At 49.6% G+C, this 46,328-nt stretch carries 41 protein-coding genes and 1 tRNA gene (1 of these 42 cut by a window edge); 7 read left to right on the top strand and 35 right to left on the bottom strand.

The features are described 5' to 3' along the window. Window positions 1–29 precede the first annotated feature (29 nt). Window positions 30–350, top strand: coding sequence for a tyrosine-type recombinase/integrase (locus DW757_RS01820; RefSeq protein WP_118750803.1), 321 nt, complete (start codon window positions 30–32; stop codon window positions 348–350). A 259-nt stretch (window positions 351–609) separates the two neighbouring features. On the opposite strand, the gene DW757_RS01815 is transcribed toward DW757_RS01820, so the two are convergent. The 3 genes from DW757_RS01815 to DW757_RS01805 form a co-directional block, all read right to left on the bottom strand. Further along, complete coding sequence (locus tag DW757_RS01815) at window positions 610–1,344, bottom strand: amino acid ABC transporter ATP-binding protein (RefSeq protein WP_008397409.1); 735 nt, start codon at window positions 1,342–1,344, stop codon at window positions 610–612. 4 nt (window positions 1,345–1,348) lie between these two features. Further along, on the bottom strand, window positions 1,349–2,041 hold the full coding sequence (locus tag DW757_RS01810; protein WP_008397408.1) for an amino acid ABC transporter permease: 693 nt from the start codon (window positions 2,039–2,041) through the stop codon (window positions 1,349–1,351). 110 nt (window positions 2,042–2,151) lie between these two features. After that, on the bottom strand, window positions 2,152–3,000 hold the full coding sequence (locus DW757_RS01805) for a basic amino acid ABC transporter substrate-binding protein (protein WP_118750802.1): 849 nt from the start codon (window positions 2,998–3,000) through the stop codon (window positions 2,152–2,154). A gap of 413 nt (window positions 3,001–3,413) precedes the next feature. Here DW757_RS01805 and DW757_RS01800 point away from each other — a divergent pair, with 413 nt between their 5' ends. After that, window positions 3,414–4,214: a YwaF family protein gene (locus tag DW757_RS01800; protein WP_118750801.1), complete on the top strand. Its 801-nt coding sequence runs from the start codon at window positions 3,414–3,416 to the stop codon at window positions 4,212–4,214. A gap of 212 nt (window positions 4,215–4,426) precedes the next feature. Here DW757_RS01800 and DW757_RS01795 read toward each other — a convergent pair whose 3' ends face one another. From DW757_RS01795 to DW757_RS01780, 4 genes are all read right to left on the bottom strand, one after another. Further along, window positions 4,427–5,557: an ATP-NAD kinase family protein gene (locus DW757_RS01795; RefSeq protein ID WP_118750800.1), complete on the bottom strand. Its 1,131-nt coding sequence runs from the start codon at window positions 5,555–5,557 to the stop codon at window positions 4,427–4,429. Window positions 5,558–5,909: 352 nt separating this feature from the next. Continuing rightward, the gene (gene gcvPB / locus DW757_RS01790) at window positions 5,910–7,475 is read right to left on the bottom strand and encodes an aminomethyl-transferring glycine dehydrogenase subunit GcvPB (RefSeq protein WP_008397400.1); all 1,566 of its coding nucleotides are present in this window, start codon (window positions 7,473–7,475) and stop codon (window positions 5,910–5,912) included. A 23-nt stretch (window positions 7,476–7,498) separates the two neighbouring features. After that, complete coding sequence (gene gcvPA / locus DW757_RS01785) at window positions 7,499–8,890, bottom strand: aminomethyl-transferring glycine dehydrogenase subunit GcvPA (protein ID WP_015544600.1); 1,392 nt, start codon at window positions 8,888–8,890, stop codon at window positions 7,499–7,501. 125 nt (window positions 8,891–9,015) lie between these two features. Further along, on the bottom strand, window positions 9,016–9,813 hold the full coding sequence (locus tag DW757_RS01780; RefSeq protein ID WP_015573280.1) for an SDR family NAD(P)-dependent oxidoreductase: 798 nt from the start codon (window positions 9,811–9,813) through the stop codon (window positions 9,016–9,018). 465 nt (window positions 9,814–10,278) lie between these two features. On the opposite strand from DW757_RS01780, the gene DW757_RS01775 reads away from it, so the two are divergent. Beyond that, complete coding sequence (locus DW757_RS01775) at window positions 10,279–12,000, top strand: sigma 54-interacting transcriptional regulator (RefSeq protein ID WP_015573278.1); 1,722 nt, start codon at window positions 10,279–10,281, stop codon at window positions 11,998–12,000. A gap of 373 nt (window positions 12,001–12,373) precedes the next feature. Further along, on the top strand, window positions 12,374–13,975 hold the full coding sequence (locus tag DW757_RS01770; protein WP_118750799.1) for a Na+/H+ antiporter NhaC family protein: 1,602 nt from the start codon (window positions 12,374–12,376) through the stop codon (window positions 13,973–13,975). 251 nt (window positions 13,976–14,226) lie between these two features. Here the strand turns inward: DW757_RS01770 and DW757_RS01765 are convergent, their stop codons facing one another. The 20 genes from DW757_RS01765 to dcuC form a co-directional block, all read right to left on the bottom strand. Beyond that, window positions 14,227–15,375 (bottom strand): aminotransferase class V-fold PLP-dependent enzyme, encoded by a 1,149-nt coding sequence (locus DW757_RS01765; RefSeq protein ID WP_118750798.1) that lies wholly within the window; start codon window positions 15,373–15,375, stop codon window positions 14,227–14,229. 98 nt (window positions 15,376–15,473) lie between these two features. Continuing rightward, complete coding sequence (locus DW757_RS01760; RefSeq protein WP_015573275.1) at window positions 15,474–15,710, bottom strand: DUF3343 domain-containing protein; 237 nt, start codon at window positions 15,708–15,710, stop codon at window positions 15,474–15,476. A 183-nt stretch (window positions 15,711–15,893) separates the two neighbouring features. After that, window positions 15,894–16,100: a sulfurtransferase TusA family protein gene (locus DW757_RS01755; RefSeq protein WP_008397390.1), complete on the bottom strand. Its 207-nt coding sequence runs from the start codon at window positions 16,098–16,100 to the stop codon at window positions 15,894–15,896. A gap of 46 nt (window positions 16,101–16,146) precedes the next feature. After that, window positions 16,147–17,235: a YedE family putative selenium transporter gene (yedE, locus tag DW757_RS01750; RefSeq protein ID WP_008397389.1), complete on the bottom strand. Its 1,089-nt coding sequence runs from the start codon at window positions 17,233–17,235 to the stop codon at window positions 16,147–16,149. Window positions 17,236–17,388: 153 nt separating this feature from the next. Continuing rightward, a complete protein-coding gene (selB, locus tag DW757_RS01745; protein WP_118750797.1) occupies window positions 17,389–19,302 on the bottom strand; it encodes a selenocysteine-specific translation elongation factor in 1,914 nt (637 codons plus the stop codon). Window positions 19,303–19,306: 4 nt separating this feature from the next. Then, the gene (selA, locus tag DW757_RS01740; protein WP_008397386.1) at window positions 19,307–20,779 is read right to left on the bottom strand and encodes an L-seryl-tRNA(Sec) selenium transferase; all 1,473 of its coding nucleotides are present in this window, start codon (window positions 20,777–20,779) and stop codon (window positions 19,307–19,309) included. A gap of 42 nt (window positions 20,780–20,821) precedes the next feature. Further along, window positions 20,822–20,915 (bottom strand) — tRNA-Sec (locus DW757_RS17275). A gap of 317 nt (window positions 20,916–21,232) precedes the next feature. Then, window positions 21,233–22,351, bottom strand: a complete 1,119-nt coding sequence (grdD, locus tag DW757_RS01735) for a glycine/sarcosine/betaine reductase complex component C subunit alpha (RefSeq protein ID WP_015573272.1) — start codon at window positions 22,349–22,351, stop codon at window positions 21,233–21,235. 28 nt (window positions 22,352–22,379) lie between these two features. After that, the gene (gene grdC, locus DW757_RS01730; protein WP_118750796.1) at window positions 22,380–23,927 is read right to left on the bottom strand and encodes a glycine/sarcosine/betaine reductase complex component C subunit beta; all 1,548 of its coding nucleotides are present in this window, start codon (window positions 23,925–23,927) and stop codon (window positions 22,380–22,382) included. A 177-nt stretch (window positions 23,928–24,104) separates the two neighbouring features. Then, window positions 24,105–24,578 (bottom strand): glycine/sarcosine/betaine reductase complex selenoprotein A, encoded by a 474-nt coding sequence (gene grdA / locus DW757_RS01725; protein WP_087383044.1) that lies wholly within the window; start codon window positions 24,576–24,578, stop codon window positions 24,105–24,107. 228 nt (window positions 24,579–24,806) lie between these two features. Continuing rightward, the gene (locus DW757_RS01720; RefSeq protein ID WP_008397378.1) at window positions 24,807–25,124 is read right to left on the bottom strand and encodes a thioredoxin family protein; all 318 of its coding nucleotides are present in this window, start codon (window positions 25,122–25,124) and stop codon (window positions 24,807–24,809) included. A 32-nt stretch (window positions 25,125–25,156) separates the two neighbouring features. Continuing rightward, window positions 25,157–26,098, bottom strand: a complete 942-nt coding sequence (gene trxB, locus DW757_RS01715; RefSeq protein WP_008397376.1) for a thioredoxin-disulfide reductase — start codon at window positions 26,096–26,098, stop codon at window positions 25,157–25,159. Window positions 26,099–26,285: 187 nt separating this feature from the next. Further along, window positions 26,286–27,599 carry a glycine reductase complex selenoprotein B gene (grdB, locus tag DW757_RS01710; protein WP_087383047.1) on the bottom strand — a complete coding sequence of 438 codons (1,314 nt, stop codon included), beginning with the start codon at window positions 27,597–27,599 and terminating at the stop codon, window positions 26,286–26,288. Between the two features lie 9 nt (window positions 27,600–27,608). Further along, a complete protein-coding gene (locus tag DW757_RS01705) occupies window positions 27,609–28,889 on the bottom strand; it encodes a glycine/sarcosine/betaine reductase component B subunit (RefSeq protein WP_118750795.1) in 1,281 nt (426 codons plus the stop codon). Window positions 28,890–28,982: 93 nt separating this feature from the next. Then, entirely contained in the window at window positions 28,983–29,177 is a 195-nt protein-coding gene (locus tag DW757_RS01700) for a hypothetical protein (protein WP_044931119.1), read from the bottom strand. A gap of 125 nt (window positions 29,178–29,302) precedes the next feature. Further along, window positions 29,303–29,686 (bottom strand): GrdX family protein, encoded by a 384-nt coding sequence (locus DW757_RS01695; protein WP_021966329.1) that lies wholly within the window; start codon window positions 29,684–29,686, stop codon window positions 29,303–29,305. 295 nt (window positions 29,687–29,981) lie between these two features. Further along, the gene (yedF, locus tag DW757_RS01690) at window positions 29,982–30,629 is read right to left on the bottom strand and encodes a sulfurtransferase-like selenium metabolism protein YedF (RefSeq protein ID WP_118750819.1); all 648 of its coding nucleotides are present in this window, start codon (window positions 30,627–30,629) and stop codon (window positions 29,982–29,984) included. Window positions 30,630–31,006: 377 nt separating this feature from the next. Continuing rightward, a complete protein-coding gene (locus DW757_RS01685) occupies window positions 31,007–32,182 on the bottom strand; it encodes a malic enzyme-like NAD(P)-binding protein (RefSeq protein WP_118750794.1) in 1,176 nt (391 codons plus the stop codon). 7 nt (window positions 32,183–32,189) lie between these two features. Then, complete coding sequence (locus DW757_RS01680; RefSeq protein WP_118750793.1) at window positions 32,190–33,314, bottom strand: M20 family metallopeptidase; 1,125 nt, start codon at window positions 33,312–33,314, stop codon at window positions 32,190–32,192. Window positions 33,315–33,331: 17 nt separating this feature from the next. Further along, window positions 33,332–34,690, bottom strand: a complete 1,359-nt coding sequence (dcuC, locus tag DW757_RS01675; RefSeq protein ID WP_008397361.1) for a C4-dicarboxylate transporter DcuC — start codon at window positions 34,688–34,690, stop codon at window positions 33,332–33,334. Between the two features lie 279 nt (window positions 34,691–34,969). Between dcuC and DW757_RS01670 the strand changes: the two genes are divergently transcribed. After that, a complete protein-coding gene (locus DW757_RS01670; protein WP_008397360.1) occupies window positions 34,970–36,301 on the top strand; it encodes a hypothetical protein in 1,332 nt (443 codons plus the stop codon). A gap of 80 nt (window positions 36,302–36,381) precedes the next feature. Here the strand turns inward: DW757_RS01670 and DW757_RS01665 are convergent, their stop codons facing one another. The 5 genes from DW757_RS01665 to carB all read right to left on the bottom strand — a co-directional run bounded on the left by DW757_RS01665 (window position 36,382) and on the right by carB (window position 42,520). Continuing rightward, window positions 36,382–37,023: a hypothetical protein gene (locus tag DW757_RS01665; protein WP_118750792.1), complete on the bottom strand. Its 642-nt coding sequence runs from the start codon at window positions 37,021–37,023 to the stop codon at window positions 36,382–36,384. Window positions 37,024–37,032: 9 nt separating this feature from the next. Next, window positions 37,033–37,653 carry a hypothetical protein gene (locus tag DW757_RS01660; protein WP_044931116.1) on the bottom strand — a complete coding sequence of 207 codons (621 nt, stop codon included), beginning with the start codon at window positions 37,651–37,653 and terminating at the stop codon, window positions 37,033–37,035. Window positions 37,654–37,657: 4 nt separating this feature from the next. Continuing rightward, window positions 37,658–38,539, bottom strand: a complete 882-nt coding sequence (locus DW757_RS01655; protein WP_118750791.1) for an RsiV family protein — start codon at window positions 38,537–38,539, stop codon at window positions 37,658–37,660. Then, a complete protein-coding gene (locus DW757_RS01650) occupies window positions 38,539–39,027 on the bottom strand; it encodes a sigma-70 family RNA polymerase sigma factor (RefSeq protein WP_118750790.1) in 489 nt (162 codons plus the stop codon). Before DW757_RS01650 ends, DW757_RS01655 begins: the two co-directional genes overlap by 1 nt. A 277-nt stretch (window positions 39,028–39,304) precedes the next feature. After that, window positions 39,305–42,520 carry a carbamoyl-phosphate synthase large subunit gene (carB, locus tag DW757_RS01645; protein ID WP_118750789.1) on the bottom strand — a complete coding sequence of 1,072 codons (3,216 nt, stop codon included), beginning with the start codon at window positions 42,518–42,520 and terminating at the stop codon, window positions 39,305–39,307. Window positions 42,521–42,803: 283 nt separating this feature from the next. Between carB and DW757_RS01640 the strand changes: the two genes are divergently transcribed. Together DW757_RS01640 and DW757_RS01635 are read left to right on the top strand one after the other, a co-directional pair. Then, complete coding sequence (locus DW757_RS01640) at window positions 42,804–43,247, top strand: DUF3842 family protein (RefSeq protein WP_008397353.1); 444 nt, start codon at window positions 42,804–42,806, stop codon at window positions 43,245–43,247. A 178-nt stretch (window positions 43,248–43,425) separates the two neighbouring features. Beyond that, the gene (locus tag DW757_RS01635; protein ID WP_118750788.1) at window positions 43,426–43,953 is read left to right on the top strand and encodes a GNAT family N-acetyltransferase; all 528 of its coding nucleotides are present in this window, start codon (window positions 43,426–43,428) and stop codon (window positions 43,951–43,953) included. A 105-nt stretch (window positions 43,954–44,058) separates the two neighbouring features. Here the strand turns inward: DW757_RS01635 and DW757_RS01630 are convergent, their stop codons facing one another. The 3 genes in view from DW757_RS01630 to DW757_RS01620 are tightly spaced (at most 2 nt apart) and all read right to left on the bottom strand, a layout consistent with a single transcriptional unit that may run on beyond the window. Next, window positions 44,059–45,000, bottom strand: a complete 942-nt coding sequence (locus DW757_RS01630; RefSeq protein ID WP_118750787.1) for a bifunctional riboflavin kinase/FAD synthetase — start codon at window positions 44,998–45,000, stop codon at window positions 44,059–44,061. 2 nt (window positions 45,001–45,002) lie between these two features. Beyond that, entirely contained in the window at window positions 45,003–45,929 is a 927-nt protein-coding gene (gene truB / locus DW757_RS01625) for a tRNA pseudouridine(55) synthase TruB (RefSeq protein ID WP_118750786.1), read from the bottom strand. Continuing rightward, on the bottom strand, window positions 45,929–46,328 hold the 3' portion of the coding sequence (locus DW757_RS01620) for a bifunctional oligoribonuclease/PAP phosphatase NrnA (protein ID WP_118750785.1). 572 nt of this gene lie beyond the right edge of the window; 400 of the gene's 972 nt are visible here — the last part of the coding sequence; the start codon falls outside the window, past its right edge; it ends in the stop codon at window positions 45,929–45,931. Before DW757_RS01620 ends, truB begins: the two co-directional genes overlap by 1 nt.

The following is a 46,328-nucleotide window of genomic DNA, read 5'->3' as shown; positions in this document are numbered from 1 at the left end:
GGTTACGAGGTCGATGAAGCAGGAAGCCCATTGGCTTTAGACAATGGGTAGTTCACTCCAGGGGAATGAAAAGCGGTTTTATTTTTCTCAATCATCATGGCCAGGTTATATCAGCCCGTGGAATTGCAGTCCAGCTCAAACAGCTTGCCGTGCGGTACCGGATCGATCCCGGCACCGTCTATCCCCATTCCTTCCGCCACCGCTTTGCCAAAAATTTTCTGAAGAAATTCAATGATATTTCTCTTCTGGCAGACCTGATGGGCCATGACAGCATTGAAACCACCAGAATCTACCTGACCCGCTCAAGCGTGGAGCAAAAGGAGCTTCTGGACAGAATCATTACCTGGTAGCAGCAAAAAATCTGACGGAATTTCCATGAAAAAGCAGGCAGGCCCGCCTCAGCTCTCCACTCCCTCAATCATGAGGGGCTTGCCTGCTTTTTCGCGCCGCCGCACGGCTGCTTTAAACAGCCTTTTTCCTCTGCGCGGCGTGCGCATCCCGCCCGGCAGGGCTTTTCGTATTATAGGAAATTCGGAGGAATTTCCTATAATACGAAAAAAGGGCAGCCAAGCTGCCCCTTTTTATATGTCCTCCCCTGCTCTCCCTCTGTCAGAGAACCTTGCTCAGGAAGGCTTTCAGTCTTTCATTCTTTGGATTTGAGAAAAATTCTTTCGGCTCATTCTCCTCCACAAAATTTCCTCCGTCCATGAACATTACGCGGGTGGCCACCTCTCTGGCAAAGCCCATCTCATGGGTAACTACCACCATGGTCATTTTCGCCTCTGCCAGATCCCGCATAACATTCAGCACCTCTCCTACCATCTCGGGGTCGAGAGCTGAGGTGGGCTCATCGAACAGCATCACATCCGGCTTCATGCACAGAGCGCGGACAATGGCAATTCGCTGTTTCTGGCCTCCCGAGAGCTGGCTCGGATACGCGTTTGCCCTATCGGCAAGTCCTACCCTCTCCAGAAGCTTCATGGCCTCCGGCTCAATCTCTTCCTTTTTCTTGCCCTGGAGCTTAATGGGCGCCAGTGTCAGATTCTCCAGAATCGTCATATGCGGAAACAGGTTAAACTGCTGGAACACCATTCCCATTTTCTGCCGGTGCTTATTGATATCTGTCCTTTTGTCCGTGATATCCGTTCCCTCAAACAGAATCTGTCCTTCTGTCGGCTCCTCCAGAAGGTTCAGACACCTCAGAAAGGTACTTTTTCCTGAACCGGAGGCTCCAATGACACAGACAACATCTCCTTTATAAATATCAACTGTCACATCCTTCAGAACCTGAAGGGATCCAAAGCTCTTTCCCAGATGCTTCACCTGGATTAAAGGCTCTTCCATTCTGTTAGTGCTCACTCTGTCTAAGCCTCCTTTCCAGAATCTTGATAAGCTGCGTGAAGATAAGCACAATCGCAAGATAAATCAATGCCACTGCAATCAACGGCATAAATGCACTGTAGGTACGGCTTCTGATAATGTCTCCGCCCTTGGTCAGATCCTGAAGCCCGATGTATCCGGCAATGGAGGTCTCCTTCAGAAGGGCGATAAACTCATTGCAGAGAGCCGGAAGCACATTTTTAAACGCCTGCGGCATGATAATATACCACATAGTCTGCGGGTAGTTAAAGCCAAGGCTTCTTCCCGCCTCAAACTGTCCATTGTCAATGGACATGATTCCGCTTCGGAAGATCTCCGCCACATAGGCGCCTGAGTTAATTCCGAAGGCCAGAACTGCCACCAGCACCTTGTCGATTCTGACGCTGGCAAAAATTACATAGTAAATAATCAAAAGCTGCACCAGCACCGGTGTTCCTCTTATGACAGTCAGATAGACATTGCAGATGAAATTCAGAATTTTCAAGCGGTGCGTCTTATCGTAAGTCGACCGGATGATTCCCACAATAAAGCCGATTACAATACCCACCAGCACTGCAAAAAAAGTAATCTGGATGGTTGTCACAAGGCCGTCTGCAATGTAATGCCAGTTGTCCCCATTAATAAAATTTCTGGTAAACGTATCCACAAACTGATTCCACATATTCCCTGTTCTCTCTCACTTTTTTGATCCGCGTTCCTGTCCTTTTACCACAGGAAAGCTGCACCTATTCAGTCACAGGTGCAGCCGTCGATTTTCTGTTTCCATTAAGTTTACTCTGCCGGGATATATTTGTCAACAATGGCGTCAAGAGTTCCCTCTTCTTTCAGCTCTGCAATAGCTCCGTTGATCTGCTCCAAAAGCTCTGTGTTATCCTTGTTCACTGCCATAGCATAGTCCTCAGAAGATAATGCCTCTTCGAGAATTACCAGCCCGTCACCCTGCGCAACAAAGTTCTTGGCAGGAGCGTTGTCAATTACCACTGCGTCAATCTTTCCCTGAGTCACAGACTGAACTGCCTCAAATCCCTTATTGTAACGCTCAACTGTTGTGCCCTCAATCTCGCTCACGAGAAGATCGCCTGTCGTTCCCAGCTGAACGCCCACTACCTTGCCGGCCAGATCATCAACGGAGGCAATGTCGCTTCCCTCTTTGACAATAATCACCTGAGCCGCTGTCGCGTATGTGTCTGTAAAGTTTACAGATGCCTCTCTGTCCGGTGTCACAGTCATTCCTGCTGCAACAAAGTCTACCTTATCGCTGACCAGGGCAGGAATCAGAGCGTCAAACTCCATATCCTCAACCTGTACATCCATTCCCAGCTTTTCTCCGATTGCCTCTGCAATCTCAACATCAATTCCCACAATCGCATCGCCGTCATAGTACTCATATGGCGGGAAGGTTGCATTTGTTCCCATAATTAATGTGCCGCCTGCAGTCTCCTCCGCTGCCTCAGCATCCTCGGCCGCCTCCGATCCTTCTGCAGCTGCCTCAGAACCTGCTGCTGTCGTCTCCTCAGCTGCCGCAGCTGTGGTGTCTGCTGTGCTGCCTCCTGATGAGCAGCCTGCCAGAGCTGCTGCCATAACTGCTGCCATAGATAATGCTAAAAATTTCTTTTTCATAATAGACTCCTCCATTTACCTTCTTTTCATTTTCGTTTACAGTTTCCATTTATATGCCCATGGATCTCTTTGACCCTGGGCTGAAAGTCAAAACCTTGCTGTCCTTTTCCGTTGGCAGTACAGAGAATCCATTTCTCTTATTCTTTTGAATATTTATGTATTCCCTGCATTTCTCTGATATATCATTATTATACGCATTTTCTGCAAATAGTCAACTGTTTTTTTTGTATAAATAAAACTTGTAGTTGTTTATTTATTCATTCAAAACATCTAAAATACTGGTTTGTACACGTTTCATGAATATTTTATCATTTACAGAAGCCGCACCCTCACAGCTGCTTGTCTTTTTCCCTGGAAAGGACTATACTGAATCTGCCGAAACGAACGATTACCATACGAAAAGAGGTTATTTTATGAGATACCTGCTCTTAAACTATATTTTAGAGCCGACCGCCTGGCCGATGGAGCCCCCTGCTCCCGGCTCTGTTTTTCACCTGGCTCTCAGTTTTATTCTGATTTCCCTGGCCCTCCTCCTGGCCTGGAAACTGCGCCATCTGGGTGGACCGCAGGCCATACGGCTTCTGACCGGACTGGGAATACTTCTCTTCTGCTGCGAACTGTATAAACAGCTCTTTATCTACTATATTGAAAATAACGGCCACTACAACTGGTGGTACTTCCCCTTTCAGCTGTGCAGCCTTCCCATGTACCTCTGCCTGTTCCTCCCCTTTCTCACAGCCAGAAAGAGGGCTCTGCTCTTCACCTTCATGTACCAGTACAACCTTTTAGGCGCCCTGCTGGTTTTTGCAGAGCCCAGCGGGCTGATGCATCCCTACTGGACGCTGACCCTGCACGGCTTTTTCTGGCATGGAATTCTCGTATTCATCGGCTTTTTCATCCTGTTTTCCGGCCTGGCCTCGTCTGGAAATGATGTATTTCTGAAAACCGCCGCCCTCTTTCTCTCCTGCTGTGCCATTGCTGCGGGAATCAACGTCCTGTCACGGCAGGTTGCCCTGCCGCCCTGGCAGGATGCGGACATGTTTTACATATCCCCATTTTATCCAAATACACAGATTGTTTTCCACCAGATTGCCGAGCGCTTTGGTATTTCTGCAGGAAATATTGCTTACCTGGCCGCAATTATAGCGGGAGCCTTTCTGATGAAGGAGATTTCAGGTGCAGTGTCAAAGCATCGCAAAAAAGCGTCAAAATGACACGGCATGATCTTCTGTAACACAGAACAGCACGAGTAAAAATCTCCATAATCCCCCGGTGTCTGTAAGATAAAAGGACGGCTGCCCGCAGCAGCCATCCTTCACTGCAAAGTTATTTTGTTTTTATGAAATATTTCTCATTGCAAAATATTTCTTCATTATGAAACATTCCTTCATTAATTAAAGCCGGCACTCTGCCGCAATGGCAGTCTCTAATTTTCACTTACTCTGCACATAGTGAATTCTCCATATGCCGTCACCACGCGGTAATAGCCGCAAAGCTCCTGGTTCAGCTTCTGGTCCGGTGTGTCCACCAGGAACGGCTGATGATGAAATTCCGCGATCTTTGCCTTGGTAGCGATAATTATAATATTCTCCCTGCCAATCTCCCGGATCACCTCCGGCGTAATCTGCTGGTTTCCGCGGCCAAAGAGGAAGCCCTGCCCTCCCGTCACTGTCACAACCAGCTTTATCTTCTTGCCTCTGATATAGTCAAGGATTTTATCCCCGTAGAGATCATTTGCCACCAGTTCCCGGTTCTTTATCAGATCAACGCCGATCAGCGTATTTTTCAGCCCCAGCATCTGCATGATTCCCCTGGTGGTGGTTCCCGCTCCGATCAGGTAGTAGGTGTCTGGGTCCATATGCTCCACAATCTCATGGGCGATGGACTCGATGGCAGCTGTCTCCGAGAGAGGAGTCGGCGCCTTTCTGTTCTGGGTAAATACGTGCTCCAAGGGGACGGAAAGGTAGCCGTACAGCCTTGTGTTGATAATTTCCTGGCGGTAGAGATCCTCGTCAATATCCAGTACCTCCTGCTCCGCCGTCTTTGTCACCTTTCCTGACAGCCACAGCTTTGCAAGACTTCCGGCGCTCTGAGGATTTTTGGCATAGACAGGAGAGTGAATTTTTACTCCTGCCGGGATCCCCAGAGCAGGAAGCTCCGTTCCCACTCCCTCGTAGATATCGCGGGCCGTTCCGTCTCCGCCTGCAAACAGCAGGAGATCCACTCCCTCCTCTTTCAGGCGCCTTGCCAGGGAGAGAGTATCAGCCCGTGAGCTGTCGAGAAGGGCATTCAGATCCTTTCCCCCCTCAGGCATCAGAACAGCGGTCTTAAATCCCAGCTCCTCTGCTGCCTCCGCCCCCATATCGCCGGGGTAGGTGAGAATTTCTATTTCATCCTTCAGTTCCAGAAGCTCCGCGAGGGCAATGCGCACCCTCTCATTGGCCCTGGGCTTGGCACCGCGCCTGAGCGCTTCTTCCACCATATGATCGGTGCCCTTGAGGCCCACACTGCCTCCCATTCCGGCCACCGGGTTAATAATTAGGCCTAATTTTTTCATGGTTGTATTTACTCCTTTTTCTATAACTGTGCAGGGGTGACGGAGGAATTATGATATAATTTTTTATTCCGGTAAAGTCACAAAAAATTATATCATAATTCCCCCTGTTCTGCTAATGCGGAAAAGTAAATTTTTCCCCACAGATTGATTTCTATTTCCAGAGATATTGATCCTCAAACTTCCAGTTCCTGAAACAGACAGAGAAAAAGAAGGCTGCTGTGACTTCTCCTGCATACGCTTCGGAGAGGTGCGGCAGCAGCTCTTCTTTTAGAAAAAACACTTATCTTTACTTAGGGAAACCCAAACTTCGCTCCGTTCGGGCAGCGGCTAACCTTCTGCGTTCCGCACAAAATTAGTCTTCGTTGTATTTTCTCTGGTATACTTTCCAGGTGGTTGCCCATCTTGCCGGATCATCCATACCGGACTCGTCTACCTGATGTGTTACGCTTCTGTGAGGAGCGGTCTTGATGATCTCCGGATTCTCGTGAGCCTCCTTGAATACGTATTTCAGAGTCTCGATGTACTCGTCGATATCCTTCTTGGATGGTGTCTCTGTCGGCTCTAAGGTCATCGGCTCAGGCAGATAGAATGGATGGTGGGAAGTCCAGTAATGCATACCGAAATCCATCATTCTTCTCTGAACATCCAGTGTTCCGATTCCTGTTTCCTTCTCCAGATTCTCTAAGGAGTATCTTGCCTGCTCTACTCTCTGGTTGTTGCCGTCCTGGTAGTATGCGGAAACTTCCGGAAGCTCCATCAGTTTCTTGAACAGGTAGTTGTTGTTTAATACAGAGGTCTTTGCAACCTGGTATAATCCGTCCGGACCCATGCTTCTGATCCAGCAGTATGCCTTTAATACAACCTCAGCAACGCCGTACCACTCTCTGACCTTTCCAACTGCATTTGGATTTGCGCAGATGTCATAGTTTAAGAAGTACTTCTCTCCGTCGTAGTCGATGATCGGAGCCGGAAGGAATTTAACCAGATCCTTCTGAACACCTGTAGCGCCGCAGGCTGGGCCGCCGCATCCGTGAGGTGTGGAGAATGTCTTGTGCAGGTTGAAGAAGCACATATCGAATCCGGCATCTCTTGCTCTTGTAACTCCTAAGAGGCCGTTTGCATTTGCCTGATCGTAAGCGCAGAGACCGCCGATGGAGTGAACGTAGTCAACGAACTCTTTTACATGGCCGTTGTAAACGCCTGTATCCTCTGGGTTTGCTACAATGTAGCCTGCTGTCTTCTCAGAGCATGCTGCCTTTAACTGCTCTAAGGTCGGAAGTCCTGTCACTGGGTCTGGCTGTAAGTAGATAATCTTAAATCCAGCTACTGCAGGAGCTGCCGCATCAGACGGATGGGAGTAAATGGTTGTGATGATCTCGTTTCTGTCCTCTCCCTTGTCCTTGAAGTAAGCGCGGATAACAGAAGCCATGGTCATGATACCCTGGGAACCGCCGCTTGGCTGGAAGGAGAAGTGATCCATTCCGGAAATCTCGCACATATACTTATCTGTATTGTAGAAAATCTCCAGCATACCCTGTACAGTGGACGGATCCTGTAATGGATGGTAGTCGCGGATCAGGGCAGATAACTGCTCGTTTACCTTCGGGCTGTACTTAACTGTACAGGTTCCCTGGCCGATCTCGATGTTCACATCAGCGCCTAATGTCTGCTGTGCCAGTCTTGCATAGTGGCGAAGAACACGGCTCTGGGACATTTCCGGCAGGTTTAACTTTGTGCTTCTCTTCATGCCCTCCGGAATAGCTGCTGTACCTTTTACTTCCTTGGCAACCTCTTCCTCAGGAGCACCTACTAAAATACCTCTCTCACCTGGGGTGCTTAACTCGTAAATGATCGGCTCATCCCATTTTGCCTGGTGAAATTTTGTTCTGACCTTTGATGATCTATCTATTCTTTTCACAATATCATTCCTTTCCGCGCAGCCTATTTGATAACCTCAGCGATTGCTGCTGCCAGTGTATCCAGATCTTCCTTCATATGAACCTCTGTCACGCAGTACAGAGCAGACTGTCCCAGATTCGGGAACTCCTTGGATAAGTCTTTTCCTCCGAAGATGCCCTTTGCAAGGAGAGCCTTGTTGATCTCCTCAACAGTCTTTCCTGTCTCTGTAAAGTCAATGACAAACTCTTTGAAGAATACGCTTCCGAATGGATTTACCTTGATTCCAGGAATCTCGGAGAGCTTCTTTGCAGCGTACTGTGCATTTGCCATGATTAACTCGTCAACCTCTGCCATACCCTGAGGTCCCATAGTAGCCAGGTAAACGCCTGCTGTGATTCCCCAAAGTGCAGACTGTGTACCAACGTACTCTTTACCATGCTCTCTGTGGTGTCCGAAAGAAGTTCTGTCGTAGGCAACATCACCGAAGCCGTACTCGCCTGGCTCGGAAGTCGGAGCGATACCAAACAGTCTGGACGGGAACTCCATAACGAACTTCTCATCATCTGTTGTAGCCATAAATCCGGACTGGCCGCCGCCGTAGAACATATGAATGCCCAGTGGCTGTAAGTCACCGCAGACAATATCTGCACCGTATGTCGGAGGTGTAGCCAGAACGCCTAAGGAAATCGGATCAATACCTACAAGGCTTAATCCGCCTGCTGCATGTACTGCATCGGAGATAGCCTGTCCGTTTGGTTCAATCACGCCTAAGTAGTTCGGGTTCTCGAAATACATACCGATTACATCGTCGTTTAATTTTGCCTTTAAGTCATCTAAATCAATGGTTCCCTGAGCGGTTGCCTTTACCTTCTCGAACTTGATTACGCTCTCTGCGTAGTTCTTCATAACGGCCAGCTTCTGAGGATCGATAATCTCAGGAACCAGAACAACAGAGCGGTTTGTGATTCTCTGTGCCATTCTTACTGTTGTAGCGGCAGCCTGTGCCCAGTCCATAGTAGGTACGTTTACAACGTCCATATCTACTAACTCAGCAACCATGCTGGCATACTCGAACAGAGACTGGAAACGTCCCTCATCGTTGTATGGCTCGCCGCCGTATGCTGTTAAGAACTCGCCCTTTCCGTTGATCTCGTCGCAGATAGCCGGAACGTAATGCTGCCAGCAGCCTGCGCCTAAGAAGTTTAAGTTCTTGTGGCAGTCTGTATCCTTGGAGAGAACTTTCTCCACGTGTCTTCTCAGCTCATACTCAGAACCAAATGCCTTCGGCAGGTTCATATTCTCTTTTAATTTTAAAATCTCTGGAACGTTCTTGTGAAGCTCCTCCAGAGAGTTCATTCCGATCTCGTGGAGCATCTCCTCCTGAATCTCAGGAACTGAGTTCGGTATGTAAGGATGGCTTGCATATCCTTTCATTTTTATAATTCCTCCTTTAATTTCGGGTTTTATATTCCGGGGAAATGAGGCGTTCTGCCCCATTTCCCTTCATTTCTTCCTTCATGCAGTCTGTGCTGCCTGAGGGCAGCTTCCAGAACGGCTGATTATGCGATTCCGCCGCCGTCTACTACCAGTGCTGCACCTGTGATCCAGCTTGATAAGTCGCTTGCCAGGAAGAGAACTGCATTTGCGATATCCTCCGGCATACCGATTCTTGCAAGAGGTCTGCCAGTTCCGCAGTCTGCCAGATAAGCGTCCATCTGCTCGCCGCCCTCTTTGACAACGCCTGTCTGCTTTCCTTCATCGCGGAGCATTGCTGTATCTGTGTCGCCTGGGTTTACGCTGTTGACACGGATGTTCTGATGACCGTGGTCAATAGCCATAGCTCTTGTTACGTTTACAATACCGCCCTTAACTGCGCAGTAAGCAGCTGCCAGGTCGCCGCCCTTTAAGCCCCAGCCGGAACCTGTGTTGATGATGCTTCCGCCGCCGTTTGCTGCCATTACCGGGATTGTGTACTTGGAGAACAGGAACAGTCCCTTTAAACCTACATCCAGAACGAAATCCCACTCCTTCTCTGTCAGGTCTGCGATAGTCTTTCTTACTGTAACGCCTGCATTGTTGTGAAGGATATCAATTTTTCCATATTTTGCTACAACGCCGTCAATCGTCGCCTTTACCTGCTCCTCGTTTGTAACATCACATTTGAAGAATGTCACATCTCTGCCTGCCTGGCGAAGCTCCTCAGCTTTCTCCTCACCCTTCGGGCTGATATCTACCATAGCTACCTTTGCGCCGTAAGCGGAGAGAATCTCAACAACTCCCAGTCCGATTCCTGAGCTTCCGCCCGTAACAACTGCTACCTTGCCAGTCAGGTTTAATGGATCTTTCTTTGTGATCATAAATGTCATCCTCCTTTATATATGTTCATTTTTAATGCGTACAGGTTACCGGTTAAAACAGAAGCCGCTTTTGCTCTTTCAGCCTTTTCTTTCTCTTCTGTTTTGCTTTTAAAAGCCGTATCCTTTTTTCACCCATTTATTAAAGCAAGGCTCATGCCAAAAAAAGCAGAACTTTTTCATTTATCTGTATTTTATTCCCTCTTTATTAGTAAAAACGGCCTTTTTCCTGAATAAAATGCCGCTTTTTGTTTTTTTATTTTCTTTTGTGATGGCTGTCTGCAAAGGCTTTTTGCCATTTTAATGTCACCTGATTTGTCATATTTTCCAGGTTTTGATGGCAAATGTCAATAGTTTGTCATCTTTTTTCAAGATATTGTCATCATTTTTCCTGTGTGTTATAATCTAGCTGTCAAACTGTACATCCTATTATATTATAAAATACGATCAATCATAGGGGGAACAATTATGACTCAGTTAGAAGATATGCGCTCTGCTGTCGAGCACTTTGTTTCAGCAGCCGCTGAGGCCTTCCGCGTGGAAGCCGCCGTTTTTGACAATGAGAGCAACCTGTTTTTCTGCACTCCCACCTATCTGAAGAAAAAGGGCAATGCAGTCCATTACGCGTTCATCCAGGATGTCATTGTCAATGGCAATGTCCTTGTCACAGAGCCTGGCAAAATGCCTGCCTGCATCGGATGCCGTTTTAACGAGCACTGCCCCGCTACCATGGAAATCCTCTGCTGCATCCACAGCGGAACAGAGGTGGCCGGGGTTATCTCCTTTACCGCCTTTACAAAAGAAGGACAAAAGCGCGTTTCCGAGAATACGGATATCTACCTGAATGCCATTACAAAGCTCTCGAGCCTGATCGGCGAATACCTTCAGCAGCTCTCAGACGACGGATCCGCTGCAGACACGATAAACCTCATTGAGAATCTGATGGCGCTGTACGAACAGCCGCTGCTCTTAACAGATCCCAACGGCGTCGTCCTGCGCTACAACAGCCTGGCGGCAAAAATTCTCAAGTTCTGCAATGTGTCAGCCACCAGCCTGCGCCAGATCTTTTCCGAGGACACTGCCAGAAAAATCACCTCCGGCAATGATCTGTACGAAAAGAAAGTATCTATCGGCGAGAATACCGCCAAGGTGACGACCCGCTCCATCTACTCCGGAGATCACATCCACTCGATCCTTGTGAGAATTTCAAACGAGTTTTATGAAAGCCAGGCAGAATCCGGCTCTTTTCAGAAGCTCATCGGTTCCAGCAAGGAATTCTCTCATATACAAAAGATGATCAAGCGTGTGGCTGACAGCCCCACCCCCATCCTGATTACCGGGGAGACTGGAACGGGAAAAGAGCTGGTAGCCCGGTCCATCCATGAGCAGAGCCGCCGGGCAAAATATCCCTTTGTAGCTATCAACTGTTCCAGTATCCCTGAAAACCTCTTCGAAAGCGAACTGTTCGGCTACGAGGAAGGCTCCTTTACGGGAGCAAAAAAGGGCGGAAAAATGGGAAAAATTGAGCTGGCTCAGGGCGGAACCCTGTTTCTCGATGAGCTGGGGGAAATGCCCCTCTCTGTCCAGCCAAAACTGCTGCGCGTCCTGCAGGAATATGAGCTGGAGAGGGTAGGCTCCACCAAAAAAATCCATTTGGACATTAGAATCGTGGCAGCTACCAACCGTGATCTTGCTGATATGATCAAGGAGGGTAAATTTCGTGAGGATCTCTTCTACCGTATCAGCGTAATTAATATTAAGCTGCCCCCTCTCCGGGAGCGGAAAGATGACATTATACCCATCAGCAAAAATTATCTGGAGCTGCTGCACAGCCGTATGAGCACTCCCCTCAGAAAAATCTCGTCTGAGGCAGAGAAGCTGTTCCTCAATTATCCCTGGCCCGGAAATATCCGAGAGCTTCAGAACGTTATTGAGTATGCGGCCAACCTCTGCGACGGGGACACACTGAATCCTTCCGATCTGCCGGAACATCTGATTTCAAGGCTGAATCTGGAATTCAGTGAAAAGCAGGAACCCCGCTCCGCTCATCTTCCCGATTCCCAGGAAAAGCAGATTCAGGAGCTTCTGGCAACCTACGGCCATACACTTGAGGGCAAGAAACGAATTGCAGCTGCCCTCGGAATCAGCCTGAGAACTCTTTACCGCAAGCTGAATCAGATGCAGCTTTAACTTAATTATCGATTTGCTATATGTTTAGGAAAGACTGGCTGGAAGCCGGGCAGAAAATCTCTGCCTTTCCAGCCAGAAATTTTAATTGTTTTTTAAGATATTTGTCAAATTTGACATTCCATTGACACCTTTTATGACAGATTCAGCTGTCAATTTATCTTCATACTTTCTGTTTTTTTGCATCTTCCGGCCTTATCAAAAAACCTATTTCACTCCTTTTACAAAATTTTAACTGACGACAAAAAGCCCTTTTTTCAGCGTTTTTTTATCAAACTATAATGTATTTTTTATATCTTTTTCGCACATTTTATTTTCTTGGCATCTTTCTTGCTTTTTAGTTAGACAACAATTCCATAAAAGAGGAGGAAACTATATGGAAACTGGTTATGGCATTTTAGCCCTCGTACCGCCTGTGATTGCGATTGCGCTTTGCTTCGCGACGAAACAGGTACTTATCTCTATGTTTGCAGGTTTGTTTGCCGGATGTCTGATTATTTCTAATTGGAACCCGTTTGCAGCCTGTGCTTACGCTCTGGATCAGATTGCAGTGAATATGTCCGGGAATATTGTTCTGCTCCTGTTCACCCTGTTCATGGGCGTCGGCATCTCTTTCATCTGGAAGCTGGGCGGAAGCTTCGCTCTGGCAGCCGCTGCCAAGAAGCGTTTCAAAAAACGCCGCTCTGTCTGCCTGGGAACCTGGGGACTCGGTATGTGCTGCTCCGTTAACGACTGTCTGGCAGCCGCCATCGACGGAAACGTATTCCGCGATATCTGTAAAGAGTACCGTATCTCATCTGAGAAATTCTCCTACGTTCTCGACGCCACAGCCGCTCCGGCAGCTGCATTCTTTATTTCCGACTGGATCGCTTACCAGATCGGTATGATTGGCCAGGGACTTGACGCAGCAGGAATCACAGGTCTTACGCCTGTAGGCGCTTACTTTAAGACCCTTCCGTTCAATATGTACTCCATCTTCACCCTGCTTTTCGTGGGAATGCTGATGTACACAGGACGCGATTACGGCCCAATGTTAAAGGCTGAGGCCCGCTGTCTGGAGACTGGCGAGTTTACACGTGTCGGCGCAAAGCCAATGCTTGACGTGGGAAGCGAACTTGGAGAGGCAAAGCAGACAAAACCGATGATCCGCTCCTTCGTTCTTCCGATTCTTGTAACATTTGCTATCATCATCTTCGGTATCATCTACACAGGATGGACCAGCCCGGACCGCACAGGTTCAGGTTTTATGGACATCTTAAATGTATGCGATGTTCAGCTGGCACTCTACTGGGGCTCCTTCGGAATGGCAGTTACAGGTATTGTGATCGCTCTTGTTTCCAAGATCATGACCTTCGACGAGACCATGTCCACTATCGTAGACGGCTTCAAGCTGATGTCCCTTACCGGAGCTATTCTGGTTATGGCCTGGTCACTGGCTGAGGTTACAAAGAGCATGGGACTTGGAGAGTTCGTTGCTCACTATGTAGGCGGCAATATCCCGACAGGACTTCTTCCTGTTCTGGTACTGCTCTGCTCCATGTTAGTTGCATTCGCAACCGGTACTTCCTGGGGAACCATGGCTATCATGACTCCTCTGGCTATCCAGTTAGGCTACATGATTACACAGGATGTGGATTTCTCCGTCGGCATGTGCGGCGCCGTATTATCAGGAGCTATCTTCGGTGACCACTGCTCACCGGTATCAGATACAACCGTTATGGCCTCCCTGTTCTCAGGCGCAGACCACATCGATCACGTTGGAACTCAGATTCCTTACATCTGTACGGTTGGCGCTGTTATCGCTGTTTTATATCTGGCATACGGCTTCTTCCGCATCTCCCCGGTTATCATGATTCCGGTCGGACTCATAGCACTGTACTTCTTACAGATTATCTTACATAACATCTTCATGAAGAAGTATGGAATTGATCCAAACTACTCAAAGACCATGACAGAAGATCATGTGATGGCGAAATAAAATAGTACGAGGGGCTGTGTGAGAGCACAGCAGAAAGAAGAAAATTGAATAAAAAAAGAAGCTTTACGGCAGCATCGCAAAAGCCGTAAAGCTTCTTTTTTTATTGAACTGCTGCTCTCTTCCTTCACTATCTTCTTTTCATGATTCTCTCCCGAAAGGAGCTGACATAGAATGGGAGGCATGTGAGGATTTTGTGACTTTACCGGAACAAAATCCTCACATGCCTCCCGCGTCTCTTTGCAGTCTTCTTTTTACTCTATCGCCATCTCTCTCACAGCCCGGATTACTGCTTCAATTTCCTCCTCTGTGTTAAACCAGGAGAACGAAAATCTCACGATTCCCTGCTCCACGGTTCCCAGAGACTGGTGCATCAGAGGAGCGCAGTGGGCTCCCGGCCGTGTGGCGATTCCATAGACCGTTTCCAGCTCATCGCTGACTCTCGAGGAATCGTAATCTCCAATGTTAATAGCTGCCACAGCCGTCCTTCTGAAGCGGCTCAGACTGTCCTCAAAATCGCCGTAGATTTTTACACCGGGTATGCTTTTTACCCCCTCATAAAACTGCATCAGCAGAGCGTTTTCCCTGCTGTGGATATTCTCCACGCCTGTCTTATCGATAAAATCCAGGGCTGCGTTCAGACCGGCAATGCCGTGTCCGTTCAGCGTTCCTGCCTCCAGTCTCACCGGCATCTCAGAAGGGTGTTCCTTCAGAAAGCTGTGGACTCCGCTGCCTCCCCGCTTGAGAGGTGCAATATCCACTCCCTCCCGGACACAGAGGCCTCCCGTTCCCTGAGGTCCCATCAGACCCTTATGCCCGGTAAAGCACAGGACATCCGCCTGAAATACCTCCATATCCACCGGATAGGCTCCTGCTGTCTGGGAAATGTCGGCGATAAAAAGAAGGCCGTGTTTTTTACAGAACTCCCCCACTCTCTTCAGATCCACCACATTTCCTGTCACATTGGAAGCATGGGTACAGATCACCGCCTTGGTGTTTTTCTTGAGATTTGCCTCAAATTCTTCATATTTCAGCCTTCCCAGGCTGTCGCAGGTGACAAAGGACACATCGGTACCCTGCTCTGCCAGATGAAACAAAGGCCTTAAAACGGAGTTGTGCTCCAGGACTGTCGTGATCACATGATCCTGAGGCCCGATCAGCCCGCAGATGGCTGTATTGAGGCTCTCTGTCGCATTGCAGGTAAACGCCGTCTGCCTGGGCTCTCCCGCATGAAACAGGCGGGCGATTTTTTCCCTTGTGCTGAAAATAATTCTCGAGGCGTCCATGGACGCCTCGCTGGCTCCCCTTCCTGAATTTCCAAAATTCATGAGAGCCCTGGACACGGCGTCTGCTACCTGGGCGGGCTTCTTCATAGTTGTAGCCGCATTGTCAAAATATATCATACTGTATCCGCCTTTCCAATCTGCTGCAAAACCGTTTTATGGTTTGACAGCTGTAAATGGCAAATTTGACAAATATGCCATCATACTTCTTACCAGTTCTAATACAGAATTTCCGCAAAATCTTCCCACTCAAGCCCTTTTTTCCGGAGAAAATCTTTAAATTCCTCTGCATGTTCCGGGCTTGTACACCAGGCCAGACCGCAGCCGGCCGACAGCTCCCGCGGCACAGGGATCATGCGCCCCGGCCTTCCGGCCTCCTTGCATGCCTTTTCCAGAGCAATGGCATCGGCTGTTGTGTGGAATGTAATAATCAGTGTCGGTTCTTTTTTTCTCATATTCTCTCTTTCATTTCTGCTGCAACGGTCCAGTCTTCCGCTCTGGGGCGGCATCCGGACCGCTGACACGTTTTGCGATACGTATAAACTTCTGTTTTCAGCAGTTTGGCACGGGATCCCCCGGCGCTTTCATGCATTCTGCGCGAAAGCACCGGGGGATCCCGAAAGCCGAACTGCTGCTTTTTATTCAATAATCAGTTCAAAGTCTTCGCCATTTTCTCTGACAGAAACATTTTTTCCCTGGCTCTTTGCGTATTTCTCCACATTCTGTCTTGTATGGACTTCGCTGACGAGCACCCGAATGGTTTCACTTCCATGTTTTTTAATGGCATCGGCTGTCATCATTACCGGCTCCGGGCAGGAAAGCCCTCTTGCATCTACCTCGTACATTCTCTGTCACCTCTCATTCATGATCTTTCACTTTTCTGCTGCACTTTTATTTTTTCCCTTTGGAAGGCAAAAAACCAATCATAAACAGCACCACGATGGCAATCACCAGCGCCACCTTTCCAGCCATGGCCGGACCGCCTGCTACAGCTTCCGCTGTCTCAGTAGCCGCTGCCGCCGCCGAAGCCGCCAGACCAAAGTTATGGCAGAAAGCCGCTCCTACAAACAGTCCCAGAAAGGTCACTGCTGCATCGGAGGAGCCCTGTCCTGTCAGGACGAGCTGCCTTAACGGACATCCGCCCGCAAGCACAGCAGCAAATCCCACTGCATACATTCCCAGGAAATTCCAGATATGCTGGGAGTGAGCTACCGGCTGTCCTGCAAAGGAGAGCTTAAATCCGCCTGTGGCCAGGTTGAATACCAGCATTACAACAAACAGTCCGCCGAGCACGCTGAGAAGGTCAAAATTTCTCATAAGGATTACATCGCGAAAACCTCCTGCAAAGCAGGTGCGGCTTTTCTGCGCCACGGCTCCGAATACAAGTCCTGCGATCAGGGATGCCGCCACCGGAGCATGCATGCTTCCCGGGCCGGACTCACTGGACACAAACAGAGTCGTTGTAAGCGACAGCACAAACAGAAATACCAGAAGTGCCGGGATCACAAATCCGCTGGATTCCTTGGTCGGATAAGCTCTGCCCAGCGAAAATCCTCTCTTAAGGGCAAGAGTACCGGTAAAAATTCCCAGCACAAAGCCTGGAAGTGCTACCACGGCATTCAGATCTCCGGCTGAAAGTCTGAGAAGCAGACGCAGCGGGCAGCCCAGAAATACCAGGGAGCCAATCATCATAATCACGCCCAGCAGGAAACGGATCATCGGTGAGGAGCCAGATGTGGAACGGTACTCCTTCGTGGCAATGGAAATCAGAAACGCTCCGCACACAATCCCCACGATCTCCGGTCTGAAATACTGGACAATCGCTGCAGAGTGCAGTTTCATAGAGCCTGCTGTATCCCGGATAAAGCAGGCAATACAGAGCGCCATGTTGGCCGGGTTCCCCAGAAGCGCCAGCGCCGCTGCCGCAATTCCCAGGATCGCTCCCAGGCCGAGCCTTGTTGTCAAGTTACTGTTATTCATTTCTTATCTCCCCCTTATAGGATGTATATTCTATGAACCAGGTGAAAAGGAAGGGCAGACAGGTTACCTCCCCTGTCCCCTTCTTTTTCACCTGGAATGCATAGCTTTTTGCGGCCTCCCTGCTGGCTGCTCCAGGCAAAAAACCAAGGGTTCCTATTTTCCTCCTGGGATTCTCGCGTCCCCCACCTTCTTCGTTATCTTCATCTGATCGAAGGTCTCCAGAAGCATCACCGCGTACTTTCTTGAGGTGCCTAAAAGATCCCTGAATTCTCCCAGAGTAATTTCCGGATGGGAGCTCAGGTAGTCTCTCAGCACGCCCAGAGCCCGATCCCAGTGTTCCTTATGCATCAGAACCCCTGTTCCGGCCTTTACGAGAACCCCCTGCTTGGTAAGCTCTGCCAGCACCTGCTTGGCCTGCTTTTTATCCTTATAGGCGCTCACCAGCTCCTCTGTGGACGGAACCTCGAATCCCGCCTTTTTATATATATTTTCCAGATCGGTAACCAGTCTCGACGCCTCATCTGAATAGCTGACTGTAAATCCCGCCACAGAGACAATGCTTCCCTGAATGGAAATCACCTTCCGCTTCTCCAGCTCTGCCATCAGAGTCTCCGCCTTCTTCATGCTCTGAAGATGCAGTCTCTCCGCCAGACGGCTCTTAAGCTCCTCCCGATCCATGCCTCCTACAATGGGATTTTCCCGGTGGAACTGGGCCAGAATTTCCTTTGCAGTCTCCGCGACGCGCTCCCAGTAAGCCTTTCCCACAAAGCTTCCGTCGTTCAGGTGAAGGATCTTCTTTTTATTCCTGAGTGTATCCAGCAGCTTTTCCGCCTCAGATACCGTCAGATCCATCCACGCGGCCAGCTCCTTCGGCTCCGGAAAGCGGCGGCTCTCCTCGTCCACCATCTGTTCCAGTACCTCGATGTCTGTGCCCGTTTTTTTCAGGCGCAGAGACTCGATCACCGCCTCCTGGCCCCTCTTGTGCTTGTCAGCTGCCGGATTCAGCACGGTTCCTCCTCCGAAGGTTTCCACCGGAGAATAGAAGCGGACAATAAATTTGTCATTTCTCTTAACACAGATTGGCTCGTCGAAACGAAGCTGAACAAAGGCCTCCTGCCCCGCCTCGATTACGTCGGCATCTAACAGGATCACCTTTCCAATCACCTGGGCGGAGCCGTAGCTTAAGTGTACCCTGTCGCCGTTTTTGAGCTTCCTCTGTGTGGAGGCAAACAGTCTCAGCGTCGCATCCACCATGGTACTGTTTACCAGGGAACCAGGATAGGCCAGCACCTCCCCGCGGCTCAGCTCCTCCTTCTTGATGCCTGCCAGATTGATGGCTGTCCTCTGCCCTGCAAAAGCCTTTTCCTCCTTCTGGCCATGGCTCTGAACTCCCCTGATCTTTAAGAGCCTTTCCTGAGGATAGACCATCACCTCCTGTCCCGTTTCACACATTCCCTCGATCAGAGTACCTGTGACAACGGTTCCAAAGCCCTCCATGGTAAACACCCGGTCAATGGGAAGGCGGAACAGCTCGGCCTCCTCCCTGCGCTTTCCGGTTTTCTTTGCCATGTCAATGATCATCTGCTTTAACGTTTCAATGTTCTCCCCGGTGTAGGATGACACTCGGATGCGGGGGGCCTGCTCCAGGAAGCTGCCCTCCACCAGCTCATTCACATCCTCCTCAACCATATCCGCCCAGTCGCTGTCCACCGTATCAGATTTTGTGAGAACAATGATTCCCTGGCGGATCTGAAGCATTTTCAGGATCTCAAAGTGCTCCACCGTCTGGGGCATGACCCCTTCATCCAGGGCGATTACGAGAAGTACAAGATCAATGCCTCCGATTCCTGCAAGCATGTTTTTGACAAATTTCTCATGGCCCGGAACGTCGATAATTCCGATGTGGACACCGTCCGTATCCAGAAGGTTTGCAAAGCCCAGCTCAATGGTGATTCCTCGCTTCTTCTCCTCCTTCAGCCTGTCTGTGTCAATTCCGCTGAGAGCCTTGATCAGACAGGTTTTGCCGTGATCCACATGTCCTGCGGTTCCAACAATCACATTCTGCATCCTGCTATTCCTCCCTGTCCGCCTCTGTCTCTGCCGGGCGGGCTGCTGTCCTTCCCGTTTCCTCTTTTTCCATCTCAGCGCTGCTGTGCTCTGCTCTGCAGAGAGCCTCTGCAATCCGCTGGAACTCATCATCCTCGATTGTGCGGACATTCAGATACACTGCATCGTGGAATACATGGGTAATCACAGGCAGCTCTGCCTTCCTGAGAAGACGCTCCAGCCTTGCCTCTGAGATCGTATCACTTTTGATGGAAACTGCATAGCCAGGAAGCATCACACCCGGCGCTGAACCGCCGCCCACCTGATCCTCGCAGGCCTCCACAGCATAGACAAAGCTCTCTGTCTGCTCCTCCAGAAGCGCCTTCAGGCGGCCGGCTCTCTCAAGAAGCTCCTCCCTTCCCATGGTAAGCATCCGGAGAATCGGCACGTTTCTCCTGCACGTACTCCTGTCCAGATACTCGAAGAAAGTAGCCTCCATGGCAGAAAGCGTCATCTTGTCCACCCGGAATGCTCTGGCAAGGGGATGGGCCTTCATCCGGTCAATCAGTTCCTTCTTTCCGATGATCACGCCGCCCTGCGGTCCGCCTAAAAGCTTGTCGCCGCTGAACAGCACCACATCTGCTCCGTCCTTCAGAGCGCCCTGTACCGTCGGCTCGTCAATGCCAAACTCCCCAAGGTCATTCATGAGTCCGCTGCCGAGGTCGTAGATAACAGGAATGTTCCACTCTCTTCCAAGCTCCGCCAGCTCGGGAACTGTGGTTTCCTGGGTAAATCCGATAATCCTGTAATTGCTCGTGTGGACCTTTAAGAGTGCTCCTGTGACGCCCTCCGTGTAAGCATTCCGGTAGTCAGAAACCTTCGTCTTATTTGTCGTCCCGATGTCCCTTAAAATTGCACCGCTCTCCTCCATAATCTCCGGAATGCGGAAGGAGCCGCCGATCTCCACCAGCTCTCCTCTGGACACAATTACTTCCTTCCCTCTTGCAAGAGCTGACAGGCAGAGCATGGTGGCGGCTGCATTGTTGTTCACCACCATGGCAGCCTCGGCGCCTGTCACCTTCCTGATAATCTCCTCCACATGGCTGTGTCGGGAACCTCTGGCCCCCTTCTTCAAATCGTATTCCAGAGTGGAATAATGAGCCGCGGCCTCGCAGACTCCCTCAATGGCTCTCTCAGACAGATTCGCCCTCCCCAGGTTCGTGTGAAGCACAATCCCTGTGGCATTGATTACCCGTCTTAAATTCCTCTTCTGGCGCAGCCGGATCAGCTTCAGCGCCTCGTCAGCCACCTGCTCCCGGCTCATCACTCTGTCTGTTTTTCCTTCTAAAATTCCGGCTCTCAGCGCGTCAATCTGTTCGCGCACAGCCTCCACAATCACACTGCGCGGCATTTTCTCCATAAAAAAAATAAGGCGCTCATCTCGCAGCACCTCATCAATCTTAGGGATTTTACGCAGTAAAACCTGTTTTTCTCCCATAGCAATATTATCCTTCCTTATGACTACCAGATGAAAAAGAAACGGAGGAGGTGGGAATCGAACCCACCCGGGGAGCTCTTAACTCCCCACAACGGTTTTGAAGACCGCGAGGCACACCAGCAACCTATCTGCCTCCTCATTCTGCATAGCATGTAAAATACTATCATATATTCAGTTTTCTGTCAAGAATTTTAGGGAATTTTGTAAATGGGGCGGTCGGGAAAGGATGCAGTTTTTTTGTTCCAGAAAAGTCACAAAAAAACTGCATCCTTTCCCGACCTTTATCCACTTTACACTCTTCCCGGGTGAGAGGGGAGAAGCTGCCCATCATGCCCTTCTTCCCTCTGTTTTTTCTCCCCCGTAAGCAGTGGTAAGGGAAGAGAACGAGAGTTTTATGTGACTTCGCTGGAACAGAAAACTCTCGTTCTCTTCCCCACTCCACCCCCTTACGCCTTACCCGATGTATCCGGCTGCGGTGAGAAGCTCTACTGCCTTCTCTTTCTTGTCGGCAGCCATTCTCACGATTGGGCCTGTGCAGCCCATGCCGCTCTCAGCGTAGATTCCGTTTTTCCAGAGAACCTTAACTGCATCCTCCAGATCCATAACCTCGATTCCAGGAATCTGCTCTGTACAGATCTCCTTTGGAGGCATGGCCACTTCCTCGTCTGCGTCTGCCTTCTTTGTGTTGGCCTTCTTGATCTCGTCAAGGATAGCTCTGAGTCCGGCTTTCTCAGCCTTCTTCCACTCTTCCTTCACGATCTTCTTCCAGTCATGGTTGATCAGGTTTGTGGCAAACTCCATGGCTCCTGCGATAACCGGAGCTCCGGATGCTCTGGACACGATCATGATGAGCTTGTCAAAGTCCGGACCGATACCTGGGCCGTAGCCAAAGCCTAATGACTCATAGCTTCCGCCTGTTGTATAAGCGGAGAAGATCTTTGTCATCAGGTTTCCTGTCAGGGAATCCATAACCATAACGTCTGCAGATGCAGACAGAAGGTCATTTCCTCTCATAACGATTCCGCCGTCTGCACGGGCAGAGTCAGCGAAATGAATATCATAGCCGTTCTCCTTTAACTGGATCAGGTACTTCTCTGTCTGTCTTGCACCGTCGATATTGGCAATGCCGACTGTCGGATTTTCAATTCCGTCTGCCTTGGCTGCAATAATGCCGTAGATGGCATTCTTCACCATGGCGCAGACGCGGTCTGTATCAGAAGTTCCTGTGGTTGTGGCCAGATACATGGCCTTTCCCATTCCTGGGGTAATAATTTTTCCAACAGTAGAAACACCTACCGGGAATGGATAGTGCATGGTAACAGCGGCGTCAATCTCGCCGGATTCCAGCAGCTCCTCCATCTTTTTATGAGTATCCTCTCCCTCGATCATATAGGGAGTGAGTCCCTTCCTCACTGCCAGCTCAAAGGCTCTGTCAATGTTCTCCTGGCCGTGCTCGCTTCCCTCGCACGCGAAGCCGATGACTGCCTTCTTGCCATAACGGCCTGTTTCAAGAGCATCCGCAACTTCCAGAAAGGTCTCTGCAATCATTTTCTTAATCTTTGCTTCAGACATAGCTCTTCGTCCTTTCCAAGATATTTTCCTACTCTTCCAGAAGTCCCTTTGCGAATTCTCTCATGGCCTGGCCGATCATGGATTTGATCTGCTTCTCGTCGACAGCCTGTCCCTCGTCAGCGCCGGAACCGTCATTGGTCTCTACTACGAAGGAAATACCGTCGAACAGGTTTGTCATTCTTCCAAGGAAGAGGCTTCCCTTTCCGATAATCATGGCACGCTTTGTCTCGCCTGCCAGGATCTCGTCTCTTAACGGACCCATGTACGGAACGCCGGACGGAATATGTCCCTGTGTCGGAGCCCAGCCTACCATACCGTGATCCTTAACGAAGGATGCGATCTCTGTTCTCTGAAGCTCGCCCTTCTTTACGCCTAAAGCAGCGATCATCTTGTAGTTTGCCTCCGGAACATCGCCTGCACCTGCCGGCTTTGTAATATCCGGATTCTGCATCTCAGGTGAGTACTTGTCAATATCCAGGATCTTCAGCCCTGCAGCCTCAAGAGGAGCTGTTACCAGAGAAGAAATTACATTCTGAGGAGCAGCACCTGTTCCGATTGTGTGGCGTCCGACAATATCTGTACGGATAACCGGGTTCACACCGTCGTTTGCGCTGATTAATACGGAGAAGCCTGCAACACAGTCCTCCAGTACCGGAACACCCTTCTTCACATGATCCTTTGCATTCATGCCCAGCTTAGCTGTACATCCTCCGGCTGTTACGACTACATTCTTGAATGCGCCGCACTGTACCAGAGCTGCTGCATGGACAATGGCATGTGCCGGTCCTGCGCAGAAACCTCTCACATCGGAGCCAGTTGCATTTGTAAAGCCTGCTACCTCAGCAGCTGCCTTTGCGAAGTTGCCGCCGCCTCTCTGGTTCATATCGCCGCAGGCCTCCTCGCAGCAGTCGATGACATAGTCTACATCCTCTGGATTTACGCCGGCCTTCTTTACTAACTCGATCAGAGCCAGAACGCTGGATGCCTTTGCAACAATATTCTCAAGCATCGTATGAGCAGACAGGTTCACATCCACGTCATGAGCTCTCTTTACAGCTCCTACCAGCTTGCCGCCGTCGTAAAGTCCCTCGGAGTGCTCGTTCTCTACTAATGCCTTGATATCTTCCTCTGTACTCTCGTTTCTGTCTAATAAAGCAAGCTGCTCCTCTGTCAGGAGATCCTGAGCAGCTAATTTCTCCTTAACGGAAGCGGCAAAGTTCTTCTCAAGATATACAAGCTCAAATACATCGCAGATCTGCATCAGTCCGTAGAACTCGTCCTGAGGCATAATCTGTCCGTACTTGCCGTCTCTCTTTGCATTCTCCCACTTTGTGTTGAAGAATGGGAACTCGATTCCTCTGAGTACCTCCGGCTTCTCATTTCCAATATAAATCTGGTTTGGAAGGTAGGAAACTGCATCCTCATAGCTTCTTAAATGCTTAGGAAGCTCTTTTAAGTATTCGGAATCAGGATTCACAATCTTCTCTGTAGTCTGTGTTGTTCCATTCTTAAGAACCATATCCGGAACGACTGCAAGCACATAGCTTGCACCTTTTAAAACAGGATATCCGCCCATGTCATTCACCTCATATATGATAGTTTATAATCATTTTATACTAGCTAATACTTTTTCTCTTCTGTTTCTGCGCCCATAAGAACCTGCAGGACGCAAGGGAAATTTTCCCGTATTTAAGAATTTCCCGGCAGAACAAAGCCCGCCGGGAAATTTATGAGGGCGCCTGCGCGCACTCAATTAGAGGTATTTACAATACTCATCACGGATGGAAGACATCTCGTTGTGAATGTCATCGACATCCATAACCATCTCCATCATGCTGATCTGGTCGTCGTAAACACCAGGATCTACTTCTGCCTTGATTTCATCCTCACAGATGTGATATACGGTAAGTCCCAACTGGACTCCTGCCAAAGGACCTGCGAAAGTTGGATCTCCTGCTGTTACAGTTTCAGCGGCAAGGCCTGCTGCCTCACCCTCTGCTGCGCCGAGAATTACTACTACATTCTCAGCACCGTACTGCTCTGCGAAATCTTTTACTCTCTTCTGGTTTTCCAGATCCATGGCACCTGCGGACGTTCAGACGAAGCACTCCGTAGAGGAATAAATAACCTCAGCACCGGCTGTCTTAACACACTCTTCGATAGCCGGGCCCGGAATTCCGTCACGGTCGCCGATGATGATGGCTTTTTTACCGTTTAAAATTGCCATTTCCGATTCCTCCTTTTCTCTAAATTTTTTATAGACACCGCCTGCGCGGTTTCTAGCGGACTAATTATATCACAATCCAAGCAGTTTGCCCAGATCGTCCTGCTCTAAAAAAGCAGTTTTTTCAATGTATTTGTACAGCATCGCGCCCTGGCACAGACGCTATCCATACTGCACTGGTCAGACACTTTCCGGTCTGCCCGGATGTCTCTGCCCCAAAGGCTTCTGAAATTACAGGTTAGCCTTGATCATAGCCTCCACGTTCTCTGGTGTTGCGTCATCCTTTACGCACTCAGCAACCTTCTCGCCGCCCTTGTAGATAGCGATAACCGGAAGACCTAATACCTTCTGGCCGATAGCCAGACGGCGTGCCTTTGTTGTGTTCAGGGAAGTAAACTTAATGTCCTTTCCGTAAACATCCTCCATAGCGTGGATATGTGGCATTAAAGCCTGGCATGGAACACAGCCGTCGCCGTAGAAATCAACTAAAACAGTTCCCTCTGCCTTTAAAACTTCTTCTTCAAAGTTTTCCTTAGTTAAATCAACCATTTTCTTTCACCCTCTCTGAGATATTCCAGTGATCATTCCATCTCGGAAATATATTTTTCAGCCTGCTGGGCAGCGATGGCACCGTCAGCAGCTGCTGTTACTACCTGTCTTAATGACTTAACCCGGACATCTCCTGCCGCAAAAACGCCCGGAATATTGGTATGCATGTTGTCATCGGTCTTAATATAGCCGTTTTCCATGTCAAGCATACCCTCAAACAGATCAGTTCTCGGTATGTATCCGATAAATCCGAATACACCGAACATTCCGTCATCCGGATCTGCCTCAATTCTTGTGATCTCACCTGTCTTCACGTTCTTTACAGTCATGGCAGACAGAAGTCCGTCACCCTCAAGACCGTCAACAACTGTATCCCACATGAAGTGCAGTTTCGGATTCTTGAATGCCTTCTCCTGGATGGACTTGGCAGCGCGCAGCTCGTCTCTTCTGTGGATGATGGTTACCTTTCTGGCAAACTTTGTCAGGTACATAGCCTCCTCAACGGCAGAATCTCCGCCGCCTACTACGAATACCTCAAAGTCCTCGAAGAAGTTGGCGTCACAAGTAGCGCAGAAGGAAACTCCCTTGCCCACGAACTCGCCCTCTCTCTTGCAGCCGATTGGACGCGGATATGCGCCGGTTGCAATGATCAGGCACTTGCACTCGTATTCGCCGTTGGTTCCATAAAGCTTCTTAATCGGGCCTTCCAGCTCAACTTTGTTGATAGTGTCTGTCACGCGCTCTGCGCCGAACTTCTCAACCTGCTTTGTCATACGCTCGATTAAGGATGGGCCGCTCTCTCCATCTACCATCTGTCCAGGATAGTTTTCAATTTCGTCTGTAATGGCGATCTGTCCGCCGTCCTTTGCCTTCTCAATCACGAGAGTGTCCAGGCGGTATCTTCCAGAGTACAGACCGGCAGCCAGTCCTCCCGGACCAGCACCTAAAATGATTACGTCATAAATCTTGCCCATGTCAATTTCTCCCTTCGCAGCTTAAAGCTGCCGCAAATTTGCGGTAATTTATTTCGCCCCGCCGGGATGCCGCAGAGCCGAAGCCCCTTGACATCTCGGGCGGGATGAATTCTCAAACAACCTTTGCAGCACCTTTTACTAAGCTGCAAATTATCTTCATCAGAAAGCGTACCGTTCCGCTCTCAGATTACTTCCATTCAAAAACCGTCTGGCCGTCAACCGGAGTCTGTAACGCTTCCAGAGCCTTTCCAACGATCTTTCTTCTAATCTCTTTCTCTTCCTCGTGGGAAAGAGCAGGGTTTCCAAGTGGATGAGGAATAGCAATGGCCGGAACAATTCTATTTGCTCCAACTGTTAAAGAAATCGGAACTACTGTCGCAATATGAACTACAGGAATTCCATAGGACTCAATGCCTTTTACCATCGTTGCACCGCAACGTGTACAGGTACCTCAGGTAGAGGTAAGGATAACCGCGTCAACATGGTCATCAACCAGTTTCTGTCCGATCTCCTTAGCGAACTTGCTTGCATTTGCTACTGCTGTTCCATTACCAACTGTGGTATAGAAATATTTGTGAAGGCTTCCGATCTTGCCCTCCTTGATGAACTCCTCAACGATGTCCACCGGAAGAACACGGTCTGCATCCTGGTTAGCGTATACCGGATCGTATCCGCCGTGTGCTGTCTCGTATGTCTCCTCTGTCAGATCCATAACGCCCTCGATGTCGTACTGTCCGTACTTGGAAGCACTGGAGGACTCGATGTGATCCGGGTTGCCCTTCGGAACGATACCGCCGGAGGTAACTAAAGCGATCTTTGCGTGAGCCAGATCCTTAACAGCCTCTCCTGGAGCTACACGGTCGAAGCTTGGCATTGGGTACTCTGTCTCGTACTCCTTGCCGTTTAACTTCTTAACAAGCATCTCAACGGCACGCTGTGCACCTGGCTTGTCCTCGAAGAAGTTTACACGGATGCCGTTCGGCATATATCCGTCTTCCTTGGAAGAACCAATCTTCTCACCCTTAACCAGCTTCAGAGCCAGAGGAGCCATCTTCTTAACGGCATCTCTCATGCCTGCTGCGCTGTTCTTTGTCGGGCAGATATATACTTTTGTCTTGTACATATCAGCACCTGGGTTCTCCTTGTACATACCTGTAACAACAGGAAGTCCAAGTTTCTCCTTAACGGCTGCTGCAACTGTACCGCAGGCAACACCGTAACGTCCGGCGTTGAATGCAGGACCGCAGATAACACCGTCCGGTGCTTTCTCCTTGATCATATTGAGAACAGTCTCTGTTGCTGCGTCTACGTTCTCATTGAAGTAAGAGTCTCCGCAGATAACTGTAGCGATGATCTCAGCTTCCTCACCAAATGCCTGATTGAATGCAAGACCAGGGCCTACAGCTCCGTCTCTTACCTCTGGCTGGTAGTCAGCTTTCTCCTCGCCGCCGATATTTGCGAAAAACTGATTAATATAATGAACAAATTTCAGTTTTCCCATGATTTCCTCCTATCTAGCGCTTAACTTGTTGAAGCCCATCTCGTTGGTTGCTCCGGTGATAACCTGAAGCTCTGCTACGATAGAGCCGTCAGCCTGAAGGCTTCCGTCGAATCCGCCTGCAATAATATCTGCAACCTCAGGATATCCGATAACTCTGTCCTTCGGCTCCAGTGTGATAACCATGTTTGCGTTTCCGCCTGTAACAACTGCATCAGCTGCTACGTCTGCATCTGCTAAGGACTGGGAAGCGCCGTCGCGTCCTGCATACTCATCTGTGATGATAACAGTCTTAACGCCCTGAGCCTCGATCTTCTTGCAGTTCATGATAAGGTCTGTATCCGGGTTTCCGAATCCCTCCTGGGAAACGATAGCGCCGTCAACGCCTAACCACTTGCACAGCTTGGATGTCCAGTCAGAGGAACGCATCTTGTCAGCCAGGTATACGTTCTCGTTTGTGATGATAACACCTACGAAGTTTAAAGTCTTTCCGTGCTGCTCAAATAAGGATTTGATAACCGGATTGTTTAAGTGATGGTAGGATGTATTCTTATCGCATGCAGATACACAGTTACCGCTTAAGATAGCGCCGTCCATGGTCTCTGTCGGATTGATGATAGTCGGCAGGGACTGCTTCATGTCAACACCGTATACATAGGTGTCGTGCATAAGTCCCTGGCTCTGAAGCATTAATACATATGCGACTCTCGGCAGGTTCGGATACTTCTCGATTCCTTCCTTAACGTCCTCTGTCTCATATGTCTCAATCTCCTCAGCCTCGATGTCCTTAGCCAGCTTTCCAACATAGTCAGCAGCCTTTAATCCTGCCATGCGGACAGCCTTCTCGTGAGCGTGTTTCTCGATTCCGTCAGCCGGCTCACAGATAACAACCAGGTTGTTTAACTTGGAGAATGGCGTATACTCTGCGCCAGTTCCGCACATATCGATGATTCCCTCCTGGAAACCAACGATCTTTCCTGTTGTGACAACAGCGGATCCGCGAAGAACGTTTGTCCTTCCGCTTCCAACAGTGGCAACCTTGGAAATCATACCCGGGAACATAGCTCCCTCTCCGCTTACTTTAACTCTTGGCTCAATAACATCCTTTACAGGCATAATGCGGACACTCTCACCTGGTCTCGCAATGTCAAGCTCTACAGATTTCAGGTTCTCATCCTCAAGAAGAAGAGCCTTTAACTCATCTGCATTCACATAGATAACTCCATTCTCCACTTTGGACTCCGGACCAAACTGGATGTCTTTTACGGGAATAATCCCTAATTCAAGTTTCATGAATGCCTGACCTCCCTTTCTTTAAAATTTGTATTTTTGCGGCAGAAGAATTTCTCTTCGCTTTATAAATATAGCAAGTAACATGCCATACTTTCAAAAATCCATAAATGCTAGTAAAAACATTTTTTTATTACAGTAAAACCCTGTGTTTTTACCTGCATTTTTCGGCTGTTTTCGAGGATTTCCCATTCCAAAATTTTTGCTGCAAAACTTTTTTCTGAGCTCTCCCGCAGTCTTTTCAGTGGGTTCTTTGTCATCTTTGACAGTTTTGGCGTTCCTGTTTGTCAATTTCCCTCTGGCAAATGGCAAATCCCCTGGCAATTATCGTGTCAACCAGTGACAAATCCTCTGTCAGCCTGCTTTCAGCCATTTTCATTTTTTCAGCACAGGCCCGTGGAACCCGGCCTGCCCGATCAGACAACCCGGTCAATGGCCCCGCTGATCAGTTCCAAATCGACCTGTCTGAAATCGTTTACAATCGACTCATCCCATTTTCTCACCGGACGATCACTGAGGAATTTTTTTGTCATAAGCACCGCATCCTCAATCATCAGTTCATTTTCAATGACTTCATCGCCATCCATTTTTCTGTCAGACAAAAGTACAGAGCGGAACGGCGTCTGATTCGGCTTGATGCTTCCAGCCATCGGATGCGTCTCTATCCTGCTGCCTTTCTGGACATAGTCTCTGGCTCTCACGAGCACATCCAGATAGGATCCATCCTCCAGATAGTCTACCCTGACTCTATCCCTGTATTTTTCAAAACACAGACGGTTATTTGTAACTAGCAAATACATCTCCATACTCCTGTTGTCCTTTTGTTTTCAGCCTTCGGACAGCCTGTCCTTTCGCTGTTTAGCAAGCTCTATTATACGTCAAATCAGCTGAATAATAAAGCACTTTTTTTATGTTTTTTTAACTTTCACACAACTGTTTCCGGCGCTTTTGGCTCAAGATTCATGCATTTTCACACAAACACGTCAAAAAAGACTGCCAAAATTGTCAAACCATGGCTGATTTGAAATTCCGACAGTCTTTTTATTCCAAAGGAAGATGAACCGGCACTGTAAATTTCTATTTTTCCTTATCCTTCTAAGGTCTTATAACTACTCTGGCGCCTGTCATCTTCTCTGCGATTTCATACATATTGGAGACAGTTCCTACCTGAAGCTTGTCCTCCAGGCCCAGGTGCTTGAGGCAGGTTCCGCAGGTGAGGATCTCAACGCCCTGCTCTGCCATGTACTTCAGATCCTCCACGGATTCGCTTCCCTCAGCCGTCAGCTTCGCACCGCCGTTGTAAAAAATAACAGTTTCAGGCAGAGGCTCCTGGCGGCTCACTGCGTAGATAAATCCTTTAATGAGAATTTTTCCAAGCTCCTCCTCCGGCTCTCCCATCCGGTCGGAAGCAATGACAACCACTCTTCCTCTGGCGATCCCGTTCTCCGGCTCTGCCGGCACGCTGCAGTCAGCGCAGTCAGCCAGGATCTTCTCTGCCGGCACATTCGGCCCATCCGCTCCGCTTTCTGACGGAAGAAAGGTCACTTCAAATTCCTTGTCAGAATGTTTTTCACTTACGGCCTTCATTCCCTCGTGTCCGGCCAGCTTAGTCAGGTTCTGAACTGCAATCTCGTTGTCCACAAGAACCCTTACCTCTTCCGCCTTTTTGACTTCCTCTAAAATCTTCTTTGTCTCGATTACCGGCATCGGGCATGCTTTTCCCCTCATGTCAAGCTGCTTCATCACTTTTGCCTCCTGTTTTCGTAAATTTCTGGGCTTATCCGGCCTGTTCCAGTCCCTGAGACGGTCACACGGCATATTTTATACCAGCTTTTCCTATTATAAGACAGCGGAGCCGGCCGTGTCAATTACAGACCCTTCCTGTAAAACGCCTGGAATTATTGGATTTTTCTATATATTTCCTGTAACTATTCAAAAAAACTCTAGGTTTTTTCTCCCATTTCCGGCTGCTGACCGGTCTGTTTCATGGTTTCCTGCCGCAATGGCTGTCTGTTTTCTGTCAGCGTCATAAGGGGCATAAACACATGAAGCAGCTGCACAGCAGCTGCTTCACATTCAGGTTCACCCGGGGAGAGCTTCTCCATCCGGCTTCCGTTTTTCTACTTTCTCACAGCACCGCTTCGCTGGGCTGCCTCCTTCACTGCGGAAGCTACGGCCTCTACCACCCTCTTATCGAAGGCAGACGGAATAATGTATTCCGGCTTAAGCTCCTCCTCAGTTACCAGTCCGGCTATTGCCTCTGCTGCCGCCCTCTTCATCTCATAGTTGATGTCTCTGGCACCTGCGTCAAGGGCTCCTCTGAAAATACCAGGGAATGCCAGCACATTGTTAATCTGGTTCGGGCAGTCGCTTCTTCCGGTTCCCATTACCTTTACGCCTGCTTCCATAGCCGTCTCATAGGAAATCTCCGGAACAGGGTTTGCCATGGCAAAGACAATGGGATCCGGCGCCATCGTATGAACCATTTCGGGAGTCAGGGCATTGGCTACTGACACGCCGATAAATACATCGGCGTCCTTTACGGCATCAGCCAGGGTTCCCAGCTGCTCGTCCAGATTTGTAATCTCGCAGAGCTCTGCCTTGTGTCCCTCTACGCCTTCTTTTCTCTTTCTGCAGAGGATTCCAAACTCGTCACAGGCGATCACGTTTTTTACGCCGGCGAACATAATCATCTTGATAATGGCTGTTCCCGCCGCCCCCGGTCCGTTTAAAACCACCTTCAGATCCTGGAGCTTCTTTCCTGTCAGTCTGGCTGCATTCATGAGAGCTGCCGTCACCACGATAGCTGTTCCGTGCTGGTCGTCGTGGAATACGGGAATATCCAGCTCTTCCTCCAGCCTTCTCTCGATCTCAAAGCATTTCGGTGAAGCAATATCTTCCAGGTTGATTCCGCCGAAGGACGGCGCAATCCACTTGACAGCCTTAATGATTTCCTCTGTATCCTGAGTATCCAGACAAATCGGGAATGCATCTACATTTCCAAACTGTTTAAACAGAAGGCTTTTTCCCTCCATAACAGGCATCGCTGCCTCAGGGCCTATATTGCCCAGTCCCAGCACTGCCGTACCGTCTGACACCACAGCTACCAGGTTTCCCTTAGCTGTATAGCGGTAGACATCCTTCTTGTTTTCATGGATTTTCCGGCATGGCTCTGCAACACCGGGTGTATATGCGATACACAGCTGATCCCTGGAATTAATCTCCACCTTTCCTGCCACCTGGATTTTTCCATGGTTTTCCTCATGCATCTTTAAGGCTTCTTCATTATAATTCATCTGTTCTTCACTCCTTTTCCTCACTCAGCTTGGCCAGTGTTTTAAAAAGCAGCTCAAAACGCGGTCTGATTGTGTCAATCTGAAGGGTTTCGTTCTGGCTGTGAGCTCCGTCGCCTGCAGGTCCTGCACCGTCAATTACTGTGCTTCCGGCAAAGGCTGCAAAGTTTCCGTCTGAGCCGCCTCCGGTCTTTGCCCACAGGATCTCCATTCCCATCTCTTTTCCCTGCTCCTCCATGAGAGCCATAAGTTTCTCCGTCTTTTCTGTCTTTCTCATAGGAGGGCGGAAGCCTTCTCTTTCGATTGTAATGGATGTTCTCCTGTCGAAAGGATTCTCCATGATTTCCCGGAATGCGTTCTCGATCTTCTGATTTTCCTCGATGGTCTCAAACCTGGTATCAATCATGGCTTCCACATGGTCGCACACAACATTTGCCGTAGTTCCGCCGGAAATTTTTCCCACATTTACGCTGGTTCCGATCTCGTAGTGATTCAGCCCCTCCATCTTGAGAACTGCGCGGGCTGCCTCGTTGACAGCGCTGGCTCCATCCCAGGGAGCCACACCGGCGTGGGCCGCAATTCCCTTTACCGTCATTTTGTAGCGGGCCAGACCCTTTCTCTCATATACATAGGCCCCGTTTTTCCTTCCCGGCTCCAGAACAAATGTATATTTTGCCTGGCTTGCCAGCTCCTGAATCCGTTTCTGAGAATGAACGGAGGAAATTTCCTCATCGCTGTTCAGGGCAACGCAGAATCCCAGATCCGTGCCGCTTTCCACCAGGTTTTTCACTGCGTGGTAAATGAAAAGCAGGCCGGCCTTCATATCCATTACACCGGGGCCGTATGCCAGATTTCCCTCGATGCGGAAAGGACGCTTTGCAGCCTCTCCTTTTGGAAATACCGTATCCATATGTCCCAGGAAGAGTACGTCTGTCTTTTCTTTCTTATTCCGGATTTCCATGAATGGGCCGATACCCTCCGGGCCTGCCTCTCTCTTGATATCAAGCCCCAGAGCCCTGTATTTTTCCTCGAAGTAATCGGCGATCAGCCCGGGTCCACCCTCTACCCGGCTTCCGCTGTCTGTGTTTACCAGGGTCTCAAGCTCCTTTAAGTACTCGTCAAGCTCAAATCTCATAATACTCTCCTTTTCTTCTAAAACATCAGGAAGGTAGCTGCCATCAGCACAACCAGTCCTCCGATCATCGGGATGGCTGTTCGTTTTACTACATCAACCGGGAACAGGTCTGCGCTGTCGCTGACCGCCACGATAACGGAGGTAATCGGAGAAACGCTTCTCGCGATACCGCTTGCCAGCTGCATAGGCATAACCATCAGAACTGTTGAAACTCCAAAAGCGGCGGCCACAGTAGGTGCCAGAGCGGCAAATGCGTAGAATGGAGCGTTTCCGGAACCCATAACGATGGAGCAGACTGTGATGATAAGCACCATCACGATTGTCATCGGAACCGGTCCGAATCCTGTGGCTTTACAGCTCTCTATGATGATATCAATTGCTCCGATAGCCTGCAAGCCCTTTGCAAAGACCTCGCCTGCAATAATCAGTGTAACAATAGTGGCAAACTGATGTCCCATACCGTCGAAGAAAATCTGAATGCTCTTGAATACTTCTTTTGCATGTCCTTTTTTGCGCACCAGCTCGAAAATCAGTGCAATGGTGGTTCCTAAAAGCATCGCCGTAATAACATCCATGGAAATGGAGCTGATAATCAGCTTGCTGAATACAAACAGGAAGATAAGGGGAAGCAGCGGAAGAATCGCATAGATCTTCGGTGCAGCCTCTGTATTCTTTTTCTCTTCCTGTGTTTCACCTGACTTAAAGCCCATCTTTTTGTCACAGTATTTCTGGACAATGTAATGAAGTACAGAGATTGTGGGAACAACCATGGCAGAAACAGGGAGCTGATAGTTCACAAAGTATACCATAGGATCTAACCCTGCTGTCTGAGCGGCCATATTGGATGCACCGGAAGCCGGTCCTAAATCCAGACAGGCTGCCGTACCGATCAGAGCTGCTGCGGACAGACGGCTCACTCCCAGCTCTACAAGTACCGGGAACAGGGTAGCCATTAACAGAACACTCAGTCCTGCTGCACTCGGAATGAAAACATTGAGGAACTGGCCTACTACATAGCTGAGCGCCAGAACCAGATAAGGCGCATTAATCTTCTTTAAAGGCTTGATACAGATACTTACCATAGCGGAGCTGGCTCCGATTTTGTCCATGTAAATGGCAAATCCGCCTACGGCCATGATGATAAGGCCGGTACCGGCTGAATCGGATTTAAACACATTTTTTATGTACTCGAAGATGTCAAAGAACCAGAAGCCTGTCTGATCCTCCAGAGCCAGGATCTCTCCTGTATGGAATAAAGATGCCAGAATCATCAGGAAAATACCGCCTGCAAAAAGCACGGTCTGCGGCTTGAATTTTTTTAAGATGAAGTATCCTACTACCAACGTCACTGCAAGCGCTGTTAGAATGCTAAACATGATTTCTCCTCCATTCGTATTTAAGGATAAATTAAAGACGTCTTTTTATATTGCTGATTATATGTCTATTGTTAACCTCAGTCAATACATAATTAATTTTTCATCATTTTGCAAAAATATTTTGTCCTTAATTTAGTAATAAATAACAAAAGAATTTCTCTTTTTTGATGAAACGCCCTTGCAGTTAAGTCCCTCCCCGGTGTGTGGTTGCCTTCCCCATTCTTTTTTGATATACTTGATTATCAGAAAAATACAAGCATCGACCGAAAGGAAATTTGAATGAAAATCGCAGTTCTTTCTACTGAATATTTAAAGGATTATTTGACAGAGGCTGTTGAAAAACTAGATCTCGGATGTGAGATTGAGATTTTTATTTACTATAATTATGTTCATATTGTAGATTTATACAGGCAGCTGGAGGACAGATTCGACGGCTTTATCACCACCGGTCCCGTCCCCATGCAGACAGTAAAAAAGAGCGTTCCCAACTGCCGCCCCATCAGCTTTTTTCTGTGTTCTGAAAGCAATTACTACAAAACCTTTTTCGAGGTCATCTACAAATATCAGGACTGGAACTTTGAATACGGATATTTTGACTTCTGCGACTACCTGTGCCCTGATCAGGAGTCCTCTCTCATCGAGCACCTGAAAAACGGCACCTTCGGCAGCTGGCTGGACAGAAACAACCGCTATATGACCAACATGACCGTTGAAAAGATGCAGGAGTCCACCCAGAGAAAGCTGGAAAAGCATATCAGGCTCTGGAAGGAGGGAAAGATTAAGTACTCCCTCTCCCGAATGAGTCCCATTATGCCTCAGATTCTCGAGGCAGGTGTGGACTGTCACTATATTTCTTTCAGCTATGACGACATCGTCCTCTGTTTCCGCCAGCTGATTCAGGAAATTCTCATGGGCGAGCTGAAGGACAGCCAGACGGCATCCATTGAAATTCTTTTCTCCGGCGCCGGGAAGCAGTCTGCAGATTCAAAGCAGCGCGATGTGCTGGAACGGCTTTTAAAAGCCTTCAACAAAAGGTATATGTGCGACTTTATCATCCATGAGACAAAAAACGGCTTCCGTATTTCCACCAGCCACAAGACGGTAGAAACCATCACCGACGGCTTTACGGCCTGCCATCTGAGAGAATACCTGGAAAAAAACGGAAACCTTTCCCTGGCCATAGGCTACGGGCTCGGGCGGGTCATCAGCCAGGCCCAGGCGAATGCCATCGACGCTGCGAGAGAGTCACAGATCAACGGAAACAAGACCAGCTATCTGTTCGGCGAGGATCGGGAGCAGATCGGGCTCTTCGGCTCCGGAAATGATTTTTCCATCCAGGGCTCTGTCACCCCCTACATAAGGGAGCTGTCAGACCGGACCGGCCTTTCCACGCTGACTATCCAGAAACTGATCAGCGCCTTCCGCATAACCGGTACAGAGGAGGTAACCACGCCGGAGCTGGCAAGGATCCTCCACATTACCATCAGAAGTGTAAACCGGCTGATTTCCGTTCTCGTCAAATATAACCTGGCTGAGCCTCTCTATTCCCGCCAGACCAATACCAAGGGACGTCCAAGCAAAGTATACCGCATACGGATCCAGATCGATTAAAAACAGCGGGGGGAGGAAGCTGCCATAGACTGCAGCTCCCCCTCCCCGCTGTTTTTAATCCTTTAACCTTTTTCCTTTTCCTATTTCAGTTCTCCCACAGCCGGATTCATGCCTATGGACAGATTCTCACCCAGGGAGTAGAGTGTGATAAATGTGTTATCCTTCTTCCATTTCCAGTTCTGGCTGCCGGCTTCTGATGACTTGCCGTCAAATTCCGGCTCCTGTCCCACGAACTCTGTCAGATTTTCCACCCATTTTTCTGTCATGGTCTGATGATCCTCTTCACCGCCATGGAACTTGACAGACAGGGATGTGATCTTCTTGTTCTCGTCACAGGTTGTGTACAGGGAGGCCTCATCCTCTCCCAGGGTAATCTGGTAGATACGGCCGATATAAAAGCTCCTGTCCTCCGTCCAGTTCTCTGTGCCGCCTCCGAACAGATCCTTCGTCTCCTCATCATCCGTGCCGAGGATTTCCACAAGCTCTTCCAGCTGGACTGCCTGACCGGCTTCCTCAGCCTGGGCCTTGTCTGTTTCCGTACGGGCTTCTGATCCGGCAGCCCCTGTCTCCGGGACTGTCTCGGTCTGAGCTTCTGAAGACACGGAGGCCGCTGACTCTGCCTGAGTCCCTGCAGATTCCGCTCCTGCCGGCTCTGCACTGCATCCTGCTAACAGCGCAGCAGTCAGAACCATCGCCGGAAGGACTGCTCTTCTCTTTCTCATGGCCTCCTCCTAGTAGTTGATTCCGCTCACTGCCAGAGCTCCGTCTCTCACGCCAAAGTTAATATTTGCCTTGCCTCCGTCTGAGATAGAAAATCCTGCCATGCTGGGCTGCATATTCTCTGTATCTGCATCTGCCACAGAGGCTACGAGCTCGTCGGTAAACACTGCGTCAGCACCCAGAGCCAGGAAGTCCTCCTTCGTTTCCACAGCTCCCACATCAGGAAGGCCTACGTAAACCGGGAACGCTGTAAGCTCTGCTAAAGCGTCCAGATCCTTTGCTGCCACTGCCTCCTTGATCTGAGCTGCAAACTCGGCTGCCGCTGCGCTGTCAACGGCAAAGTTATCCTCATATCCGCCGGCGCTGCCGTTTTCAGCCTGAGCCTCTGCCTGGGGCTTTTCAGCTGTCTCAGTGTTTTCGCTCTTAGTCTCCTCCCCAGCTGCCTCTGTTTTCGCCTCTGTCTCTTCCATGCTCTCTGCTGTCTCTGCAGGCTGAAGCTCCTCCATCTTTGCTGTCTCCTGTGCAGCAGTTGTCTCAGCAGGCTCTGTCTTTCCTGCACATCCTGTAATGGCAAGACCTGTTACCGCGATCCCCATAATCACTGCTGCTGCCGTAAATTTCGATTTTCTCATTTTTTCATCCTCCAATTTCAAATTCTATCTCACCGGATGAACCGGGTGCGATCTCATATTTTTCGAAGACAATTACAGGATTTCCATTTTCATTGATATAGAATTTCGCATTTTCTGAAATACCTGTGAATCCGCCTTCCTCTGCCGACCAGAATACCTCTCCGGCTTCCTGTCTGCTGCTTATCTGCTGCCCTATGCTCTCATCTGCGATTCTGATATAATCGCTTCCCAGCAGATCCTCAAGAGTTACCATCTTTCCTGTATTGACATCAATATTGTAATACCTTTCCTCGCTGTAGGCGGTCGTCCAGCTCTCTGTTCCTCTTACGATGAAGGAGAGATACTGGTCTGTCTGAGATTTAATCTCATAGCCCACCTGAATCTGTATGTTGTGAGCTTTCCACTCTTCCTCCGTTCCTCCTGTATCCAGGAACGCCTTTCTGTATTCCTCGGCACGGGATACAGCCTCGTCTGCATACTGTCTGCAAAGATTGTAGATCTCCTGGTTCACTTCATCAACCTTAATTCCCGTATCTGTCTGAATCATATCTAATGTAGGAACTTCCACGGAAATTCCAATTCCATCTTTTTCAGACTCATAAGTCCGGAACGTCAGCACCCTCGCCAGTGTCCCGATGACAGGAAGCTGTGCCGCCTCCTCAGCGAAAGCTGTGCTTGTGTTAAGCGCCGCTGTAAATACGACGCAGACGGCGGCTGCAGCAGCGGCTGCTTTTCTGAGCCCGCTTCTTCTCCTGAGCCTCAGAACCTTCTTCTCCTGAGCCAGGCGCTGCTCTGATTTTTCAATTTCCTTCTGAATTCTGGCATTCAGCTCTTTCGGAATCGGTATATTGTCATATTCTGACTTCATATTTTCTAATCTTCCCATCAGCTCACCTCCTGAATATTTTCCCGGAGAAGCTTAAGTCCCCGGTATAGCTTTGTTTTCACTGTGTTCAGATTCAGGCCTGTAATCTCTGAAATTTCATTTAATGACAGCTCCTCAAAAAACCTCAGCCTGATAATTGTCTGTATATCTTCTTCCAGTCTGTCCAGCTCCTCTTTGATATCATCCTGCTGTTCATAACCTTTTTCATAGTAGGCCTCCTCTTTCTGAGGATTATCGTCTGACAGGAGTTCCTTTTTTCTCTGCTTTATCGCTGCCAGACTTTCATTTATCAATATCCGGTAAAACCAGGTTTTCACTGCATCGGCATTTCTTATGTTTTTGTAGGACTCGAGAGCCTTGCAGACCGCATTCTGAACAATGTCCAGAGCATCCTCCTGGTTTCTGGCGTAGCTGTATGCCACCCGGTAAAATTTATTCTGATTTTCTACAATATAGCTGACCAGCAGCTCATACAGCGTCTGTTTCATGGGTACCCCTCTGCCTCAAATGTTATCAGTAATTATCTGTTTCTATTTATATAGATAAGTTTACCCCTCCAAAAGTTTCAGATGAGACGTTTTTTTATTTTTTTCTTCTGTTTCACAGCTCATATCAGGGGAAGCGCTGCCTTCCGGGAGACAGAAGCTGCCTTCCGGTAAAAAACAGAGATTTTAACAGACAGAAAACGGGGGCAGCTCCCTGCTTTTCTCGCAGAGAGCTGCCCCCGTTTTCTGTCTGTCTTTGCCGCCCAGACGGCTGCTTATTTTACTGCTCCTTGATCTCGCTGTGGAACTCCTGTAAGGACTTCACACCCAGATGTCCGTTCTTCTTGATAGTCTTCAGAGCCTGAACGGTAGCCTTTGCTGCAGCCATGTTGGTGAAGTAAGGAATCTTGCCCTTTACGGCTGCCTTTCTGATATAGCTGTCATCGCCAAGTCCCTTCTTATCGAGAGGAGTGTTGATGATAATATTTACAGACTTGTTTGTGATCTTGTCCAGTACGTTCGGACGTCCCTCGTCGATCTTGGCCACCTTCTCTGCCGGAAGGCCTGCTGCCTTCATGATGTCGTAGGTTCTGCCTGTTCCCATGAGCTTGAAGCCGCACTCATAGAAGCCCTTGGCAACCTCGATTAACTCTGGCTTGTCCATATCGTTGACACTTAAAAGGACGGTACCCTCACTTGGAAGTCTTGTCTGTGTGGCCTCCTGTGCCTTGTAGATGGCCTCTCCCACGTTCGGTGACATGCCGAGAACCTCTCCCGTGGAGCGCATCTCCGGTCCTAATACCGGGTCAACCTCAGGGAACATCTTGAACGGGAATACAGGCATCTTCACGCCGTAGTGAGGAATCTTCTTCTCCTTTAACTCCGGCACCGGAGACGGACGTCCTGTCAGGTGGGATGTCATGATGTCTGTTGCCAGCTTCACCATCTTGATGTTGCATACCTTGGATACCAGCGGCACGGTTCTGGACGCTCTCGGGTTAGCCTCAAGCACATAAACCTCGCCGTCCTCGATGGCGTACTGCATATTCATAAGTCCCACTACGTGCATTTCCTTTGCGATCCTGCTTGTGTAGTCCTTGATTGTCTCCACCTGATCCATGGTCAGATTTCTGGACGGAAGGATACATGCAGAGTCACCGGAGTGGATTCCTGCAAGCTCGATGTGCTCCATAACGGCCGGAACGAACACATTCTCTCCGTCGCTGATGGCGTCTGCCTCACACTCTGTGGCGTGGTGCAGGAAGCGGTCAATCAGGATTGGACGGTCCGGAGTCACGCCTACAGCCTGCTGCATGTAGAATGACATAGCCTCGTCGTCGTGTACGACCTCCATTCCCCGGCCGCCTAATACGTAGGAAGGACGAACCATTACCGGATAGCCAATCTTGTTGGCAATCTCCAGGGCCTCCTCCACATTGACAGCCATTCCTGACTCCGGCATCGGAATATTTAACTTATCCATCATAGCGCGGAACAGATCTCTGTCCTCAGCCATGTCGATGGTCTCCGGTGTGGTTCCCAGGATGTTTACGCCGTACTTCTTCAGATCAGCTGCCAGGTTAAGCGGTGTCTGGCCTCCGAACTGAGCGATAACGCCAAGGGGCTTCTCCTTATGGTAGATGCTTAACACATCCTCCAGTGTAAGCGGCTCGAAGTACAGCTTGTCAGAGGTATCGTAGTCTGTGGAAACAGTCTCCGGATTGCAGTTTACGATAATTGTCTCAAATCCCAGCTCCTTGAGGGCTAATGCAGCGTGTACGCAGCAGTAGTCGAACTCGATACCCTGTCCGATACGGTTCGGACCGCCGCCGAGAATCATGATCTTCTTGTTGTCGCTGCAGGGGCTCTGATCCTTAATGTGGTAGCTGGAGTAGTAGTATGCAGAATCCTCTGTTGCGCTTACATGAACGCCCTCCCAGCCTTCCTCGATTCCGGCCTCTGTCCTGGCGTTTCTGATCTCCTCCTCGGAAACCTCCAGAAGCTCGCTTAAATACTTGTCTGCGAAACCGTCTAACTTGGCCTGGCGAAGCACCTCAACCGGAGGAACCTGTCCCTTGTACTTGAGGATTGCCTCCTCCTCCTCCACAAGCTCCTTCATCTGAGCGATAAAGTAGCTCTTGATCTGTGTCAGATCGTGAAGCTCCTCCACTGTGGCTCCCTTCCTTAAAGCCTCATACATGATGAACTGGCGCTCGCTGGAAATCGTGTGGAGCATGGAGAGCAGCTCCTTCTTCGTTTTCTTCTGGAAGCCTGCATGGCCTAAGCCGTAGCGTCCTCTCTCGAGGCTTCGGATTGCCTTCTGAAGGGCCTCCTTGTAGGTCTTTCCGATACTCATAACCTCGCCTACGGCCTTCATCTGAGTACCTAATTTATCCTGTGAGCCTTTGAATTTCTCAAATGCCCAGCGCGCAAACTTGATGACAATATAATCGCCGGACGGAACGTACTTGTCGAGGGTTCCGTACTTTCCGCATGGAATCTCATCCAGCGTCATGCCTGTAGCTAACATGGCAGATACGAGAGCGATAGGGAAGCCGGTTGCCTTGGATGCAAGAGCGGAGGAACGGGATGTTCTCGGGTTGATCTCGATGACAATGTCACGATCTGTCTTCGGATCATGAGCCCACTGTACGTTTGTTCCGCCGATAACCTGAATCGCCTCTACAATCTTGTAGGACTTCTCCTGCAGGCGCTTCTGAACTTCCTCAGAGATGGTGAGCATCGGTGCGGAGCAGAAGGAATCACCTGTGTGAACGCCTACCGGGTCGATGTTCTCGATGAAGCACACGGTAATCATGTTGTTCTTGGAATCGCGGACAACCTCCAGCTCCAGCTCTTCCCAGCCGAGGATAGACTCCTCAACCAGAACCTGGCCGACCATACTTGCCTGAAGACCTCTGGCGCAGACAGTTTTTAATTCCTCCACGTTATACACAAGGCCGCCGCCCTCGCCGCCCATGGTGTAGGCCGGACGGAGAACTACCGGGTAGCCTAACTTGTCAGCGATAGCCAGAGCCTCCTCCACAGAGTAGGCAACCTCGCTTCTGGCCATCTCGATTCCAAGACTTGCCATGGTCTCCTTGAATTCCTCTCTGTCCTCGCCGCGCTCGATGGCATCTACCTGAACGCCGATTACCTGTACATTGTATTTGTCAAGAACGCCTGCTGCTGCCAGCTCAGAACACAGGTTCAGTCCGGACTGTCCGCCCAGGTTCGGGAGCAGCGCGTCTGGACGCTCCTTTTCAATAATCTGTGTCAGACGGTCTACATTCAGAGGCTCGATATAGGTAACATCAGCAGTTTCCGGATCTGTCATGATAGTAGCCGGGTTGGAGTTTACCAGCACAATCTCATAGCCGAGCTTTCTAAGAGCTTTACATGCCTGAGTTCCAGAATAGTCGAACTCACATGCCTGTCCGATAATGATTGGACCGGAGCCAATAATCATTACTTTGTGAATGTCATTTCTTCTCATGTTTTTTCCCTCTCATTGTCACCAGTTTACGTTTACTTCTTCTTGCCTACCGGGCTTTCCGGCTGCCGCAGGACGGCTGTAACTCCCTTTAGCCACCGCAGCTCCTGGATTCAGGCCCTAGTAAACCATTATCAGCATTATAATAAAAAATGCGGGCGATGTAAATAAAAAATTTGCGTTTTGATGTAGAATTTTGTCTTACATTTTTTCAGATTTTGTGCTATACTGACAAGGATATAGTGGGGTATTATTTTCGGCAGACAGCTTTTAAGGGGGGATACTCATGAAACAGCCAAAGGTACTGGTTATCGACGGCCAGGGCGGCCGCATGGGAAGAGGGATTGTGGAACAGTTAAAGAAGCGCTTCCCCTCCCTTCCTCTGACCGCCATCGGGACAAACAGCATTGCCACCGCTGCCATGTTAAAGGCCGGAGCCGACCAGGGGGCTACCGGTGAAAATCCCGTTGTGGTAAACAGCAGAAACGCAGATCTGATTATCGGGCCAATCGGCATTGTCATCGCAGACTCCCTCCTCGGCGAGGTGACAGAGACCATGGCGGCAGCCGTGGGCAAAAGCCCGGCCTGCAAAATCTTCATCCCGGTAAGCCACCGGTGCAGCCATACCATAGTCGGCTGCGAAGAGCTTCCCCTCTCCGAATACATCCGCCTGGTCTGTGAACAGGTAGAAGAAATCCTGAGGGAGCGGGAGGAGAACCTCCCCCTCTGACCAAGCTGGCCGGATTCAGTTATCACATAATATTATTACATAATAAAATAAGCGGACAGTTTTCTTCTCCACCGTGAGAAAATAGCTGTCCGCTTTATTGCATCAGCATCCGTCCCTTATTTTGTCCGGCTGATGCCAAAATATACAGTTTTACAGTTTTCAGAAAGGAGCCCCTCCGATGAATATGCATAAGCCTGCGGGAAATTCCCGCAAAATCAGAAGAATATCCGACTGCCCTGAGCTGATCCATGAGGCCGCCGGCTGGTTTCACTCGAAATGGGGTGTTCCGGCCGAGGAATATATCAAAAGCATGAAAGAAAGCCTGGACCTGTCGTCCCCCATTCCCCAGTGGTACGTCATCACGGAGGAGGACAGCATCATTGCCGGCGCCGGCATCATAGAGAATGATTTCCACAGCCGAAAAGACCTGTCGCCAAACCTCTGTGCCTTGTACGTGGAGGAACCCTTCCGATGCCAGGGAATCGCCGGCCTCCTTCTCTCCTTTATCTGCCATGACATGCTCCAGAAAGGCATTGATACCCTGTATCTCGTCACAGACCACACCTCATTTTACGAGCGCTATGGCTGGCAGTTTCTGTGCACCGTACAGACCGAAGAGCCAGACGCCTTCCCTGTTCCCATCCGAATGTACACCCGCAAAACATCTCTGCAGAGGCCCCTTCTCTCCCAGGAAACGCAAATATAAGCTTCTCAGCTCCTTCTCTCCCAGGAAACGCGAGTCTAAGCCCTCAGCCACTTCTCTCCCAGGGAACGGGTGTAAGTTTCTGGTGACTTCGCTGGAACCGGAAACTTACACCCGTTCCCGCTCCTCCCGCTCCTCATGCCACCTTCTCCCCTCTTCCTTATCGCTCAGAACCTGTCTCTTCAGCTCCTCCACTGATTCAAACTTCCGCTCCGGCCGCAGGAAGGACAGCAGCTTCACTTCGATATTCTTCCCGTAGATATCCTTTTTCCAGTCATAGATATACGTTTCAACCCCCGCCGGGTGCTCCCCTTTGATCGTGGGCTTTCTTCCGATATTCGTGATTCCCGGGTAGACCTTTCCGTCTATCACCACCTCCGAGTAGTAGACGCCGAACGCCGGAAGGTGTTTCTGGGACGGCGGAAGAAGATTGACCGTGGGAAATCCCATACCGGTGCCGAGGTGCTTTCCATGCACCACCCGTCCCTGCACGCTGTAAGTATAGCCCAGAAGCTCATTGGCCTTCTCAATCTGCCCGGCTGCCAGCTCCTCTCTGATATAGGTGCTGCTGATCTCCCGGCTGCCGTCCATGGCCTTCTCCACAACAACCAGCTCATATCCCAGCTCTCTGGCATGGGCTCTTAAAAATTCCACATCTCCGCTTCTCCTGCATCCAAAGTGAAAATCTGTTCCGGCCACTATAGCCTTCGCATTCATCTGCTCTACCAGAACCTTTCTTACAAAGTCCTCCGGAGTCATGGATGCCACCTGGTCATTAAAGGGGTATTCCACCAGATAATCCACGCCTGCCGCCCTCAGATTTTCGCATCGCTCCTCATTGGTGGTGATCATAGTCTGGAGTTTTCTGCGAATCAGGGTACCCGGCGCCGTCTCAAAGGTAAATACCGCTGTCCTGTATCCCTTCCCGCGGAACCTGAACAGCTCTTCGAGGAGCTTTTTATGGCCCCGGTGAAGGCCGTCAAATTTTCCCAGTGTCACCGCCGTCGGCTCCCCGATCTGAAATTCTCTGGTTCCTCTGATGTACTCCATGTCTATTCTCCTCCCAGAAAAATCTTTTTTGGCTTCCACCGCTTCTCACGGGCCCGGTACTCATAAACGCCGATAAAGCGGCGCCTGCTGTCATAGACGCGGCAGAGACTGCCGTCCTCTGCGCCTGAGACTGCCGAACCCCTTCCCGCCTGGTTCTCTGCAAAGAAGTTTCCGTTGGCCAGAAGACGGTCAAGAGTCCCGCTCTCAGAGACAATCTCGGGAAGCCCGGAAAACATCTGATCCACCGGGATAACCGCGTCCTCTATCCTGCCTTCCCTTACAAGAGCCTCAACTTCAGAGAGCTTCAGGCTGTCCTTCAGAAGGAACCGATCCACCTGAGTTCTCAGAAGGTACTCCATACAGCCGCCGCAGCCCAGTTTTTCCCCTATATCATGGCAGAGGGTTCGGATATAGGTTCCCTTGGAACAGTGAACCGTCATGGTCACTCTCGGAAGCTCGATCCGGTCAACAGTCAGGCTGAAAATCTCCACCTGGCGCGCCTTTCGCTCAATCTCCTTTCCCTCCCTGGCAAGCTCGTAGAGCTTTTTGCCGTTTACCTTGAGGGCAGAATACATGGGCGGGATCTGGCTGTAGGGTCCCACAAACCCTTCCGCAATGTTTCTGATTTTCTCCTCGTTCAGCGTCTCAGCCATCCCGCGGTTTTCATTCAGGATGGTTCCTGTGGTATCCTGGGTATCCGTGACAGCGCCCAGAAGCATCACCGTCTGGTATGTTTTGCTCCGGTCCGTCAGCATGTCGCACAGTCTGGTTCCCCGTCCCAGGCAGACCGGGAGAACTCCCTCCGCCGCCGGGTCCAGAGTCCCTGTGTGGCCGATTTTTTTCTGCTTTAAAATTCCCCTGAGCTTTGCCACCACGTCGTGGGAGGTGTAGCCCTGCTCCTTGTAAATATTTATCACTCCATGGTACATCAGTGCTCTGCCTCCCACGCCATAATCTGCTGCTCGATATGGGGCGCCAGATTGTTCAGCACATCGTGGATGCTGCCTGACATGGTGCAGCCTGCCGCACGCACATGACCGCCTCCCCCGAAGTAGGCGGCGATTCTGCTGACATCCACATAGCGGCAGGAGCGCAGGCTTACCTTGAACTCACTGACGCCTGTCTCGTACATGAAAATGGCAACCTCCACGCCCTCTGTCAGCCTGAGCTGGTCAATAATCCCATCCAGATCCTTGTTTGTGACGCCGTAGAAGTCCATCTCCTTCCTTTTGACTGCGCTGAACACACATTTTCCATCCATAAACAGAATGCTCTCCAGAAGGGCGCGCCCTAAAATCTGGTTCTGGACATACGTTTTTCTGTAAAAG

The sequence above is a fragment of the Clostridium sp. AM29-11AC genome, from assembly GCF_003480545.1.
Classification (GTDB): Bacteria; Bacillota; Clostridia; order Lachnospirales; family Lachnospiraceae; genus Otoolea; species Otoolea saccharolyticum_A.
Note: the sequence above shows the minus strand (reverse complement) of the source record. Positions and strands in the feature narration are given on the sequence as shown.

Coding starts and splice junctions, on each gene's coding strand:
- DW757_RS01800 (WP_118750801.1), top strand. CDS start 3,414: ATGAGATACCTGCTCTTAAACTATATTTTAGAGCCGACCGCCTGGCCG.
- DW757_RS01635 (WP_118750788.1), top strand. CDS start 43,426: ATGAATATGCATAAGCCTGCGGGAAATTCCCGCAAAATCAGAAGAATA.
- dcuC (WP_008397361.1), bottom strand. CDS start 34,690: ATGTTTAGCATTCTAACAGCGCTTGCAGTGACGTTGGTAGTAGGATAC.
- DW757_RS01670 (WP_008397360.1), top strand. CDS start 34,970: ATGAAAATCGCAGTTCTTTCTACTGAATATTTAAAGGATTATTTGACA.
- DW757_RS01695 (WP_021966329.1), bottom strand. CDS start 29,686: ATGTATTTGCTAGTTACAAATAACCGTCTGTGTTTTGAAAAATACAGG.
- truB (WP_118750786.1), bottom strand. CDS start 45,929: ATGTACCATGGAGTGATAAATATTTACAAGGAGCAGGGCTACACCTCC.
- DW757_RS01685 (WP_118750794.1), bottom strand. CDS start 32,182: ATGAATTATAATGAAGAAGCCTTAAAGATGCATGAGGAAAACCATGGA.
- DW757_RS01660 (WP_044931116.1), bottom strand. CDS start 37,653: ATGAGAAAATCGAAATTTACGGCAGCAGCAGTGATTATGGGGATCGCG.
- DW757_RS01795 (WP_118750800.1), bottom strand. CDS start 5,557: ATGAAAAAATTAGGCCTAATTATTAACCCGGTGGCCGGAATGGGAGGC.
- DW757_RS01755 (WP_008397390.1), bottom strand. CDS start 16,100: ATGTACGAGGTAGATGCAAGAGGGCTTTCCTGCCCGGAGCCGGTAATG.
- DW757_RS01765 (WP_118750798.1), bottom strand. CDS start 15,375: ATGATATATTTTGACAATGCGGCTACAACTATGAAGAAGCCCGCCCAG.
- DW757_RS01630 (WP_118750787.1), bottom strand. CDS start 45,000: ATGGAGTACATCAGAGGAACCAGAGAATTTCAGATCGGGGAGCCGACG.
- trxB (WP_008397376.1), bottom strand. CDS start 26,098: ATGGGCAAGATTTATGACGTAATCATTTTAGGTGCTGGTCCGGGAGGA.
- gcvPA (WP_015544600.1), bottom strand. CDS start 8,890: ATGAAAGGATATGCAAGCCATCCTTACATACCGAACTCAGTTCCTGAG.
- DW757_RS01815 (WP_008397409.1), bottom strand. CDS start 1,344: ATGGAAGAGCCTTTAATCCAGGTGAAGCATCTGGGAAAGAGCTTTGGA.
- grdC (WP_118750796.1), bottom strand. CDS start 23,927: ATGGGCGGATATCCTGTTTTAAAAGGTGCAAGCTATGTGCTTGCAGTC.
- DW757_RS01655 (WP_118750791.1), bottom strand. CDS start 38,539: ATGGGAAGATTAGAAAATATGAAGTCAGAATATGACAATATACCGATT.
- yedE (WP_008397389.1), bottom strand. CDS start 17,235: ATGAATAACAGTAACTTGACAACAAGGCTCGGCCTGGGAGCGATCCTG.
- DW757_RS01665 (WP_118750792.1), bottom strand. CDS start 37,023: ATGAGAAAGAGAAGAGCAGTCCTTCCGGCGATGGTTCTGACTGCTGCG.
- yedF (WP_118750819.1), bottom strand. CDS start 30,629: ATGAAGCAGCTTGACATGAGGGGAAAAGCATGCCCGATGCCGGTAATC.
- DW757_RS01680 (WP_118750793.1), bottom strand. CDS start 33,314: ATGAGATTTGAGCTTGACGAGTACTTAAAGGAGCTTGAGACCCTGGTA.
- DW757_RS01650 (WP_118750790.1), bottom strand. CDS start 39,027: ATGAAACAGACGCTGTATGAGCTGCTGGTCAGCTATATTGTAGAAAAT.
- DW757_RS01720 (WP_008397378.1), bottom strand. CDS start 25,124: ATGGTTGATTTAACTAAGGAAAACTTTGAAGAAGAAGTTTTAAAGGCA.
- DW757_RS01640 (WP_008397353.1), top strand. CDS start 42,804: ATGAAACAGCCAAAGGTACTGGTTATCGACGGCCAGGGCGGCCGCATG.
- DW757_RS01770 (WP_118750799.1), top strand. CDS start 12,374: ATGGAAACTGGTTATGGCATTTTAGCCCTCGTACCGCCTGTGATTGCG.
- DW757_RS01775 (WP_015573278.1), top strand. CDS start 10,279: ATGACTCAGTTAGAAGATATGCGCTCTGCTGTCGAGCACTTTGTTTCA.
- DW757_RS01805 (WP_118750802.1), bottom strand. CDS start 3,000: ATGAAAAAGAAATTTTTAGCATTATCTATGGCAGCAGTTATGGCAGCA.
- carB (WP_118750789.1), bottom strand. CDS start 42,520: ATGAGAAGAAATGACATTCACAAAGTAATGATTATTGGCTCCGGTCCA.
- DW757_RS01780 (WP_015573280.1), bottom strand. CDS start 9,813: ATGATCACAAAGAAAGATCCATTAAACCTGACTGGCAAGGTAGCAGTT.
- selB (WP_118750797.1), bottom strand. CDS start 19,302: ATGCAGAATGTGATTGTTGGAACCGCAGGACATGTGGATCACGGCAAA.
- DW757_RS01705 (WP_118750795.1), bottom strand. CDS start 28,889: ATGAAACTTGAATTAGGGATTATTCCCGTAAAAGACATCCAGTTTGGT.
- selA (WP_008397386.1), bottom strand. CDS start 20,779: ATGGGAGAAAAACAGGTTTTACTGCGTAAAATCCCTAAGATTGATGAG.
- DW757_RS01810 (WP_008397408.1), bottom strand. CDS start 2,041: ATGTGGAATCAGTTTGTGGATACGTTTACCAGAAATTTTATTAATGGG.
- DW757_RS01760 (WP_015573275.1), bottom strand. CDS start 15,710: ATGAGAAAAAAAGAACCGACACTGATTATTACATTCCACACAACAGCC.
- grdD (WP_015573272.1), bottom strand. CDS start 22,351: ATGTCTGAAGCAAAGATTAAGAAAATGATTGCAGAGACCTTTCTGGAA.